This window comes from Corynebacterium sp. HMSC068G04, assembly GCF_001814885.1.
Taxonomy (GTDB): domain Bacteria; phylum Actinomycetota; class Actinomycetes; order Mycobacteriales; family Mycobacteriaceae; genus Corynebacterium; species Corynebacterium hiratae.
This window is the reverse complement of record NZ_KV818301.1, coordinates 114080-171750: the sequence shown is the minus strand read 5'-3', so window position 1 is coordinate 171750 and position 57671 is coordinate 114080. Positions and strand designations below refer to the sequence as shown.

At 61.7% G+C, this 57671-nt stretch carries 46 protein-coding genes and 1 pseudogene (2 of these 47 running past the window's edge); 17 read left to right on the top strand and 30 right to left on the bottom strand.

All coding sequences use genetic code 11. The features are described from left to right. From HMPREF2993_RS04095 to HMPREF2993_RS04080, 4 genes are all read right to left on the bottom strand, one after another. Positions 1–1196 carry the 5' portion of a hypothetical protein gene (locus tag HMPREF2993_RS04095; RefSeq protein WP_070701134.1) on the bottom strand. Its footprint begins 187 nt before the window's first position, so the window shows 1196 of its 1383 coding nt (coding positions 1–1196); its start codon is at positions 1194–1196; its stop codon lies beyond the left edge, outside the window. Positions 1197–1607: 411 nt separating this feature from the next. Continuing rightward, on the bottom strand, positions 1608–2216 hold the full coding sequence (locus HMPREF2993_RS04090; protein WP_070680765.1) for a cation efflux transmembrane domain-containing protein: 609 nt from the start codon (positions 2214–2216) through the stop codon (positions 1608–1610). A gap of 65 nt (positions 2217–2281) precedes the next feature. After that, the gene (locus HMPREF2993_RS04085) at positions 2282–3634 is read right to left on the bottom strand and encodes an MFS transporter (protein WP_070701132.1); all 1353 of its coding nucleotides are present in this window, start codon (positions 3632–3634) and stop codon (positions 2282–2284) included. A 138-nt stretch (positions 3635–3772) separates the two neighbouring features. Next, positions 3773–4912, bottom strand: coding sequence for a PucR family transcriptional regulator (locus HMPREF2993_RS04080; protein ID WP_070701130.1), 1140 nt, complete (start codon positions 4910–4912; stop codon positions 3773–3775). Between the two features lie 131 nt (positions 4913–5043). On the opposite strand from HMPREF2993_RS04080, the gene HMPREF2993_RS04075 reads away from it, so the two are divergent. After that, positions 5044–6636 carry an amidohydrolase gene (locus tag HMPREF2993_RS04075; protein WP_070701129.1) on the top strand — a complete coding sequence of 531 codons (1593 nt, stop codon included), beginning with the start codon at positions 5044–5046 and terminating at the stop codon, positions 6634–6636. A 9-nt stretch (positions 6637–6645) separates the two neighbouring features. Continuing rightward, positions 6646–7881, top strand: a complete 1236-nt coding sequence (locus HMPREF2993_RS04070; RefSeq protein WP_070701127.1) for a M20 family metallo-hydrolase — start codon at positions 6646–6648, stop codon at positions 7879–7881. A 45-nt stretch (positions 7882–7926) separates the two neighbouring features. On the opposite strand, the gene HMPREF2993_RS04065 is transcribed toward HMPREF2993_RS04070, so the two are convergent. From HMPREF2993_RS04065 to HMPREF2993_RS04055, 3 genes are all read right to left on the bottom strand, one after another. Then, on the bottom strand, positions 7927–8373 hold the full coding sequence (locus HMPREF2993_RS04065) for a MarR family winged helix-turn-helix transcriptional regulator (RefSeq protein ID WP_070701125.1): 447 nt from the start codon (positions 8371–8373) through the stop codon (positions 7927–7929). A 318-nt stretch (positions 8374–8691) separates the two neighbouring features. Next, positions 8692–9063, bottom strand: coding sequence for an MmcQ/YjbR family DNA-binding protein (locus HMPREF2993_RS04060; protein ID WP_168166760.1), 372 nt, complete (start codon positions 9061–9063; stop codon positions 8692–8694). Between the two features lie 227 nt (positions 9064–9290). Then, complete coding sequence (locus tag HMPREF2993_RS04055) at positions 9291–10001, bottom strand: GntR family transcriptional regulator (RefSeq protein ID WP_070701121.1); 711 nt, start codon at positions 9999–10001, stop codon at positions 9291–9293. Between the two features lie 44 nt (positions 10002–10045). Between HMPREF2993_RS04055 and lhgO the strand changes: the two genes are divergently transcribed. Together lhgO and HMPREF2993_RS04045 are read left to right on the top strand one after the other, a co-directional pair. Continuing rightward, complete coding sequence (gene lhgO / locus HMPREF2993_RS04050) at positions 10046–11251, top strand: L-2-hydroxyglutarate oxidase (protein ID WP_070701119.1); 1206 nt, start codon at positions 10046–10048, stop codon at positions 11249–11251. A 29-nt stretch (positions 11252–11280) separates the two neighbouring features. Further along, on the top strand, positions 11281–12609 hold the full coding sequence (locus HMPREF2993_RS04045; protein WP_070701117.1) for an MFS transporter: 1329 nt from the start codon (positions 11281–11283) through the stop codon (positions 12607–12609). A 390-nt stretch (positions 12610–12999) separates the two neighbouring features. Here the strand turns inward: HMPREF2993_RS04045 and HMPREF2993_RS04040 are convergent, their stop codons facing one another. The 3 genes and pseudogenes from HMPREF2993_RS04040 to HMPREF2993_RS04030 form a co-directional block, all read right to left on the bottom strand. Further along, on the bottom strand, positions 13000–13800 hold the full coding sequence (locus HMPREF2993_RS04040; RefSeq protein ID WP_070510836.1) for an enoyl-CoA hydratase-related protein: 801 nt from the start codon (positions 13798–13800) through the stop codon (positions 13000–13002). 3 nt (positions 13801–13803) lie between these two features. Next, positions 13804–14820, bottom strand: a pseudogene (locus tag HMPREF2993_RS04035) (NAD(P)H-dependent flavin oxidoreductase); the annotation flags it as partial. Positions 14821–14838: 18 nt separating this feature from the next. Continuing rightward, positions 14839–15249 carry an acyl-CoA thioesterase gene (locus HMPREF2993_RS04030; protein WP_070510838.1) on the bottom strand — a complete coding sequence of 137 codons (411 nt, stop codon included), beginning with the start codon at positions 15247–15249 and terminating at the stop codon, positions 14839–14841. Between the two features lie 87 nt (positions 15250–15336). Here HMPREF2993_RS04030 and HMPREF2993_RS04025 point away from each other — a divergent pair, with 87 nt between their 5' ends. Continuing rightward, the gene (locus HMPREF2993_RS04025; RefSeq protein ID WP_070701113.1) at positions 15337–16518 is read left to right on the top strand and encodes an acyl-CoA dehydrogenase family protein; all 1182 of its coding nucleotides are present in this window, start codon (positions 15337–15339) and stop codon (positions 16516–16518) included. 279 nt (positions 16519–16797) lie between these two features. Here the strand turns inward: HMPREF2993_RS04025 and HMPREF2993_RS04020 are convergent, their stop codons facing one another. The 5 genes from HMPREF2993_RS04020 to HMPREF2993_RS04000 all read right to left on the bottom strand — a co-directional run bounded on the left by HMPREF2993_RS04020 (position 16798) and on the right by HMPREF2993_RS04000 (position 25532). Then, positions 16798–18312: a permease family protein gene (locus HMPREF2993_RS04020; protein WP_070701111.1), complete on the bottom strand. Its 1515-nt coding sequence runs from the start codon at positions 18310–18312 to the stop codon at positions 16798–16800. A gap of 118 nt (positions 18313–18430) precedes the next feature. Beyond that, entirely contained in the window at positions 18431–19549 is a 1119-nt protein-coding gene (locus tag HMPREF2993_RS04015) for an alcohol dehydrogenase catalytic domain-containing protein (RefSeq protein ID WP_070517817.1), read from the bottom strand. A 118-nt stretch (positions 19550–19667) separates the two neighbouring features. After that, positions 19668–21386: a helix-turn-helix domain-containing protein gene (locus HMPREF2993_RS04010; protein ID WP_070517818.1), complete on the bottom strand. Its 1719-nt coding sequence runs from the start codon at positions 21384–21386 to the stop codon at positions 19668–19670. A gap of 34 nt (positions 21387–21420) precedes the next feature. Then, entirely contained in the window at positions 21421–23436 is a 2016-nt protein-coding gene (locus HMPREF2993_RS04005; protein ID WP_070701109.1) for a hydantoinase B/oxoprolinase family protein, read from the bottom strand. A 38-nt stretch (positions 23437–23474) separates the two neighbouring features. Next, positions 23475–25532, bottom strand: coding sequence for a hydantoinase/oxoprolinase family protein (locus HMPREF2993_RS04000; protein ID WP_070701107.1), 2058 nt, complete (start codon positions 25530–25532; stop codon positions 23475–23477). 191 nt (positions 25533–25723) lie between these two features. Here HMPREF2993_RS04000 and HMPREF2993_RS03995 point away from each other — a divergent pair, with 191 nt between their 5' ends. Then, positions 25724–27190, top strand: coding sequence for a helix-turn-helix domain-containing protein (locus tag HMPREF2993_RS03995; protein WP_070701105.1), 1467 nt, complete (start codon positions 25724–25726; stop codon positions 27188–27190). A gap of 64 nt (positions 27191–27254) precedes the next feature. On the opposite strand, the gene HMPREF2993_RS03990 is transcribed toward HMPREF2993_RS03995, so the two are convergent. From HMPREF2993_RS03990 to gabT (HMPREF2993_RS03975), 4 genes are all read right to left on the bottom strand, one after another. Then, positions 27255–28565, bottom strand: a complete 1311-nt coding sequence (locus HMPREF2993_RS03990) for a YkvI family membrane protein (RefSeq protein ID WP_049156025.1) — start codon at positions 28563–28565, stop codon at positions 27255–27257. Positions 28566–28664: 99 nt separating this feature from the next. Continuing rightward, positions 28665–29642 (bottom strand): alpha/beta hydrolase, encoded by a 978-nt coding sequence (locus tag HMPREF2993_RS03985; RefSeq protein WP_070701103.1) that lies wholly within the window; start codon positions 29640–29642, stop codon positions 28665–28667. Positions 29643–29655: 13 nt separating this feature from the next. Continuing rightward, on the bottom strand, positions 29656–31104 hold the full coding sequence (locus tag HMPREF2993_RS03980; RefSeq protein ID WP_070680743.1) for a flavin-containing monooxygenase: 1449 nt from the start codon (positions 31102–31104) through the stop codon (positions 29656–29658). Positions 31105–31140: 36 nt separating this feature from the next. Continuing rightward, positions 31141–32466, bottom strand: coding sequence for a 4-aminobutyrate--2-oxoglutarate transaminase (gene gabT, locus HMPREF2993_RS03975; protein WP_070701101.1), 1326 nt, complete (start codon positions 32464–32466; stop codon positions 31141–31143). A 165-nt stretch (positions 32467–32631) separates the two neighbouring features. Between gabT (HMPREF2993_RS03975) and HMPREF2993_RS03970 the strand changes: the two genes are divergently transcribed. Next, entirely contained in the window at positions 32632–34104 is a 1473-nt protein-coding gene (locus tag HMPREF2993_RS03970; protein WP_246819140.1) for a helix-turn-helix domain-containing protein, read from the top strand. Positions 34105–34108: 4 nt separating this feature from the next. Here HMPREF2993_RS03970 and HMPREF2993_RS03965 read toward each other — a convergent pair whose 3' ends face one another. Next, a complete protein-coding gene (locus HMPREF2993_RS03965; protein ID WP_070701099.1) occupies positions 34109–35554 on the bottom strand; it encodes a PucR family transcriptional regulator in 1446 nt (481 codons plus the stop codon). 117 nt (positions 35555–35671) lie between these two features. Here HMPREF2993_RS03965 and gabT (HMPREF2993_RS03960) point away from each other — a divergent pair, with 117 nt between their 5' ends. Next, positions 35672–37000 (top strand): 4-aminobutyrate--2-oxoglutarate transaminase, encoded by a 1329-nt coding sequence (gabT, locus tag HMPREF2993_RS03960; RefSeq protein ID WP_049156030.1) that lies wholly within the window; start codon positions 35672–35674, stop codon positions 36998–37000. 73 nt (positions 37001–37073) lie between these two features. Further along, on the top strand, positions 37074–38303 hold the full coding sequence (locus HMPREF2993_RS03955; RefSeq protein WP_070701097.1) for an aromatic amino acid transport family protein: 1230 nt from the start codon (positions 37074–37076) through the stop codon (positions 38301–38303). Between the two features lie 224 nt (positions 38304–38527). On the opposite strand, the gene HMPREF2993_RS03950 is transcribed toward HMPREF2993_RS03955, so the two are convergent. The 5 genes from HMPREF2993_RS03950 to HMPREF2993_RS03930 form a co-directional block, all read right to left on the bottom strand. After that, on the bottom strand, positions 38528–39301 hold the full coding sequence (locus tag HMPREF2993_RS03950) for a nuclear transport factor 2 family protein (protein ID WP_070701095.1): 774 nt from the start codon (positions 39299–39301) through the stop codon (positions 38528–38530). 9 nt (positions 39302–39310) lie between these two features. Next, positions 39311–40687 carry an NAD-dependent succinate-semialdehyde dehydrogenase gene (locus HMPREF2993_RS03945; RefSeq protein ID WP_070701093.1) on the bottom strand — a complete coding sequence of 459 codons (1377 nt, stop codon included), beginning with the start codon at positions 40685–40687 and terminating at the stop codon, positions 39311–39313. A gap of 150 nt (positions 40688–40837) precedes the next feature. Continuing rightward, positions 40838–41878 (bottom strand): histidinol-phosphate transaminase, encoded by a 1041-nt coding sequence (locus HMPREF2993_RS03940; protein ID WP_070545231.1) that lies wholly within the window; start codon positions 41876–41878, stop codon positions 40838–40840. Positions 41879–41891: 13 nt separating this feature from the next. Next, positions 41892–43229: an aromatic amino acid transport family protein gene (locus HMPREF2993_RS03935; RefSeq protein WP_070545229.1), complete on the bottom strand. Its 1338-nt coding sequence runs from the start codon at positions 43227–43229 to the stop codon at positions 41892–41894. A gap of 12 nt (positions 43230–43241) precedes the next feature. Beyond that, entirely contained in the window at positions 43242–44927 is a 1686-nt protein-coding gene (locus tag HMPREF2993_RS03930; RefSeq protein ID WP_070701092.1) for a thiamine pyrophosphate-dependent enzyme, read from the bottom strand. Positions 44928–45056: 129 nt separating this feature from the next. Here HMPREF2993_RS03930 and HMPREF2993_RS03925 point away from each other — a divergent pair, with 129 nt between their 5' ends. Beyond that, positions 45057–45938: a LysR family transcriptional regulator gene (locus HMPREF2993_RS03925; RefSeq protein ID WP_232745467.1), complete on the top strand. Its 882-nt coding sequence runs from the start codon at positions 45057–45059 to the stop codon at positions 45936–45938. Between the two features lie 173 nt (positions 45939–46111). After that, positions 46112–47062, top strand: coding sequence for an endonuclease domain-containing protein (locus HMPREF2993_RS03920; RefSeq protein WP_070701090.1), 951 nt, complete (start codon positions 46112–46114; stop codon positions 47060–47062). A gap of 88 nt (positions 47063–47150) precedes the next feature. On the opposite strand, the gene HMPREF2993_RS03915 is transcribed toward HMPREF2993_RS03920, so the two are convergent. Genes HMPREF2993_RS03915 through HMPREF2993_RS03905 form a run of 3 tightly spaced genes read right to left on the bottom strand, consistent with a single transcriptional unit; the run spans position 47151 to position 50306 of the window. Beyond that, positions 47151–47873 (bottom strand): sulfite exporter TauE/SafE family protein, encoded by a 723-nt coding sequence (locus tag HMPREF2993_RS03915; protein ID WP_070701088.1) that lies wholly within the window; start codon positions 47871–47873, stop codon positions 47151–47153. 24 nt (positions 47874–47897) lie between these two features. Further along, complete coding sequence (locus HMPREF2993_RS03910) at positions 47898–48608, bottom strand: TIGR03089 family protein (RefSeq protein ID WP_070701086.1); 711 nt, start codon at positions 48606–48608, stop codon at positions 47898–47900. Between the two features lie 45 nt (positions 48609–48653). Next, positions 48654–50306: an LCP family protein gene (locus HMPREF2993_RS03905; RefSeq protein ID WP_246822341.1), complete on the bottom strand. Its 1653-nt coding sequence runs from the start codon at positions 50304–50306 to the stop codon at positions 48654–48656. A gap of 53 nt (positions 50307–50359) precedes the next feature. Between HMPREF2993_RS03905 and HMPREF2993_RS03900 the strand changes: the two genes are divergently transcribed. From HMPREF2993_RS03900 to HMPREF2993_RS03890, 3 genes are all read left to right on the top strand, one after another. After that, positions 50360–51271, top strand: a complete 912-nt coding sequence (locus tag HMPREF2993_RS03900; protein ID WP_210401548.1) for a glycosyltransferase family 2 protein — start codon at positions 50360–50362, stop codon at positions 51269–51271. A gap of 55 nt (positions 51272–51326) precedes the next feature. Further along, positions 51327–52421: a mannose-1-phosphate guanylyltransferase gene (locus HMPREF2993_RS03895; RefSeq protein WP_049156050.1), complete on the top strand. Its 1095-nt coding sequence runs from the start codon at positions 51327–51329 to the stop codon at positions 52419–52421. Between the two features lie 515 nt (positions 52422–52936). Then, positions 52937–53185, top strand: a complete 249-nt coding sequence (locus tag HMPREF2993_RS03890) for a WhiB family transcriptional regulator (RefSeq protein WP_005528147.1) — start codon at positions 52937–52939, stop codon at positions 53183–53185. Positions 53186–53282: 97 nt separating this feature from the next. Here HMPREF2993_RS03890 and HMPREF2993_RS03885 read toward each other — a convergent pair whose 3' ends face one another. After that, on the bottom strand, positions 53283–53753 hold the full coding sequence (locus HMPREF2993_RS03885; protein ID WP_070512251.1) for a metallopeptidase family protein: 471 nt from the start codon (positions 53751–53753) through the stop codon (positions 53283–53285). Positions 53754–53846: 93 nt separating this feature from the next. Here HMPREF2993_RS03885 and HMPREF2993_RS03880 point away from each other — a divergent pair, with 93 nt between their 5' ends. Further along, entirely contained in the window at positions 53847–54290 is a 444-nt protein-coding gene (locus HMPREF2993_RS03880; RefSeq protein WP_080975101.1) for a DUF3499 domain-containing protein, read from the top strand. Positions 54291–54376: 86 nt separating this feature from the next. Continuing rightward, positions 54377–55744, top strand: coding sequence for a phosphomannomutase/phosphoglucomutase (locus tag HMPREF2993_RS03875; protein ID WP_070701084.1), 1368 nt, complete (start codon positions 54377–54379; stop codon positions 55742–55744). Between the two features lie 130 nt (positions 55745–55874). On the opposite strand, the gene HMPREF2993_RS03870 is transcribed toward HMPREF2993_RS03875, so the two are convergent. Continuing rightward, positions 55875–57227 carry an FAD-dependent oxidoreductase gene (locus HMPREF2993_RS03870; protein ID WP_070701082.1) on the bottom strand — a complete coding sequence of 451 codons (1353 nt, stop codon included), beginning with the start codon at positions 57225–57227 and terminating at the stop codon, positions 55875–55877. Between the two features lie 229 nt (positions 57228–57456). Between HMPREF2993_RS03870 and HMPREF2993_RS03865 the strand changes: the two genes are divergently transcribed. Then, positions 57457–57671, top strand: partial view of a nitrite/sulfite reductase gene (locus tag HMPREF2993_RS03865; protein ID WP_070701080.1) — the 5' end (the start) only. It continues 1456 nt past the right edge of the window; the window shows 215 of its 1671 coding nt (coding positions 1–215); its start codon is at positions 57457–57459; the stop codon falls past the right edge of the window.

Here is a 57671-nt window from a genome sequence, read left to right as displayed (position 1 = left end):
TCGCCAGCGTTAATCGGGTTGGCCAGGGTGACCTCGAAGGAGCGGGTGGAGGTCTTCTCGTCGAAGCCAAGGTCGCGGATGTGCGCACCGTTGGAGGAACGCGGGGTGATCAGGCGGTCAACACCCTTCGGGCCCTCAGCGGTCTTGACGTCAACGCGGTACTGAACTGCCGGGTAGTCGCCGTAGTAGCGCTCGGTGCCGACGTTCTCCAGGCGGAGAGCAACGGTGCCTGCGAAACCTGCGTGCTTAGCGCCAGAGGTGGTCAGAACCGGCTTCAGGTCCAGCTTCTGCTTAGCCTCATCGGTCTTGCCGTTCTCGACGTCCTCCTGGACCTTCTTGTCGGCTTCCTCTTCCTTCTTGCCTTCGGCCTCGGAGACAACCTTCTCCTCCGGAGCAACCTCGTTGTCCTTGATGACCTCAGCGTCAGCCTCCGGGGACTTCTCCTCCTCAACAACCTTCGGGTCGTTGACGTCGGTGGTGTTCTGAGCGTCCTTGTTCGGAGCGTAGGAATCCGCGATGTCGTCGTACAGCTTGACGCGAACCTCGTTCTTCATCGGCTGCATTGCGGACCAGAAGGTCGGGGTGGACCAGGTGCCGTTCGGCTTGCAGTACTGCTGGGTACCGGTCATGTTCAGAACGCGGAAGCCGTAGGTGGCCTCACCGGTGTGGTTCGGCGGAACATCGTACGGGCCGATGGACTGGCCGGCTTCCCAAGACAGGGAGTAGGAAGCGGAGGCGCCGAGCTTGGTGGCGATCTGGTGGGAGATGCCGAAGGAACCCTCGGAGTTCTTGCCGGAGCCCTTGCCGCCCGCGTTCATGGAGGTGGTCTCGGTGCGGTCACCGTTGACGGACAGGGTGATGGACTGGGACTTGGACAGGTCCTGCTGCAGCGGGATGTCCTTCTTGGTCTGGTTGGTGGTGGAGATGGTGCCTGCCGGCATGAAGTTATCGGTCACCTTGTAGACCACGGTGCGGTGGTCCTCCCACGGGTTGCACACCGGGCGCGGGTTGAGCACGTTGGCCTTCATGTGGTCGGAGCCGTGGCTGGTGTGGACGATGGGGAGCTTGGCGTTAACGGCCGGGGTCTCCGGGTAGGACTCGGTGTGGGTTGCTGCGGATGCAGCCGGTGCGATGAGGGCGGTGCCTGCAATCGCGAGGCCGGCGATGAGGCCGGCGGTACGACGACGCTTGGTCATGGTTGTTCTCCTGGATGAAAAAGTTTGGGGCAATGTGGTGACGCACTGTGGTGGCGCTGCGTATGCGCTGTAGCGCTCAGTGCGTGACGTGAAGCAACGATAAGGTGACTTTCAGGATCGCGCACCCTAAGGATTGTTTATATTTTTGGATAGCGAAGTATATTTCGATAGGGTGACGCGAAGGTGAACAATTGGCTAAGAAATTTGCGCCGACCTTGGTTTTGTCCAACTAGACCGTATTCTGGGAAAACGTCTCTTTGACCGTTCGGTCACAAACTAAAGAATGACCCCATATGGGGTAGGAAAAAGTTGCGCGCAGCGCTTTTTGCCAGGCCATTTTTAGCCCCAGGGGTGCGCGCGGGATTGCGCGCAGGCCCGCGGGTTACTTAAAAAATTCTTAAGGATGGCGCGTTAATCTTCTTCAATTTCCGGATCTTCGGCGCGCGCTTGCTCGAACACCTCAGCCGCTGCGCGCAGGTTAATGGTGCCGATGATGAGGCCTACCACGATGTCCGGCCACGGGCTTGCCCACACCAGCATGAGTAGGCCGGCGCCGAGAATGAGGATATTGGCGGCGACATCATTGCGTGCCGCCAGCCATGCGCCGCGCGTGAGCGCGCTGCCGTGGCGAAGTTGTATGAGCAGCACCGCGCAGAGCAGGTTGATGAGCATCGCTGCCACGGCCGTGCCTGACAACGTAAGTGGCTCAGGTACGGCGCCGGTGATGATCTTCCATATTGCCATGCCATAGGACGCCAACGCCGGAATCAGGATCAGCCCGGCTAGGCCATAGCTTGCTTTGCGACGCCCCTCCGCCGACCAGCGCAGCGCGAGCAGGACGAGCGCATTGATGAGAAAATCCTCGAGGAAGTCGGCGGCGTCAGCAAACAGTGCGGCCGAGCCGATGAAGGCGGCGATGATGAACTCGCCGAAGAATCCGAGGAGGTTCAGTGCGGCAACCCAGGCGACGATGCGCCGGGCGCGCGCGTTCAGGGTGGAGGAGGAGAGTTCTTGAGACACGGCACCTGAGCCTAGTGGGTCGAGGTGCCGCGTCCCAACCTATTTTTCTTATGAGCGGTTGTGCATTAGTCGACGATGGTGACGTCGTCCTCGCGGCGGTGCTTCTCGCCAGCGAAGCCGCCGAAAGCGGTGATAAGGGCGGTGGCAGCCAGGATGATGATTCCTGGTGTGGAACTGGGGTGCTCGTTAGAGGCGTTCAACGCGGTAGCGAGGAAGGGGAGCAGGCCTGCCACTGCAGACGCGATGTTCGCGGAAATTGCTACACCGGAATAGCGGACGTTGGCCGGGAAGACTTCCGAAAGGAGAACGCCGGAGACGGAGTAGGTGATGGTGACCAGGGAAAGCCCGATGCAGACGGCGAGCGTGAGTAGTACGGCATTGCCGGTATCGATCATTGCCCACAGTGGCCACGACATGATGGCAGTGGCAAGACCGCCGTATCCGATGAGGCGGCCGGGGCCAATCTTTTCGCCGATGCGGCCGAAGATGATGTTGATGAAGATTTGGCACACAGCGCCGAGGAGGGTGGCGTTCACGACGGTCTGGCGTTCGAAGTCCAGCGTGGTTGTGGCGTAGGAGAGGACATAGGTGCTCATGACGAAGAAGCCGCCGATGCCGAGGAAGGCGGCCGCGGAAGCAAGGCACAGTTGTGGGAAGTGCTGCGTGAAAAGTTCCTTCAGTGAGCCTTGGTGCGCAGCCTCGTCGGCCTCAGCTTCCTCTTCGAGGGCTTTGTAGACAGGAGATTCTTCAGCCTTTGTGCGAATCCACAGTGCTACTCCAAGGAAGGGGAAAGCGATGAGGAAGGGAACACGCCAGCCCCAGGAGCTCACCGCGTCATCATCAAGCATGAGCACAAGCGCGAAGGCGCCGGAGGAGAGCAGTGTGCCGGCGGGGGAGCCGATCTGCACGAAGGCCGCGTAGCGGCCGCGCTTTTCAGCCGGTGCGTGTTCGATAGCCATGGTCGTTGCACCGCCCCATTCGCCGCCGACGGCGATTCCTTGAAGCAGGCGCAAGATGACGAGAGCGATGGGTGCCCAGATGCCAATGCTGTTAAAGGTGGGCAGAAGGCCGATGATTCCGGTGGCCACACCGATGACAACGATGGAGATGATGAGTGCTGGTCGGCGGCCCATCTTATCGCCAATCTGGCCGAAAATGACTGCACCGAGAGGGCGGGCAAGGAAGCCCACGCCGAAGGTGGCGAAGGAGGCTAGGGTGGCGCCGGTGCCTGACATTCCCGAGAAGAAGAGATCGTTGAAGACGAGCGCGGCCGCGGTGCCGAAGAGGAAGAAATCATACCATTCGAGGGCTGTGCCAACGAACGCGGAACTGGCGATACGGAAGACATCTTTTGACTCGACCTTGATTTGCTCGGGGTCAGATTGGACCGGGGCAGCCGGGGGTGGATTGGTAGTCATATCCAGGTGCTCCTTGTGTGAAGTGCGTTACCTTTCCTGGAAACGATAGGTGTAGGTCACCTGAAGGGGGATGTTCTGGCAGCATTTATATGCATCACCCCATCGACTGGGCGGCAGAAGTGTGCGGTTGCACAGGACTTAAGGTGTCGCGCGGTGCAGTGCGAGCAGCACTCGGGCCGCGTCCTTGGGCCGGGTGATATCAAGGCCGGTGAGCTCAGTAACGTGTCGCAAGCGGTTGAGTACGGTGTTGCGGTGGCAGTTCAGCGCTTCGGCGGAGTCCTTGATGGAGCCGCAGTCCAGGTAGGTGGTGATGGTTCGGTACAGCGGCGCGTTCTCAAGGCGCATTTGGGCAATGGTCTGCGTCAGCTCCGTCATGCCGCTGGCTGTGAAGTCTGCGAGGGCATCTCCTGCGACAGCCCAGAGTGCATCCGCCGCTTCGGTGAGTTGGCTCAGCGGGCCGGTGGAGTCGAAGATGCGCGGCGCTTGCTGCGCCGCCGCGCGAACTCCGGCTAAGCCGATGACGTCGCGGAAAAGTATGCCCGAGATCGTCGTCAGCCCTGCGCCGGTGTCCTTTGCGGTCTGTTCGCTGGGCCTTTGGTCTCTAGGCCAGAAGGTAACGAACATCCCGCGCACAGGGTGGCCGAAGGCCTCGCCGGAGGAGATGGGGGCGTCGAGAAGCGCGCGCAATTCCACCGCCGCGGTGGGGTGCGCCACCACGACGTCGAAGTGGGTGTCAACATCGATGTTGAGTGCGCGGGCGATCTCCGCGATGCCGAGCGTGCCCAGGGACTCGGCAGCGAAGAGCCGTTCCAGGTGTCGGGCGTGAGCGCGGTGCACGTTGTGCTGCCCGCGCGCCTCCTCCAAGCGGTAAGCATCGCGGACCACGAGGTTGTACATCGTCACAACCGAATGCACCTGTGCCACATGGTCGATGAGCACGTCCTGGTCCGCGCCGGCTGTGCGGCGCAGGTGCTCCCAGAGGACCGTGAAGTCGAGCTGGATGGCGTCGATGAGCGTGGCCAGCTCCACCCCCTGATGTGCGCGCCGCCGGCCGAGGCTTTGTGCGTGGGCGCGCAGCTCCTCCTCATCCATCGCGCCGACCAGCACGTCAGTGATGCGCGCGAAGACTTCGAAGGCGGTCAGGCGCAGCTCGTCTTCGCTTACTAAGGAGTCGCCGTAGCGGCCGGAACGAGAAAAAGCAGCGAGGAAATCCTCCACCAAGCGGGGGATGGTGCCGTAGACCTCCGCGACGATGTCGTGCCAGCGTTGTTCGTGCATGTGCACAACGCTACACGTTCAGCGGTGGTGGATTGCCCTGTAGTCAGCGACGTGCTTCACTGTCCGGGCTAGCATGTGGTGACAAACACAGCACGGTCCCCGTGCAGCGTGTCAGAGAAGCAGGAGGACGCATGATCACGCGCATCGACAACGCCCACATCCTGACCCAAGACCCCACCCGGCCGGTCACGGATGCGGTGGCCTTTGCCAACGGGCGCATCCTGGCAGTAGGGGAGGACGCCCGCGCGCTGCCTGCTGACCAGGTATGGGATGCCGGTGGCCGCACGCTCACCCCGGGCTTTAATGACGCGCATTCCCACACCGTGTGGTTCGGCCAAACACTTCTGGAAGCCGATCTCTCCCGGGCCACAACGCCAGAGGATGTCTACTCTGCATTGCACGAGGCCGAGCCCAACCCCGACGGTTGGGTAGTGGCCGCAGGGTTTCGCCCCTCCGGGCTGGATGCGCCGGTGGAGATAGAGCAGCTCGACCGCGCGACCGGTGGTGCCCCGCTGTTGATCAAGCACAATTCCGGCCATGCCTACACGGTCAACACCGCGGCCCTGCGCGCGGCGGGCGTCGACCCAGCCAATCCACCGGAGGGGGAAGGCGGCGAGTTCGTTCGCGATGCCGATGGCCACTGCACCGGGCTGCTCGATGAAAACGCTATGCGCGCTATCCAAGAGGTGACACTGCCGGAATCCGGCGAGGAGATTGCCCGCGCCCTGGAACTGGCCACGCGCCGCTACCTCGAACGTGGACTGACCTCTGTCACGGATGCCGGTGTGGCTGGCGGCTGGATTGGGCACAGCCCGCGCGAGATTGCGGCCTATCAGAACGCCACCCTGCACACCCGCATGCAGGTGATGGTGACCATGGATGTGCTGCACGAGATTTCCGGACACGCCTCCGATGGGCCCGGCTGGAGCCTGGATGGTGGCCTGCGCACCGGTTTCGGCGATGAGTGGCTGCAGATCGGACCAGTGAAGATTTTCAGCGATGGCTCCCTGCTGGGAACCACTGCCGCGCTGAGTGAAAACTATGCCTGCTGCTCCCATCACGGTTACTTCCAGGGGGATCCAGAACAGATGCGCGCCCGTGCGTTGCAGGCGGCGAATTCCGGCTGGTCACTGGCCATCCACGCCATTGGGGATGCAGCGGTAGATTTTGCGATAGAGACGCTGGAGGAGGCCGTCGACAAGCATGGCGTGCCCGCCATGCCGCACCGCATCGAACACGGCGGTGTGGTGCGCCCGGACCAGATTGAGCGCCTGCGCGGCAAGCCCATCGTGGTGGTGCCGCAGCCGCTGTTCATCCGGGCCTTCGGTGACGCGATGGCGGATGCCCTCGGCCCGGAGCGCACCGCGTGGAGCTACCCGGGCAAGCGGCTTCTCGACGCCTCCCTCATCCTCCCCGGCAGTTCCGATCAGCCCGTGGCACCCGGCGTGCCCCTGGAGGTCATGCAGGCCTTCGTGGAGCGGCGCACAGCCTCGGGTCGGGACTATGGGCCGGAGGATCGTCTGACCCCCGCCGAGGCCCTCTACGCCTATACCGCAGGTTCGGCCGCGGCGACGGGCTGGGCCGGGCGCAAGGGGCAGGTGATGCCGGAGCAGCTGGCGGATTTCGTGCTGCTTTCCCAGGACCCGCTGCAGACTGAAGATTTATCCACCATCGACGTGGCCGCCACCATCGTGGGCGGCGAGCTGCGCTACGGAAGCTTTTAAGGAGTAGACATGCGAGCAACCACCAACGAACAATTCCTGGCCGATTTCCAAGCCATGTCCGCCAACGGTGCCACGCCAGGCGGTGGCGTGGAGCGACAGGCGGCCAGTGCTGGCGATAACCTCAACCGCGCCTGGTTCCACGAGGTTCTAGAGTCCCTCGGGGCGCGGGTCATTTATGACGAGATTGGCAACCAGTACGGTCTCTTTGAGCTTGCCCCCGGCGCCGAGTACGTGGGCCTGGGCTCACACCTGGATTCGCAGCCACTGGCAGGCCGTTTCGACGGTGCTTATGGCGTGCTGGCCGCAGCCCATGCGGCCGGGCGCGTGGCGCAGTCGGGCGCCAAGGCACGCTATAACCTGGCGGTGATCAACTGGTTCAACGAGGAGGGCTCGCGCTTTGCGCCTTCCATGATGGGCAGCTCCGTGTTTGTGGGAACGTTGGCGCTTGACGACGCCTACTCCGCCACCGATCTCAGCGGCGTCACCGTCGCGGAGGCTCAAGAAGAGGCCGGCTGGGCCCCGCGCGGTGAAGCTCCGAAGCTCGCGGCCTATGCGGAGATCCACGTCGAGCAAGGTAAGGAGCTTGAAGCTGCAGGCAACACGATTGGTTTGGTCACCGCCACGTGGGGCGCGAAGAAATTCCAGGCGGTGGTCTCCGGTGAACAGGGCCATACCGGCTCTACTCTGATGGCCGATAGGAAGGATGCGCTCTTCGGCGCCTCCCTCATTATTGCTTCAGTAGAGCGCCTCACCCACGAATTTGCCGAAGGCCAGCTGCAGGCTTCGGTCTCGCAGCTAACACTGGAGCCGAACTCGCCCGTGACCATCGCCCGCGAGGTGCGTTTCAACGTGGACGTGCGCTCGCCCTCCACGGAGGTGCTGGACAAAGCCCAAGCACGCCTGCAAGAGATTATTGCCGAAGCAGAGGAGGAATCGCGCACCTCAGTAGAGCTGTCGCCAACGCACGAGTGGGCTCTCAACCCTTACCCGGCGGCCGGCGTGGCGCTGGCCCGGGAGGTGGTGGAGGAGCTGGGCTACTCGCACCAGGAGATCTACACGGTGGCCGGCCATGACTCGACCAACCTTAAAGAGGTGGTGCCGACGGTCATGCTCTTCATCCCGTCCGTCGATGGCATCTCCCATAACGAAAAGGAGTTCACCACGGAGGAAGACTGCGTGGCTGGACTGGACGTGCTGACGCACGTGGCGCAACGCCTCGTGGAATCCGGGTGCGGGGAGGGCTAGGTGCCCTGCGCGCCGCCGCGCAAGACGCGCTAGTTGCTATCTGCCTTAGTCGTTATCGCTCCACGGCTCGTAGCCAAAGGCCTGTAGTGCGACCTCGAATCCGCGCTTCATCGCGGTGAGCTCTTCCTCGCTGAACTCGTAGGTGCGTAAGCGCACTGGGCCGGTAAGCGGGACATGGAGCAGGAAGCGACGGCCTTCTTCGGTGATGTCGCACAAACGGCGGCGCAGGTCCTCCGGATCGTCGTTGAGCGCAATGAGATCATCACGCACTAAGCGCTTGACAGCCTGCCCGATGGTGGCGGGTTGCCATCCTAGTTCCTTGCGCAGCTGAAGGATCGGGATGGGGCCCTTCTTATCGATGAGCCGCAGAAGCGAAAGATGGGAACCGGTGATTCCGTACTCGCGGCGCGCTTCTGTGTCGAACCTAGCCCGGGCGCGTTCGAAGCGGCGGTACTCCGCGATGGTCTCAGCGATTGGATCAATTTCTGTCACGCAATTAAGCGTAAGAGTTTTGGGTTGATGTCCGCAAATGTTTTCAGGGAATGGATTAACAGACTAAAACTTCAGCGCCCGGGCCGCATGTAATGGGGCCACAGGGCGCTGAAGTCTCTCTATCTCTCTCTGTGTGCGTTCTCTCCAACGCACGACATACAGTATGCAACTGATTGGGGGACAATGTGAAGCTTAGACCCACCTAAAGAGGAAGGGATGAGCTGTGAGATTGATGTGCGGGGCACATTCCGCTGGTTATCGCCATCAAAACGCAGCGGGCGGTGTGTGGGGAATTGCCCCCGGGGTTAATAATCGGGGTTATGGAGAGCCAAAATCGGACGGATTAATGGGGCGTTGTGAGCGGGGGAGCTTTTCCACCACAAGGCGGTAGGAGTCCGTCACAAGTTCGGTAAGAAGCTGCGGGGTGAGGCGGGGATCTGGGTGTACGGACACCCAGTGGCGCTTGTTCATGTGATAGCCGGGTGTGATGAAGGCGTGCTCGCTGCGCAGCGCTTCGGCGTCAAGGGGCTCGGCTTTGAGGATAGCCTGCGGGCGGCCAGTTGCCGCGGTGAGAAGGAGGAAGACCTTGCCGCGTACCTTGAACACGTCCCAGTCAGGGCCGAAAGGGTGCGTCAACGTCGCGCCGGGGAGTTCGGTGGCGCGGGCGCTAGCGCAGGTGTGGATGTCCATAGGAAATAGTTTCATAGAGATAGACGAAACCAGGTCTGGTCAGCGAGCAGCGTACTGAATTCTATTTTTGTTATCCCGGGGGCGTCGTGTTCAACCGTGCCTTTTCTCGTCTTCAACGGGGGCACCCATCTACAATTTTTAGATATTTTTCCGGATTCTACTTACATGTTGCATGCAACTGATCTATATTCTTGTAATCCAGGTCACGGAACGAGAGGAGGTGAACTCTAGTGGATATACCATTCCAGACTTTGGCGGATTCTCTTTTGAGAAGCCAGATCGAGAGATCCGGACTCTTGAGCAATGAGTATCTGTGCAGTGTTGCTGATATGTCGACCGACGGCAATGCCTACGCCTTCAATGTCCCGTATACGAAGAGCTTTCATGATGTCGTCATGGTCGTGGAAACAATCCAAAGCGGACCTGCTCTTGGGAACCGTTCCGATTCCCGTACTGAGCACGAAATCCCTTTGCTCCCGAAGGATCTGCAGTGCCTTTTGATTGGATGCGCCGGAAAGCAGAGCGGAGTGGAAATCTCGATCTGCTTTGAGGGTGCCCTCTGTGCTGCCTGCCTGTGCTTGCTCCCTAAAATGCTCAAAGCTTTCTTCAACCTGAGACAGTTCTTGTGTAGTTGCAAATTCCGCGGTCCGCCGGGAAAGCGGAACCTCAATCATCAATCGAATCTGAAAAACTTCAATAAGGGTATCGATTGAGGTGCTCAAGATGCGTGCCCCCTTGTTCTTCTCAATACGAACAAGCCCTCTGCGCTCAAGCTCAAGGAGAGCTTCCCTGATTGGAGTACGAGAAACTCCAAGGCTTTTGCCCAGTTCAACTGCTGAATACACCTGTCCGACTTCAAGACTGCCATCAAGAATTCCGGCTCGGATTTGCGCCGTAGCTTGTTCTGTAAGACTCGGATGTTTCTCAACTTGCTGCATTGCACAAGTATGCCACCAACACCTTTTAAAACTGAAGGAGAACTATGTCGACAAGTCGTTTTGGTGTTATAGGCGCCGGAATTATCGGCGCAGCTGTAGCCCGCGAGATCACGCTTCGATTTCCCGGAGCAGAAGTAACGGTCCTTGAAAAAGGGTATGAACCTGCTGAACACCAGACCGGTCATAATTCAGGCGTGGTCCATGCAGGTCTCTACTATGAGCCAGGCAGTCTTAAAGCCCGGCTTTGCCGCCGAGGGGTCGAGTTGATCAAGCAATATGCTCAGGCCAAGGGGGTTGCGTACGACGAGTGCGGCAAAATTCTTGTCGCAACTACTCCCGAGGAGGAGGAACGTCTCCGCGAAATTTTTAGGAAGGCAACTGACAACGGTGTTCCAGGTGTTCGTCTTCTTAACGGAAGTGAAATCACATCTGTAGAGCCTAATGCCAAGGGGACATTGGCCCTTCATTCTCCCGAAACCGCCATTATCGATTATCCCGGAATCACAAGAGCCCTGATTGCAGATATCCGCGAAGCGGGGGGAACAGTGAAATTCGGCGAGGAGGTTATAAGCATTGATTCAAGCTCAGATCGGGTCGCTGTAAAGACAAAGAATGAGTCATTTGAATTCGATTACCTGATCGCTTGTGCCGGCCTGCAGTCGGACCGAGTCGCAAAGATGGCCGGAGGAGACGAGTTCCCGAAGATCGTGCCGTTCTTTGGGCAGTACATGCAACTTGCTCCAAAGTATGAAGGTATCACAAACGGTCTTGTTTACCCCGTTCCCGATCCTGCTTACCCATTCCTTGGAGTACACCTGACCAAGCGAGTGGATGGAGCTATGCTCGTGGGGCCCAACGCCTTCCTCTCCTTCGGTCGCGAAAACTACAGCGGTGTGAACATAGGCATCAAGGACACATTAGACATCGCCTTCAACTTTGGTTTTTGGCAGTTTGCAGCGAAGAACATGCTCGCTGCAGTCCGAGAAATGAAGGGGCTCCTATCCCGCCAACAATTCGTCAATGGCGCCGCTGGACTTGTACCAGGCGTTATGGACGCCGAGGCAAAACCATTGCCACGAGGTGTTCGTGCACAGGCAATGGATAAGGACGGAACTCTCGTCGATGATTTCGTTATTGAATACCTCGGAAATTCAACGCTCATCCGTAATGCGCCATCTCCTGGTGCGACTTCCTCACTCGCAATTGCTGAATACATCGTCGAACAAGTCTCAGAAAAGCACGACCTCTAATTTTCAATTCTCGAAAGGAGCACACAAAGATGACTACAAATTCTGCCTCAACGCCGGCTCCACAGGTTGAGACTCCTGAGCAGGAGAAGTCGCGTCTTCGTAAAGTTTTGGCCGCTACGTTAATCGGTACGACCGTCGAGTGGTACGACTTCTATCTTTATGCCACTATGGCGTCCATCGTTTTCGGACAGCTCTTTTTCAGCGATGATAGTTCCGAAACAGCTACCCTCAAAGCCTTTGCTACTTTTGCCGTAGGCTTCATTGCCCGTCCAATTGGCGGTATTGTCTTTGGCCACATGGGGGATCGAATCGGGCGTAAAAAGACCCTTGTCATTACCTTCACGCTTATGGGGCTTTCGACGTTCTTAATCGGTATTCTTCCTACTTATGAGACAATTGGCCTTGCGGCTCCTGTACTTTTGGTAACTTGCCGGATTTTCCAGGGCATGGGTGCAGGTGCTGAGTATGCCGGCGCCGCCGTAAATTCGTACGAGCACGCTAAGGAAGGCCGTAGGGGGCGCCAAGGTGCCTGGCCGGCACTTGGCCTCAACCTTGGTCTTGTTCTCTCATCCGGAACCATCTTTTTATTGACCTTGAACGGAGATGAGTTCCTTATGAACGGTGGCTGGCGAATTCCTTTCGTTATTTCCATCGTTCTGGTCGGAGTTGGAATGTGGGTACGCCGTTCGCTGCCTGAGTCGCCCGAATTCAAGCAAGATGTTGTCGAGGAAAAGAAGACGGTCACCTTTTCTGAGGTCTTTAAATACAATTGGAAGGGCTTAATAGTTGTTCTCGGCATCGCGATTGGGTACAACGCGCTTAGCTACATCTTCAAGACGTTTTCTGTGGCGTACCTCAAAGAATTTCAGGAGGTCAGCGCTAACATTGCGTCCGGAGCGGTCATGGTCGCGGGCTGTGTTGCCATTTTTGCTGTCCCGATCTTCGGTGAAGCGTGTGACCGTTTCGGTTCCAAGATGGTCATCGCCACCGGAGGTGTTCTTTCAGCACTCTTTGCTTTCGGATTCCTCGCTCTACTTGAGACTGGTACTGCATGGGGCGCCTATGTCGCAATTGCGATTGGAACGGGCATCCTTGCCCCGATGATGTTCTCGGCACAAGGATCATTCCTAAGCCGCCAGTTTCCGACCGAAGTCCGCAGTACTGGTGTAGGTTTTGCGCGTGAACTCGGTACAGCCATTGCGGGCGGACTGGCCCCCTTGGGTGCGCTTTCTCTTGTTACGGCTTCTCCAACGAATTCGACAACTGGTGTTGGGATCGTGTTGGTTGTATCGGGTGTCATGGTCCTAATCTTCGCGCTTTTTGATCAGGGAAAACACCTTACAAACGAAAAGAATTAGCCCAGTCCAACCTATTTTCTCCGTCAGTATGAACGCAGATAGAACTCCTGCTTTAATCCATGCTTAGAGTGTCGATGACCGCTAAGATTGCGTGCATTGAACTGAGTAGATCCTGCTAGTTTGACGGTGCAATGAGTGGGGCTGAACAGCGGTTGTTGCTTCAGAACTTACCAGGTGAAAACACCGTCGGGCCCCTCCCGCGATTCCTCGGGGAGGGGCCCAACGGCGTCTCTATCAAGTTCCTCCGATTATCGGCCACTGGCCGCCCTCCGGAGGATGAGGGGTTCTCTCTCTCGCATGCGCTCTCTCAAACGCACAACACAGAGTATGGCGGCCAGTGCTGGCACCGCCATGAACTCCGCCTGGCAGTTTTCTGTTAGTCGATTTTTGCTAATCAAAGCGTGCGGAACGCTTCTCCAGAAATGCCGTGACGCCCTCCTTGTGGCCAGCTGAGGCCATCTGCGCGTACTGCGTCGGCTCTTCCCAGGTGAGCTGTTCATCGAGCTGCCCCAGAGCCGTGCGGTTGATGGCCTCCTTGGCTTTGGCCAGGGCATCGCGCGGTGCGATGTGCAGGCGTTCTGATAACTCCAGTGCAGTGGCCAGTGCGTGGCCCTGGGGTGCGCGTGTGGTTACGAGACCTGCAGCCTCGGCCTCGGCGACGCCGAGCTTGTCTTGTAGCAATGCCAAGGCGAGCGCGCGGTGGCGCCCCACGGAGGCCAGCGCGGTGAGGCTCACGCCGCCGTCAGGGATAAGGCCAATCTTGCCGAAGGGCAGCGTGAAGTAGGAGTCCTCGCCGGCCACGATGAGATCGCAGGCAAAAGCCAGCGAAGCACCCGCGCCAGCGGCCGCACCTTCGACTGCGGCGATGACGGGAATTTCGGCGGCCTGAATCTCAGCCACCAGTGCGTTGAGCTGGGGAAGCATGGTGGACTCGGCCGGGTCGGGAGTCTCGCCCGCAGCTTGCGCGGTGGCTGCCTCTTGCGCGGCGGCGACGAGATCCGCTCCAGCGCAGAAGGCGGTTTCATCGCCGGTGATGATGAGGGCGCGGATGGCGGGGTCAGAGGAGGCGTCGGCAAGCGCGGCGGAGAGGGCTAGACAGTGTTCCTTGGCAATGGCGTTGCGGCGCGCGGAGTTATTGATGCGTGCGACGAGGACGGAGCCTTCGCGGCGGGTGAGGATGGCATCGGTCATGGTTTAGTCCTTAACAAGCTGGGTGAGGGAGGAAATGATGCGCTCGGCCTCAGCGGAGATGCGAGAGACGATTTCGGAACAGGGTGCCACATCGTGGATTAGACCCTGCGACGTTCCGCAGGTCCACACGCCTGCATCCAAATCACCGGTTTCGTAGACTGCACGGCCGCGCTTGCCGGCAACGAGGTGGCGGATATCCCCAAACTCGGCGCCCTGGGCAAGGCGCTCGGCAACCTCATCGCTTACAGCGTTCCTGGCCACGCGGGTGGAATTGCGCAGTTCGCGGAGGATGAGCTGGGTATCCAGCTCGCTGCGCTCCACGATGGCCTGCTTGACGTTCTCGTGCACCGGGGCCTCGGTGGAAGCCACGAAGCGGGTTCCCATGTTGATGCCCTCGGCGCCCAGTGCCAGGGCGGCAGCGAGCCCGCGGCCATCCGCGAAGCCGCCTGAGGCCACGATGGGGATGTCCAGCTGGTCCGCGGCGGCGGGAATGAGCACGAGTCCCGGAATGTCATCTTCGCCGGGGTGGCCGGCGCACTCGAAGCCGTCGATGCTCACGATGTCGACGCCCACCTTCTGTGCACTCAGCGCATGCCGCACGGAGGTGCACTTGTGGATGACAGTGATGCCAGCATCCTTGAAAGCCGGCATGTGGTCCTTGGGATTGTTGCCGGCGGTTTCTGCAATCGTGACGCCTTCCTCAATGATGACGTCGCGGTATTCCGCATAGGGCGGTGGGGTAATTGCCGGGAGCATGGTGAGGTTGACGCCGAAGGGCTTATCGGTCAGCTCGCGTGTGCGGCGAATCTCGTGGCGCAAGTCTTCCGGGGTGGGCTGCGTAAGCGCGGTGACGACGCCGAGGCCGCCGGCGTTGGATACCGCGGCGGCGAGTTCAGCACGGCCGACCCATTGCATGCCGCCTTGGATGATGGGGTGAGTGATGCCGAGCATCTCGGTAACGCGGGTGGAAATCATGAGTGTTGTGCTCCTTGGTGGTGCGAAATTATGGGGGAGGAGGGTGAATGAAAAGGTGAATGGCTATTCGGAAAAATGGGAGTGCAGGCGGCCCCTGAGGTCATCGGGCAGGGCGATGGGGCGGCGCGCGGAGACGTCGATAAGCACCAGCGTCGCCGTCGCGAACACGCACGACGTTCCGTTCTGGATGAGTTCGTGGGAAACCTGGTAGGAGGTGGTTCCGATGCGCGAGATCCACACCCGCGCCTCGATGGAATCGGTGTAGGTGAGCTCGGCGTCGTACTGCACTTCGAGGGAACGCACCACGTGAGCATAGGAATTGGTGGCGACGGGGCCGCTTAGTTCGGCAGCCGCACGGACACGCGCTTCCTCTAAAAGCGTGACCATCGTGGCGTTATTGACGTGGGCGTTCGCGTCCTGGTCGGACCACCGCAAGGCAAGGGTTATCGGGATGGCGTTGGCGGGCGCGCGCATTGTTCCTCCTGGGGAGAGCGGGTAAAGTGATGCGTATTACTATACATACGAATTGTGGTTCGTCACTCGAATCGTGAGGAGAACGCCATGACAGATCTGCTGGGAATCGATGCTCTGCTGAGCGAAGAAGAAAAAGCTACCCGTGACCGCGTCGCCGCACTGGTGGATGAGCACATCCGCCCGCACGTGGGGCAGTGGTACGAGGACGCGGTGCTGCCGGACTCCATCTTCCCGGTGCTAGCGCAGGCCGGACTGTTCGGGATGCATCTGGAAGGCTATGGCTGCGCTGGACGTTCCGCGGTGGAATATGGGCTCGCCATGCAGGAGCTGGAAGCAGGGGACTCCGGTATCCGCACGGTGGTATCGGTGCAGGGCTCGCTGGCGATGTCGGCGATTTATAAGCATGGTTCGGAGGAACAGAAACAGGAGTGGCTTCCCAAGATGGCAGCCGGTGAGGTCATTGGCTGCTTCGGCTTGACAGAGCCGACCGCCGGTTCGGACCCGGCAAGCATGGTGACGGTGGCGCGCTACCGCTCCGGTGAATGGGTGCTGGACGGTGCGAAGCGCTGGATTGGCCTGGCGAGTGTGGCCGGGGTGGCCATCATCTGGGCCAAGGTTTCTGAGGAGGACGCGGCGGCTGCCGGGGTGGAGGCGGGCGTGCGCGGGTTCATCGTGCCGACGTCCACGCCGGGGTTTAGGGCGACGCCAATTACCCGCAAGCTGTCGATGCGCGCTTCTATCCAGTGCGATATTGAACTGGAAGGCGTTACTTTGCCCGCCGACGCCCTGCTGCCCAAGCATCCGGGACTCAAGGGGCCGTTTATGTGTTTGAACGAGGCTCGCTTCGGCATTAGCTTCGGCGCTTTGGGCGCTGCCCGTGATTCTTTGGAGGTGGCTCTGGAGTACGCCAAGGAGCGCAAGCAATTCGATCGCTCGCTGGCGTCCTTCCAGCTCACCCAGCAGAAGCTGGTGGATATGGCGGTGGAGCTGAACAAGGGGCAGCTGCTGGCGTTGAACCTGGGCCGCGCCAAGGATGCGGGCACGCTGGAGCCCTACCAGATTTCGGTGGGCAAGCTGGCCAACTGCCGCACTGCCATCGACATTTGCCGCCAAGCCCGCACCATCCTGGGCGGCAACGGTATCACCGCGGACTACTCGCCGCTGCGCCACGCCGCCAACCTGGAATCAGTGCGCACCTACGAGGGCACCGATGAAATCCACACGCTGATTCTGGGGCGGGTGCTGACGGGGGAGGCGGCGTTTAGCTAACCACGTGGCGTCGTACCGGTGCCGCCGCACGGGCGCTACTGCGCAGATGGTCTTATTCGTTTGGTCTCTCTACTTTGGTCCCTCATCTGGGATGAGGGACCATCTGTGTGCTGAAAACCAGAGAAAGATGGTCCCTTTACTCTGCTAAGAGACCAGAGTAAAGGGACCATCTAAAGAGGAGAGGCTAAGCAGTGCGGGCGCCGTGTTCGGGGCCCGAGCATTGTCTTGCACTCAGGCCTGTTCACAGGCACTGTGTCGCGCTGTTTAGTTTCTGGGTGTCTAGCTTCTGGTGTCCTTCGGCTTCGGGGCGTTCGGATCGATCGGGCGTCCCTCAGCGTCCAGATCGTTGAGCTCAGCCAGCTCGGTGAAGTCCGCTTGGGCGTCGGCGAAGCCCTCTTCCGGATCGATTTCATCGAAGTTGCGGATGGTGCCGTCGCGTTCGTCCTTGAACATGTCCTTGCCGTAGATGACCAGAACCATGATGATGCCGGCGGCGAATCCCCATGCGGCACCCTGGGTGGCCAGCACGCCGGCGGTAACGCCTGCGATACCCAGATCCTTCTGGTTCTTGGCTTCCATGATGCCCACGCGTACAGACACGAAGCCCTGAATGATGAGCGTCAGTGCCAAGCCCACCGGCAGGATGGGCTCCACGAAGGAGGTAATCGGCAGCAGGAGGAGGCCTGTGTTGGTACCCCAACGGAAAGAGCCCGCGCCGCCAAAGATGGTGCGCATGGCGCGCTTGCCCTGCTTGTAGCGTTCAACGATGACCACGTGCATCGCCGCCCACAGCGGGCCACACATGGCGATGTCCGGGCCGATGATGGACATCAGCATGTTGCGGCCGCCGAAGAGCAGGTGCGCGCGCGACGGACTGTAGACCACGGCCTCGTCCGTGCGGACGTGGTCGGCTTCCTTGAGAACGGCGTTAGCCTGCAGGACGTCACCGAAAACAACGATGTACGCAGCCAACACCGTGGGGATAGCGGTGAGGAACATGTGCGCCGGCGGAAGACCGACACCGAAGACGGTGTACTCAGACCACAAGGTCATGAAGTCAGGTTTTGAAAAGCCCCACTCCACGTCCGGCCAGGGAGCCTCGCCAGCCAGCGGTGCGACGAAGACCGCGACGAAGATAGCAGGCAGGATGCCTAGCGAAGCCAGGAAGCGCCAACCGGCGGCCTTCTGTCGCAGGGCTTGGAAACCTCGTGAATACATGAGGAAGAAAGCTACGGCTACCGCAATCGTGATGGTGATAGGGAAGGAATGGAAACGTCCATCCTCCTTAAACACTGAGATGATGGCGGCAATACCGGCGCCGAGAACGATGCCGGCGCGCAGACCTGATGGGATGAGGCGAACGACCTTTGACGCCCATCCCGTTATGCCCAGCGTTAGTGAGAATATGCCGAGCATCAGCTGGAAGCTGATCAAGGCCCAGATACGCTCCTCACCCTCCGGGAAGGTCTGGATATAGACCGTCAGCAACGGAATCGCCGGGGTAATCCAGCCTGGGACAACCGGGTCACCCAAGAGGTGGTGGGTGAGGTAGAGCAGGCCGTTGAGCATAACGACGGCCAGCGCCGCTTCGTAGGGCATGCCGAGGGCCTCGGTCATCAGGGGGATAGCGCCCAAGTCCACCACACACATGAACAAGCCTTGAGCGAAGTCCGGCCACTCCATGCGGTAATGCACGAAGGGGAGGCGAACATCGAAGGGGCCCATCTTCCAGTGGGGTGAAGCTTGACCGATGCCCTGGTCTTCGGGTTCGGTGGCTTCGGTGGTTTCGGCCATGACGGCCTCCTTTCAAAGAAAAGGGACCAAGCCCGGCGGGCGTGAAGCGCGCGGGGCTTGGTGAGGAAAGGTGAGAGGTTCGTTGAGGTTTAGTGCTTGAGGTTTAGTCGAACCTTGGTTAGTCGAACTCGATGATCTGGCGCAGTGCTACACCGTCGGACAGGCGGTCCATGGCGGTGTTGATGTCCTCGAGCTTGATGTGGTCGGAGATGAGGGCCTCAGCGTTGAGCTTGCCCTCGCGCCACAGCTGCTCGTACTTCGGGATGTCCTTCGACGGGACGGAGGAGCCCAGGTAGCAGCCGTGGACGCGGCGTGCCTCGGCAGTCATCACCAGCGGGTCGATGGTGATGGTGGAGCCCGGTGCCGGCAGGCCGACGGTGACGGTCAGGCCGCCCGGTGCGGTGACCTTGTAGGCGGTTTCCAGTGCCTTCGGATGGCCGGCGGCCTCTACGACAGCGGTGAACTTCTTGCCGGACTCCTCAGCTTCCTGAGGGGTCATCGCGGAGGTGGCACCGATTTCGATGGCCTTCTCGCACTTATCCTTCTGCATGTCGATGCCCACGATCTCCTTCACGCCGAGCGCAGCGGCGGTAATGATGGCGGCCATGCCCACGCCACCGAGGCCGACGACGGCGATGCTGTCCTCCGGCTTTGGATCGATCTCGTTGAGCACGGCGCCGCCACCAGTGAGGATGGCGCAGCCGAGGATGGCGGCGATATCGGCCGGGACATCGGAGCCCACCGGTACGACGGAGAGCTCGGAGACCACGGCGTGGGTGGCGAAGCCGGAGACACCGAGGTGGTGCTGGATCGTCTCACCGTTGCGGGTGAGGTGGCGGGTGCCGCGGATGAGGGTGCCCTCGTTGTTGGTCTTGGAGCCGACCTCACAGGGCATCTTGCCGTCGGTCTTGCAGCCGGCGCACTCGCCGCAGCGCGGGAGGAAGGTCATGACCACGTGGTCGCCGACCTTGACGTTGGTAACACCCGGGCCGATCTCTTCGACGATGCCGGCGGACTCGTGGCCCAGCAGCATCGGCAGCGGACGTGGGCGGTTGTTGTTGACCACGGAGAGGTCGGAGTGGCAGAGGCCAGCGGCGGTGATCTTGACCAGGATCTCGCCCTCGCCGGGAGCGCTGAGCTCGAGCTCGCTTACGGTGATGGGCTGAGAATCGGCGTAGGGGCGCTCGTCGCCGGAGCGCTCCAGAACGGCGCCGCGAATGGTAATCGTGTCAGACATAGATACCTCCAGACATGAGATGGGGTTAATGCATCGCAATGTACGCCACCGGGCGTTAAGGAGGGCCGGAACGGTATGGGAAAAACTACACCGGGCCGTTATGTGGATGGGGAATTCTCTACCCGCTGAGGGCGTGGGCGCGCAGCGCTACGAAGACATCGAGCCCGCGCTGGCCCACGGCCCACTCCTCACCCATGAGCTCAGCGATCCGATCGAGGCGTTGGCGCACTGTGTTGGGGTGGATGAACATGGAGCGGGCGGTCTGCGGAATGCTGTGCCCGGAGAGCAAGTAGTGGTGCGCGGTAGCGGTCAGCTCCGTGGAGTGCTCCTCGTCGTAGCGCACCAGCGGGCCGATGGTGCGCGTGGACAGTGCGTTCAGCGCCTGCGGGTCCGCACCCAGGATGAGACCCACCGTGCCTAGGGAGTCCTCGGTGACGAGCTGGCCGCGCAAGCCCAAAGCGAGTGCTGAATCCAGGTAGGCCATGGCGGAATCGTGGGCGCTGCGCGCTTCGCTCAGGCCGCCGAAGCCGATGGCAGAGACCGTCAACTCAGGGAATTCAGACAGCAGTGGGGCCAGCGCCTTATCGATATCCCGATCCGGTTGGTACAGCACGCACACGTGTTGGTCGTGGTGCGTAATGGCGGCGTTACCTGGCAGGAGGTGCTCCAGCTGGGGGCGGGTGGGCAGGTTCTTGGCTGAGTGCAGGCCTACGAAGTACAGCTGTGCCGAAGAGTTCAGGCTAATCCCCGTCAGGTGGCGCAGGCGGGCGATCTCCTCGCGCCCGGCGTTGCCTAGTGCTACGGCGTAGACGAGGTCGTCGACTTTGCGCGCGGTGGCGTCGACAAGCGCTTCGGCAAAGAGCGCAATCGCGGTAAAGGCCGCAGAAGCGTGGCTGATGACGCGCAGTTCGGCGTCGCTGAGCTCCTTGTCCACACCAATCGTGCCCAGCGCCCGCCCGTTAAACTCCACGGGGAACGTGCTGGTTGGGGGAGTGTCCGGGGCATCCTCCGCTGTCCACAGCGTGACCGGCGCATCGAGGCTCTTAGCCAGCACGCGTTCGAGCTCTTCGAAGCTGGGATTGTTCATCAGCACGTGGAGCAACTGCGTGTTGACGTCATTGAGCCACTGCAATTCGTCCACGTGGCGGCTGAGCGCAATTTGGGAGCGGGTCAATTCGGCCACGGATTCGCCCTGACTCTCAATGACTTGGGCATTCTCCAGCGCCACGGAGGTAATAGAGCCGAGCACCTCGAGCGCGGCGATCTCCTCGTGCGTGTAGTGACGCGGGTGGCGATCCCCCACGAGAAGCGCGCCGATGGTGCGCCCAGAAATGCGGATCGGGGCGCCGAGGATCCCGCGGATTCCTTCGGCTTCTACCGCACGGTCCACGTAATCCACGTGCGTGACGTTGGGATCCACAGAATGGTCATAGGTCCACGCCGGGCGGTTAGTGGCGGCCACGATGCCGAGGATTCCGGAGCCCATCGGCATGTTGATGGTGCGGAATTCCTCAGTTACGACACCGCTGGTGGCCAGCACCTTGGTAAAGCCGGTGTCCTCATCGTTGAGGCTGAGGTAGCCCACCTCCGTGCCGATGGTGGAGCGCGCGTGGCGCACAATCGCCTGGAGGATGTCGGTGGATTCGCGGCCCGAGTTGAGCATCTGGGAGACGTCGAGCAGTTTCGTCGACATCACCCGCCACGTGTGGTTGGCGCGCATGGTTTCCTCAACGGCCCGAAGCGCGCCAAGCTCCTCGGCCGCCAGTTGCTCGCGCAACTCGTCGGGGACACGGGTGCCGCTGGCGAGGTGGGAGAGTACGGGGCCGAGGAGAGACATGCCCCCTAGCTTAGGGGGCTAGCCGGGGCGCTACCTACTTCCAGTGGGAAGAGGAACGCTTGGCCATCTGCTCGCGGTACTGCTGGGTGGTGGTGGGCAGGAGCTCTCCGGTGGCCCAGTCGAGGATGACGCCGTAGTGGCGGACCAGGTCGAGCTGGTCCAACTCGCCGGCGTTGTAGCGCTCAGCCACGGACTCCGGGGACTCCGCCAGCTTGTCCAGGCGGGTAGAGCGCAGCTCCTCACGCAGCTTCGCGGTTTCCTCCTCGTCGAGCTCGTACTCGTCGATTTCCGGGTCAACGGGGCGGATGACAACGCCGTAGTCCTTGGCGGCACGGCCCACGGAGACGTAGCCATCGATGACGTCCTCCAGCACGGCCTTCGGGTCGCGCTCCAGGGCATCGCCGAAGCCGCCGCCACCGGCGGAGGGGCGCTCGAAGGTATCGCCCGGGCCGACCGGAACATTGGAGAACAGCGCGCCGAGGTACTGCTCATCCGGGGTGCCGCGGTTGAGCCACACGCCCTGCGGGATGGACGGCAGACCACCCTCGATGCCCCAGGTCACGGAACGCGAGCGGTCACAGCAGTAGCTCATGACGGTCTTGTTCGCGTCCGTGAGCACACCGCCCTTGGTTACACCCACACCGCCGCGGAACTTGCCGGGGCCCGCCGAGTCAGTCACCAGGGCGTGGTGGCTGGTGATAACGGGGGAGAGACGCTCCTGGCCTTCGACCGGCTGGACCGCCAGGCCCGGGCCGAAGACCGGCGCGGTGGCGGAGGAGCCATCGCGGTCGACGCGGCCGCCCCAGCCGCCAGCCATCCAGTCGTACCACATGAAGAACTCGCCCTTGTCCTCTGGTTTCTTCGCGTCACGCGTATCCCAACCACCGATGAGCAGGTACTCCAGGTTGAAGGCACAGGCCATGGCGCGCTCATGCATGAGTTGGGACCACAGTTCGAAGACCGCGTTCATGATCTTCTCGAAGGGGCCGGAACAGAAGCCGGTCACCGCGTGCGGCATTCCGGCGTTGACCACGGTTCCCTCCGGGCCTAGGTCGATGTCCATGGCGCGGTAGAGGCCGGAGTTAAGCGGCACGTCGGGGAAGAAGGTCTTGGTGCCGGCGACGATTCCGGAGAACGCGGAGCCATAGCCCGCGTTGAGGAAGCTGGCCACCGCCGGCGCGGAACCGTCCAGCGAGTAGGAGAGGCGTCCGCCCTTGATGCGCATCGTTACCTTGATGGGAACGAGGCCCTCTTCCTTGGCCGGGTCGAGGTCGATGTAGTCGATGGTGGACCACTCGCCGTCGTCAAGCGCGGCCACACGGGAGGTGACGATGTCTTCCACGTAGTCCTGGACCTCCCGCAGCGCGGTGCGCACGGTGTCGAAGGAGTACTTGTCCACGAGGCGGTGGATTTCGCGCTCACAGACCGCGGTGGCCTCGGCCTGGGCCTTGAGGTCACCCATGACGATCTCGGGGCTGCGGGTGTTGCCAGCCAAAAGCTTGGCGACGTCCTTGAGGAACACGCCCTTGGACCACACGCGCACCGGGGTGATGCGCAGGCCCTCGGTGTAGTAGTCGGTCGCGGAGACGTCGAAGGAGCCCGGGACGGAGCCGCCGGCATCGGCCCAGTGGCCCTTGTTCTGTGCGAAGGCCAGTAGGGTGCCCTCGTGGAAGATGGGGCGCAGGAAGGACACGTCATTCATGTGCGTGCCGCCCTGGTAGGGGTCGTTGATGGCGAAGACGTCACCTTCGTGGATGTCATCGCCGAATTCCTTGAGCACGGCTTGGCACTGGAAGTGCAGGGTGCCGACGTGTACGGCGATGTCCTGGTTTCCCTGCATCACGGTGTTGCCCTCGGCGTCACACAGCGCGGAGGAGAAGTCACGCGAGTAAATGACGAAGGAGTAGCAGGTGCGCAGAATCTGCTCGGACATGAGGTTGACCGAGGTGGCAAAGGCGTTCTTGAGAACCTCGAAGGTCACCGGGTCGAGCGTGCGGCGGCCGGAAGAAGACGGCGAGGGTTTCTGTGGCTGTGTGTGAGTCGTAGTCATGTCGATTCCTTTCAAAGGAGAGTCTGAAGGCGAGGGTCTTAGGCGTTGGTGGCCTTGCCGATGTGGATACGGATGTTGGACCACTCATCAATTTCTGCACGGTCTCCAGGCGGAATGACGGTGGTGGCATCGAACTGGTCGATGATGGCCGGGCCGTTGAGCTTGGCGCCGGCCTTCAGGTCGGGGCGGTGATAAATCGGGACATCGGCCCAGCCGCCGTGCGCGGAGAAGTAGACGGGGCGGGTGGTCTCCGGGAGCTCTGCCTCGTGCTCTTCGACCTCGTAGTGCTTGAAGGGCGGGTTCTCGAGCTCGCCGATGGCGATGAGGCCAATCTGGTAGAACTCCACCGCGCCGTCGCGGTCGGCGAAGGAGTACTCGCGCTCGTGCTCATCGTGGAACATGGCGACGGCATCATCGAGCGGGTTATCGGACTCGGGGATTTCCACTGTCAGGGAACGCCACTGGCCGCGGTAGCGCATGGACGCGGTCAGCTTGAACTTCATGCGCTCCTCTGGGACGTGCTCCTTCTCCAGGCGCTCGCGGGCCTCGGAGATCAGCGCCTGGAATTCCTTGCGCAGTTCGGTGGTGTCCACCTCGTCCACCGGTGCTTGGTACATCTTGGTGATGTCGTGTCGGATGTCCACGAGCAAGCAGCCCTGGGCGGAGGTCACGCCTGGGTGCGGCGGGACCACGACGGTGGGGATGGACAGATCGCGGGCGACCTCAGCGCCGTGCAGGGCGCCGGCGCCGCCGCCGACGACGAGGACGAAGTCACGCGGGTCGTAGCCACGGCGGATGGACAGCAGGCGAACCGCATCGGCCATGTTGGCGTTGGCCACCTGGATGATGTTCTCGGCTGCGGCTTCGAGCTCAAGGTTGAGCGGCTCTGCAACCGTCTTGTTGACGGCCTCGCGCGCGGCATCCGGGTTCAGCTTCAGTGCACCGCCGATGAGCTCGGTGCCGAGGCGGCCGAGGGTGACGTTGGCATCGGTGTTGGTGGCATCGGTGCCGCCGCGCTCGTAGCAGACCGGTCCCGGATCCGCGCCCGCGGACTGCGGGCCGTTGCGCAGGGAACCTGCCTCATCGATCCAGGCCAGCGAGCCGCCGCCAGCGCCGATGGTGCCGACCTCGATGGACGGGAAGCAGATGGGGAAGCCGTATTCGACCTGCCACTGCTTGGTGATGCGGATGTCACCTTCGTAGACCAGCGCGATATCGGTGGAGGTACCGCCCATTTCCAGGCCAATCGCGTTGGAGTAGCCACAGCGGGTGGCGATGTCTTGCACCGCGATGGCGCCGGCCGCAATGCCGGAGGCAGCCAGGCGGACCGGGTAGCGGGTCACCATCTCCGGGGTCATGGAACCGCCGCCGGAGTGGAGAAGGAGCAGGTCTCCGTCGTAGCCGCCTTCCTCCAGCTGGCGGGACAGGCGGTTGACGTAGCCGGAGACGAGCGGGGCCAGGACCGCATTGGCGACGGTCGTGGAGAAGCGGTCGTGCTCGAAGATCTCCGGGAGGATTTCGGAGGAGGTGGAGACGGTGGCGTCGGGAAGTTCCTCGCGTAGGATCTCCGCCATGCGCTCCTCGTGGGAGGCGTTGGCATGGGAGTTGATGAAGCAGACCGCGACGGTCTCAATCTTCTTGCGGCGCAGGATCCCGGCGATGCGGCGTGCCTCTGCCTCATCGAGCGGGGTGACCTCTGCGCCGTCGAAGTCGATGCGCTCTTCGACCTCGTAGCGGTCGCGGCGGCGGATATAGGGCTCCGGAACGTCGTGGTAGGCATCCCAGAGCTCATCCTTGGTGCCGTCACGGATCTCCAACACATCGCGGAAGCCCTTCGTGGTGATGAGCGCTGCCGGCGGGAAGCGGCGCTGGATCAACGCATTCGTGGCCACTGTGGTGCCGTGGGAGAACACCTCGACCTGGTTGAGCTGGACGTCGGCCGACTTGAGGCCGTTCATCACCGCCTTCATCGGGTCATCCGGGGTGGAGGGAACCTTGGCTACCGACAACTCGTGGGTCTCGGTGTTAACAATCGCGACGTCGGTGAACGTTCCGCCGACGTCAACGGATACGCGAAAAGGCTTGGTCTCCGTCATGGTGTGGACCTCTCTTTCAAAAGATGGTGAATTCGGTTGAGAGGGATCTTCATATGGCACGAGGAGGGGAGCAATGGAGAAACGGTGAATTGAGAGTGAAGAAGGTGGAGGAAACTCCAAACAAGCAGGTTGGGGCATACTAGAATTAGCCGGAGAAAAGTAAGATAGGACACTATTTTCCGGAGGGATAAGTGGCGTCACAAGATAATCCGGTGCTCCGGATCGCCGATCTCGTCGTGATGGAGCCGCGGCTGCGCCGCTTGAGCAGGGCGCTCGAGGATGAGAATTTTGTGGGGCTGTGCGCCGAGGGCGATGGGGATGTGGCGGACTGGCTAGTCCTTCCCCGGCCGGAGGGAAACCCGCGCGCTATCCAGCGCCGGCTGGTCGACGCCGCCGGGGTCATCTTCCTCGACTCCGAGTTCGATGAGCAGGAAGTCCTGGACTCGGTGGAGGGAACCGGCGCCGTCCTGTACGGCACCGACGGGATCACGCGCCAAGATATCCGGCGCGCGGTGGATGAGCTTTTGCGGCGCCAACCCAACCTGGCATCCTGGCGCAAGCTCAGCACCATCGGGCAATTAAGCCCCGGGTTAGTCAACCCAGCGCCGGAATCCGAGATCCTTGCGCGCTTTGCCAGGTTCAGCGGGGATTCCCTGCTGCTGTTGACCGTTGACGGCCGGGTTATTGCCGCCGCCGGCGAGCTGCCCGCGCGGAGTATCGCGCGTTCCCTGTCGGTGGTGATAAACCACAGCACCACGACCATGCACGTGGGGCGTTGGAAGGTCTTTGCACGGTGGCTCGACATTGCTGGCGAAAGCCCCTCTTTCGACCACGGCTACTGGCTGATCCGCGGGCGGCAAACCAGTCAGGATGCAGACTTCGATGACCCCGCTTTCGCGGCGCTGGAGGAGCTGCTCACCGCTTCCCTGATGGCGCAGAGAAACATCCAGCGCAACCACGTCGCCGAATCGAGCGCGCTGATGGTGGCGTTGTGCGATGAGAATTCGAATAGGGAAGAAGTGGCCACCACGTTGCGCAGGCGGGGCTTTTCGGAGCATGCCAAGATGCGGCTCCTTGTCTCCGATTCCGTCAAGGATTCCTACCGCAGCGATGTGCGCGACAAGGCCTTCGCCTTGGCCCAGGATGCGGGCGTGCCGCTGGTGCTGGGCTATGTGTCCGGCCGCACCTGCGTGTTGACTACCCATTCGGGAGCGGAGGGGAAGATCGCGGACGTGCTCTTCGGCTCCGTCGGGCTTTCTGATCCCTTCGATACCGTTGAGGAAGGCCCGGCAGCGTGGCTCCAGGCCCTGCTTGCCGCCGTGGTGGTAGAACGCACGCATTCCTTGCACCTGCAGAGCCTGGAGTTTGCTCACTGCAGTGCCATCGAGAAGGCAGCGGCCTACCTGGGCCAGCGCGGCTTGGAGGACGCAGTGGGGGAGCTCGACCGCGCGATTGAGGGGATTAAGGATGGCGAAGAGATCTTTCGCGCCTATGAAGCTGAAAGCTTCTCCGTGGCCCGGGCCGCGAAGGCCGTGGGCGTGCACGCCAATACGGTCCGGCACCGGCTGGAAGCTCTGGAGGAACGGATCCGGTTCTCCGATGCGGATCTGGTTTTGTGGGCGCTGTGGAAAGCGCTGCGCCCCCGCATGCAGCGCTAGGCGGCTGGATGCGGGGGCACGGAGAAGGTGTGAGAGTAGAGAGTGAGAGGGGGAGTGGAGAGAACTACACCTTCTTCTTGCTGCGCGGGATGGGCTTGCCGGTGATCAGCGCGTGGAGCTTGCCGTCACCGATCTGCAGCTCTTCCGGAATGTCCTCGGAATCAACCTCGGTCATGATCTCCTTGATGAAGTCAGATTCCGGGATGGAGGAGTTGCGAGCGATGGCCACTAGCTCACGAGCCTCCTCATCGGAGAGGTGGTTGTCATTCTCAAAGCGCTTCTTGAGTAGCTCACGCGCGCGGCGGCGCAGGTCGGCCTCAGATTGCAGGTCCTTGCGGTTCTTCAACCATGCGAAGCCGATGATGAACATGATGGCAATGCCCATGTATCCAAGAATCGGGTAGACCCAGCCGATGAGGTTGGAGAAGCCGATGAAGGAAAGCACGAAGCCGATGAGCACGGAGATGACATAGACCTTGTAGAAGTTCTGCGGCTTGCCGCGGGTGAGGCGCTTGGCAAAGGCATAGAACATGCCAATCGCGGTGTTATAAATCATGCCGTAGATGGCGACGGACATGGCGATACCGAGCGCCGGGTGAATCTGCTCAATCATGGCCAGCGTTGGCATCTCGGCCTCGGTGATCGGGCCTACGGAGACGTAGAGACCGCCGACCAGGACCGCCAGCAGGAAGAGGAAGCATGCGCCGCCGAGAATGCCGCCGTAGCCCACCTCCTTGGCGTCGAGGAAGTTGCCGCCGATGACGATCATCATGGAGACCACCACGATGACGTTCAGTCCCAGGTTATTGATGGCGGAAACCCACCAGTTGGGCAGCGTCGTAGGAAGCTGCTGCGCCTGCTCATTGAGGTGTGACCAATCTGGGTTGGAGGTGAGCACGGTGTAGACCGTGCCGATGGTCAGCAAGACGATGATGAACGGGGTAATGGCGCCAATGGCGATGGTCACCTTGTCCACGTCGAGCAGACCAGTCAGCAGGGTGAGGACGAGCATGAGGACGGCGCCGATCCACACTGGCCAGCCCCATTGCTGGTTGAGGTTGGCGCCGGCACCGGCAAACATGGCGAAGCCGATGCAGAACAGACAGGTCAGCGTGGCGATATCGAGGATCTTCGACACAATGGGGGTGGACACCGCGTTGAACACGGAGGTGTGCTCTTTGGCGCGGTGATAAGAACCTAATTGGAGAATGGTGATGCCGGAGATGGTCATGGCCAGTGCCGTTACGATGGCGCCGACGACGCCCATGTTGCCGAAAGCAACGAAATACTGGAGGGCCTCGCGGCCCGAAGCGAAAGAGGCACCCGCGAGCACGCCGATGAATGCCATCGCGATGCCGAATGAGCGTTTAAGCATGGTGAACCTAACTTTAGGTGGACAGAAATATTTACTTATGCAAACGGGGCAGGCGGCCTGGGAAAGGTGCCTGCCCCGTGCGTGATGGAGCGGAAGCTTTTAGTTCGCTGCCGCCTTGATGAACTCGGCGATACCAGCGAGCTCCTCCTCGCCGCGGTCAATGACCGCAGCAGAGGTAAACAGCCCGTGGTGGTAGCCCAGAAGGTGCTTGTGCGTGACGTCGACGCCTGCCTTGGCCAGCTTCCCGGCATACTCGATGCCCTCGTCCGCCAGCGGATCGTTATCCACCGTGATAACGAGTGACGGGGGCAGGCCCTCCGGCAGCTCGTGCAGCAGCGGGGAGAGATCCTTCGCCGTGCGCTGCGATTCCTCCGTAACGAAGGTATCGATGAACCAGCGCATGGTGTCAGAGGCCAGCGGGAAGCCCTCTTCCAGGCGCTTGTAGGAGGCACCGTTCTCGGTTCGCTCGCGGGAGCAATCCGTGATCGGGTAGAGCAGGATCTGGGAGCTGAGCTTGGCGACGCCCTCCTCACCCACGAACTCGTTCGCCATCACGGCGGCGAGCTGGCCACCGGCCGAGTCGCCAGCCACCGCGATGGAGGTCACGGTCAGGCCATGCTCAGCCGAGGAGTCGGACAACCAGCGGTAGGCAGCGCGGCAATCGTCGATAGCAGCCGGGTAGGTGTGCTCCGGGGCAAGGCGATAGTCCACCGCAACGACCGGGAGACCAGTCAGCACCGCGATACGGCGTACCGAGGAGTGGTGGGTCTCTAGGTTGCCCATGAGCCAGCCGCCGCCGTGCATGTAGAGCACCGCTGGGGTCTCCTGGCCGCGCTCCGCCTCCGGGCGGGGGTCGTAGAGGCGAACCTGGAAGTCCTCGACCTGGAAATCCGTGGTCGCGGGTTCCTTCTCCTCGTGGAGCGGGTTGGCGTGGGCCGAGGCTACGTAGTTCTCACGCACCTGCGGGATGGGGAAGTTATGGAAGGACTTCGCCCCACCATCGCGGAAAGGTTTCAGCGCCTTCCACGCATCCTCAGTGACGGGACGCCCGGAAAATTCGTCGTGCAGAGTGTGCATTGTGAACTACCTCCTAGACCAGCTCGTAGTCATTGAGCTCGAGCTTGTCGGTCAGCTCGTAGTACTCAGCAACGTTGCCGGACCAGTTGTTGATGACGCGGCCTTCTTCGTTCTTGTACCAGGAGGAGCAGTCAGCGGAGAACGCAGATTCCTCGAGTTCCTTCTGGATGCGGGTGTTGAACTCGTCGATGACGTTCTTCTTCACATCCAGGGCTGCCTCCGGGTTCTCGCGCAGGTACGCAACGGCCTGGGAGATGTAGCGGTCCTGTGCCTCGAGCATGGCCACCACGGAGTGGTGGTTGAGGTTGGTGTTCGGGCCGTAGAGCATGAAGAAGTTCGGGAAGCCGTCCACGGTCATGCCCAGGTACGCCTCCGGGGAGTTGCCCCAGCGCTCGCGCAGGTCGATGCCGTCGCGGCCAGCAATCGGCAGATCACCCTGGAACTCCTGGGAGTAGAAGCCGGTGGCGTAGATGACGACGTCGAAGTCGTGCTCGGCACCGTCGTCGGTGCGGATGCCGGTCTCGGTGAACTTCTCGATGCCAGCGGTGATGAGCTCTACGTTGTCACGGTTGAAGGTGGGGTAGAAGTTATCGGAGCGCAGGATGCGCTTGCAGCCGAAGGCGAAGTTCGGGGTGAGCTTCTCCACCAGCTCCGGGTCGTTGACCTGGGAGCGCAGATGCTCCATGGCCTGCTCGACACCCTCGGCAGCGGAATCGGTGCCCTTGCGGGTGCGGTCGAAGCCTTCCTCGCGAACCTCGTGGATCTCCTGGCGGATAGCGCGGTAGGAATCCGGGTTTTCCTTGAACTCCTTGAGCTCTTCCTCGGTGAAGATGACCTGGTTGCGCGGCAGGATGTAGTTAGCGGAGCGCTGGAACACGGAGAGCTTCTCCGCGACCTCGGCGACCTCCGGAACCAGCTGAACTGCAGAAGCAGCGTTGCCGATGACAGCAACCTTCTTGCCGGCTAGGTCAACGTCGTGGTTCCACTCAGCGGAGTGGAACTGCACGCCCTGGAAAGCCTCGCGGTTCGGGAAGTTCGGGATCTTCGGCTTGGAGAGCTGGCCCCACGCGCCAACGAAGACGCGGCCGTAGTAGGTCTCGCCGTTAGCCTCGATCTCCCACGCCTTGAGGTCTTCCTTCCACTCGGCGTTGGTGATGCGGTGGTTGAACTTGATGTGATCGTAGAGGTTGAACTCCTCGGCGAGAGCCTTGAGGTAGCCCTGCATCTCGTCTTGACCGGCGAACATGCGGGAGACGCCGAGGTTGAGGAAGTAGGAGTAGCAGTAGATCAGAGCCTGAGTATCGCAGGCAGCACCCGGGTAGGTGTTGTCGCGCCAGACGCCGCCGACCTCATCGGCAGCCTCGAGGATGAGGAAGTCCTTCTGCTCGTCGCGGACCAGCTGGGCACCCATGCCCAGTCCGCCGTAGCCGGTGCCGAGGATGATGCAATCGTAGATCTTCATGGTGATGTGTCTCCTTTAAGACGGTGGTGGTTCGGATTAGTTTGCGCGGATGGCTTCGGCCAGGACCTGGAGGCCGTCGCGCAGGGTGGACTCGTTGATGACCAGCGGCGGCAGGAGGCGGATGACGTTGCCGTCGAGGCCGCAGGTGAGGATGAGCACGCCCTGCTCGCGGCAGGTCTTGGCCACCTTGGCGGTGAGGTCAGCGTTCGGCTGGTTGTTGTCGTCGACCAGCTCGATGGCGATCATGGCGCCGCGGCCGCGGACCTCGGCGACGGTGGTGAGCTCAAGCAGCGGCTCCAGCTCCTCGCGGATGATGGCCTCGATCTCGCGGGCGCGGGAAGCCAGGTCCAGCTCCTCCATCTCCTCGAAGGCTGCCAGGGAAGCAGCACAGGCCACCGGGTTACCGGCGTAGGTGCCGCCCAGGGAACCCGGGTCCGGGGCATCCATGATCTCGGCGCGGCCGGTCACAGCGGACAGTGGCATGCCGCCGCCCACGCCCTTGGCGGTGGTGATGAGGTCCGGGATGATGCCCTCGTCATCGCAGGCGAACCAGGAACCAGTGCGGCAGATGCCGGCCTGGATCTCATCGGCGATGAAGACGACGCCGTTGTCGGTGCACCATTCCTGCAGTGCCGGGAGGAAGCCCTTGGCCGGCTCGACGAAGCCGCCCTCGCCCTGCACCGGCTCGATGATGACGGCAGCCAGCTCCTCGGTGCCGACGTACTGCTCGATGTAGCGCAGGGTGCGCGCTGCAGCCTGCTTGCCGTCGAGGCCGTCGCGCAGCGGGTAGGACATCGGCGCGCGGTAGATATCAGCGGCCAGGGTGCCAAAGCCCTGCTTGTAGGGCTTGTTCTTGGCGGTCATGGTCATGGTGAGGTTGGTGCGGCCGTGGAAGGCGCCGTCGAAGACCACGACGCGGTTCTTGCCGGTGTAGCGGCGAGCGATTTTGATGGCGTTCTCCACTGCCTCAGCACCGGTGGAGAAGAGGCAGGTCTTCTTCTCGTGGGTGCCCGGGGTCAGCTCGTTGAGCTTCTTGCAGACATCAATGAAGCCCTGGTACGGAGCGTTGAGGAAGCAGGTGTGGGTGAGGTGGCTGGCGGCCTCGGCGACGGCCTTGGCAACGCGCTGGTTGGAAGCGCCGACGGAGGTCACGGCGATGCCGGATGCGAAGTCGACGATGGTGTTGCCGTCGACGTCGACAAGCACGCCACCGTCACCGTCGGTGATGTAGGAGGGGTAGCCCGGGATGACGCCAGCGGCGACGTCTGCTTCACGGGTGGCATTCAGCTCCTGGCTGTGGGGGCCAGGGATTGCGGTGGAGACATTCCGCTCCTGGGGGAGGCGGTGCTTGAGATCCTGCATGCTGTCTGCTCCTTAATACTCGGAATTTTTTATGACGTGGGTCATTCTGGCGGCTAGACTTCAGAAGGGCCATAGACAATCTGGTGAAAGAATGGTTAGAAATTGTCCACATTGGATAAGGGGGTAGCTGCCGGGCTGGAAGAGGGAAACGTTTCTCTCAGATGGTTGGCTAGCCAACCCGATCTGGGGATTGACGTGCTGCACGATTGTGGGCGGCCGTTTTCCGTTATGCACCCCTGTGAACTGCGCGATCCCCGCGAGTTTGTGGGCTCGGGGGCCGTCATCCTGCTCACTGGTATGGCCTTTGAGGGGCAACCCGATCAGCTAGTGGAGTACGTTCGCAGGGTGGCAGAGGGGGGAGTGACGGGGGTGGGCTTCGGCGTTGGTTTAGCCTTCGCTGAGGTCCCACCCGGCATGGTGGAGGCCGCCCGGGGCTGCGATATTTCACTCTTCACGGTGGCGCGGCGCGTGCCTTTCGTCTCGGTGCTCGCGCGTTTGCACGACGAGTTGCAGCGCCAGCGGGAGGAAGGCTTGGAGCTCTTCATTGCTCAGCAGGGCGCGCTCAACGACGCCGCCGTGTCCGGCCTCGACGCCCTCGTGGATAAAACCAGCCGCCTGCTGGGCGCGCATACCTGCCTAGTGGATAAGGATGGGCGGGTTTTCGCGCAGTCGAGCCACCCCGGGCTCCCGCCGGTGGAGTGGGGCCCGGTAATCACGGATACCCGCGCCCAGAATTTCTATGCCGCGCGCCGCGTGGGCGGGTGGAATGTCTTGGCCCAGCGCTTGGCCGATCACGGTGCGCGCTCCTTCGGGCTGCTGGCGGTGGCGCGTGAGAGTTTCGGTGTGAACGAGCGCGCGCTGCTCAAGCAGGCCGCCGGCCTGGCGGAGCTTACCGTGAAGCGCCCGCAGGAATTACGGCGCACCCAAAACGAACTCAACTCCATGGCGATGGCCATTCAGTTGGGTATGGACCAGCCGGAGGATCCCATGCGCCGCATCTTCCGGCTCGTGGGTGATGCGCAGGGCCGCGTGCGTCCGGTCTTGGTGAAATCGGAGGGCGAGCGCGCCCACCAGCGCTTCCTCCACGCCTTGGACGCCCGCCTGCAGGATCACGGGCGCTTGCTTTTCGAATACACGCTGGATAAATCCTCTAGCCTCCTGCTTTTCAGAGGAAGCCGCACAATGAAGAACCTGCAGGACTTGTTGCGCGATATCCGCGGTAGCAAGCGCATCGTCGTGGGCCAGCCCATGCCGTGGGCCGAGCTGGGCGTGGGCATTGTCCGCGAACTAGAGTCCTTCGCTTTCGGGCTTCAGCCCGGGATGTTGGCGGGGCCAGAATCGCGGACGTTGAGCTGGACTAGGGATCCCAGGGTCAAGGGCGCGGTGCACAACCGGGCCGAAGAAACCTGGGGCAAGGTGCGCGCTCACGACGCGGAGCACGGCACCGAGTTGGCGGAAACCCTGGAGGTCTACCTGCGTGCGGGCGGGCACGTGAGCCGAACCGCTGAGGAGCTTCAATCACACCGGCACACCGTGCGCAAGCGCATCGCGGACTTGGAGGATCTCCTCGAGGTGGACCTCAAGGACCCGCTCGTGGCGGCGGAGCTACTGATTCTCGGAGTGAGTGTTACGGACTGAAGCCCTAAGAGTCGATGCTGAGTAAGAGGAGTTCCGCACGGGTGACGGGATTGCTCAGGTCCACCCCGCAGAGGTTTTCTACCTTGTCTAGCCGGGCGCGCACCGTGTGGCGGTGAACGCCCAGCTCCGCCGCAGCGGTGGCCAAGTTGGCGTTGCCCACGAGGAAGGCGCGCAAGGTAGCGAGCAGCTCGGTGTTGCGCTGCACGTCGTGGGCGGCCAAGCGGCTGACCGTGGCCGCGCGCCGGGCGCCGAGGGCCTCCGAGACGCCGGGTTCCGCCAGCCAGGTAGGCGCAGCAGAATCAAAGGCTGCTACGGTGCCAAGGGGCAGGCTGCGCGCATGGCTTTGAAGAGAAGACAGCAGTGCTGGGTTCAGCTCCTGCCACGCAACACCCCGAAGGGCGGAGACGCGAAGGTAGCGCGACTGTTTCTTGAACAGGTGTGAGGTTGCGGTTCCCGGAGGAAGCATGAGAAGTGCAGAATCCTGTTCCGGGCGGACGAAGCTGTGCGGCTCGGTCTTGCCGATCTCACTCACTGTGCGCGCGAGGCGCGACGGGGTCGAAGCCGTGACATAGAGAACATCCACGAGATCGTGGCTATCAATCAAGTGAAAGGCCGCGTGCAGGGCGGGGGAGTCAACGCCGGCGAGCTGGGCATCAAGCGCTAGCGCCCCGAGAATAGCGTGGTTATTGCCATCGGGGTGATCAAGCAGCAGGCTGGCTAGACCCGAAAGATGCCGGATGAGCGCGCGCGAATAAGAATCGAACTTCTCCGTGCGCCTGGCGGCGACGGCCCAACGCCGGCCCGCGGAGCCGAAGGTGCTGGTGATGGTGGCACCTGTGCTTGTCGACGTCCCCGTGCCCCGCCCCGTCTGCTCCGCGGCCTCCACCGCGGCGCTGGCTGCGCTGAGCTGCTCCGCATCTCTCTGGCTGAGCACCGCTCCGGAGGAACTAGCTACCGCTACAGCGGCGCTGAGTTGATTGCTCGCCTCATCGATGAGCGCTTGGATGCCCGACACAGCTGCGTGATTGAGGCGCTCTTGTTGGCGGTGGAAGGTGAAGTGCGCATTGTTTTCGAGGCGGGCCTGTTCCTGGGCTACCGCAGTAGTGATGGACACGAAGCGGGTGGCGCGCGGAATCTCAAAAAGGGTGAGGTGGTGCTGGGAACAAGCACGGGTCAGTACGGGTGGTACCTCGGCGAAGGCGAGTCCGGTACCGAAACCAATGCCGTGTACCCCGGCTGCGGCGAGAGCAGCGGCATAGTGCTCGAAGCCTTCCGGGTCGTCGCGGAAAACGAGCCCCAGAGTGAGCATGAGCGCGCCGGGGGAAGTGAACTCGGTGGGGTCCGCGAGCTCTGAAGCATGGATGGTGCTGAACCCGGGTTTGCCCTCAACGAGCGGGCGCAGGTTCAGCGAGTGCTGGTTGGTGAGCCAGCGGAAGGAAATCTCACTCATGGTGGACAGGCTACACAGTTGTGGGCTCAAAATTTATACACCCTGTCGATAGTGTCGCAAGGGTGGTAGGGGCCACACTAAGTGGCATCCTATTCATCCCAACACAAAAGGAAGACCATGCAGGAACTTCAGTACCACATTGAGCAGTCCCGCCACCTGGGCCAGCAGGTCCCGGGTCCGAAGAGCGCCGCCCTGGATGAGCGTCGCAAGAATGCCCTCCCCGCGGGCATGGCGCCCTCGCTTCCGGGCTACGTGGTGGACGCGGATGGCGGCATTCTTGCCGATGCCGACGGCAACCGCTTCATCGACCTTGCCTCCGGCATCGCCGTGACCTCCGCTGGTGCTTCTAACCCGGCCGTCGTGGCCGCGGTGCAGGAAGCTGTTGCACACTTCACCCACACCTCCTTCACCATTTCCCCGTACGAGTCCTACGTGGCCGTGGCAGAAAAACTCAACGAGGTCACCCCGGGTGATCACCCGAAAAAGACTGCGCTGTTCAACTCCGGCGCGGAGGCTGTTGAGAATGCCGTGAAGATTGCCCGCAACTACACCGGCAAGCGCGGCGTTGTCGTCATGGACCGCGCCTTCCATGGACGCACCAACCTGACCATGGCGATGACCGCCAAGCAGTCGCCCTACAAGAATGGCTTCGGTCCCTTCGCGCCGGAGATCTACCGCGCCCCGATGTCCTACCCGCTGCGTGACGGCCTGAGCGGCGCCGAGGCTGCCAAGAAGACCATCACCATGATTGAGCAGGAAGTCGGCGCAGCCAACCTGGCCTGCGTTGTCGCTGAGCCGATCCAGGGCGAGGGCGGTTTCGTCGTCCCTGCCGAGGGCTACCTCACAGCAATCCAGAAGTGGTGCAACGACAACGACGTGGTCTTCATCGTCGACGAGATCCAGGCAGGCATGATGCGCACCGGCACCTGGTTCGCCTCCGACCATGAGGGAATCGTTCCGGACATGGTGACCATTGCGAAGGGCATTGCCTCCGGCATGCCGCTGTCCGCAGTGACCGGCCGTGCGGAGATCATGGATGCTCCGCAGCCGGGCGGCCTGGGCGGTACCTACACGGGTAACCCGGTGGCTTGTGCTGCTGCGCTGGCAACCTTCAAGGAGTTCGAGGAGAAGGACTTCGGTGCACGTGCCCAGAACCTGGAGAAGATTGCCCGCGAGGAGCTGGAGCCCATCCTGGGCGATGAGCGCGTAGCAGAGTTCCGCGGCCGCGGCGCCATGCTCGCCCTCGAATTCGTCACCGCTGAGGGTGAACCGGATTCCGAGCTGGTGCACAAGATTGCCAACGCCGCCAAGGCTGAGGGCGTGCTCATCCTCACCTGCGGCCTCGACCACAACGTCATCCGCTTCCTGCCCTCCCTGGCCATCCCGGAAGACTTGTGGCGTGAGGCGCTGCAGGTCGTCGTCAAGCAGTTCAACGAGTACAAGTAGCTCACTCTTTCGCTCACCCGGTTCTTTCCGGGTGAGCTCCTGTTTTATTAGTCCTTAGTTATCGGAGAAGTTTTTGTCCAACAACATTTCTGTGTCGCAGAAGGATGAGTCCACGGCGGAGTTCAAACCCGCGCTGTCCTTCGTGCAGGGCATCGCCCTTATCTTCGGCACCAACATCGGTGCTGGAGTCCTCTCTATTCCTTATGCCGCCCGCAACGGAGGGTTCCTCGCACTCGTTATTGCTCTGCTGATAGCAGGTACCCTCACGACCATTTCCATGCTGTACGTGGCGGAGACAGCCATGCGCACCAAGGCGCCGCTGCAGGTTTCCGGATTGGCGGAGCATTACCTGGGGCAGTGGGGCCGCTGGTTGGTTTTCGTGGCCATCATCGTCAACGGTATCGGCGCGCTCATTGCCTATGCCGCTGGTTCGGGTGACTTGATCAACAACATCTTCGGGTTGCCGCCGCTTCTTGGCACGTTGATCTTCTTCGGCTTCGGTTCGTGGGTGATGTACCGCGGCCTGCACACCACGGGTGCAGCTGAGGGAGCCATCACTGCCGGTATGGCGATCATTATCGCGGTGCTGTGTGGATGGACAATCCTGGGACCGGGTATCAAGGCTGAGAACCTGCTGGTTCTTCATCCCTTCTTCATCGTCCCGATTCTGAACCTCGCGGTTTTCTCCTTCCTAGCGCAGTACGTGGTTCCGGAACTGGTGCAGGGCATGGCCCCAGCCAAGCCACAGCAGACCGCGCAGGCAATTGTGCTCGGCATGGTGGTGACGGGCTTTACCTTGGCGTTGGTTCCTTTTGCCGCCCTTGGTCTGCTTGGCATGGAGGTCACCGAGGTGGTGACCATTGCCTGGGGTGAGGCACTGGGGCCGGTGGCCTACTACTTGGCCAATATCTTTGCGCTGGCGGCCATGCTGACGTCGTTCTTGGCGATTGGTTTTACCACCATGCGCAACGTCCTCGACATCTTCCACTGGGAAGGCGTGAAGGGACAGCGCATCGTGGCAGTGGCGCTGACGGTTGTTCCGCCATTGGTGATTTCCATTGCTGGCCTCGGCGGTTTCGTTGCGGCATTGTCCTATGCCGGTGGCTTCGCAGGCGCCATCATGTCCGTCATCCCGGTGATGCTGCTGCACGCCTCCCGTAAGAAGGGCGACCGCGACCCGGGTTGGAACGTGGGCGGACTCGCACACCCGGTAATTCAGGGCACCATCATCGTGGTTTATGTCTTGGCCTTCATCTACTCGATCATTTCCATCCTCGGGTTGGTGCCGGCAGGCTGGGCTTAGGGCCGGCTTTAGATGCGGCACTTTTAGACGCGACGAACTCGCCTAGTTGCCAAAGTTCGGGCCAGATCCTGAGTCAGGAGCGTTGGTTTTGGCAGAACGGGCAGTTGTAGCCCGGCCCTGGAACTAGACCATGCCGAAAACACGAAAAGGCTGGGCTGCTCCCCATATCAAGGAGCGGCCCAGCCTTTCGGCATGCTGCCTAGGTTTGCAACTGAGGCTACGGCCTAGAAGATGCCGTGCTTATGAAGCGCCTCGTCATCGGACGGGACCTCAGAAATGGCATCCCACATTTCGACGAGCTTGCCGTCCTCGACGCGCCACAGCTCGCAATAGGAATGGCGCGCACCAGCGATGCTGCCTTCGGAATGGGTCAGAACGAACTGTCCTTGTGCAACCGTGCGGTGGATGCGCTCATACTCTAGACCTTCGCCATCCTCCTGCAGCTTGGTGAGGAAATCGACACAGTTCTGAGCGCCATCGGCGATATCAGGGGAGTGCTGGGCAAACTGATCATCACGGGTGTTGTCGATGAAGCCGGAGTAATCAGCGCCGATGAGCGAGCGGGTGAAGAACTCGATGACGAACTCTCGGTTCTGCTCGGTGAGGCTCTCATCACCGATCTCGGTAGCGCCATCGAGCTGCGTGCGGCCGCTTGCGTTCGGTTCCGCAAGGGGAACGAGGTTGTCCCAGTGCTCGACAATCTTGTCGCCCTCGACGCGGTAGATATCGAAACCAACGAACGGCTCATCCTCGATGCCGTCGAAGCGACCATGCAAAGCGACGAGGCCGTTGGCTTCGTCGGCAATCACCCGGGCGTTGGTGTACTTCAGACCCTCGCCCAGATCCGTGACAAACTTCTTGAGACCTTCTGCATCATTAGCGATGAGGGGAGAGTGCTCCACGAAGTTGTCGGCGAAGTGCTTGTCCAGGACGGAGATATCGTGGCCGTCGAAAAGCGCGGTGTGGACCTCGAGAACGAAGTTTCCTAGTGACGTCATGGGATCTCCTTAGTTGGCCACGAAGTAGGTGCGCTTGTTGACAAACTCATCCATGCCGTAGGGGCCCAGCTCGCGGCCGTAGCCGGAGTTCTTCACACCACCGAACGGGACCTCGGCGCCCTCCGCCGCGTAGGTGTTGACGTTGGACATGCCGACCTCCAGGCGCTGGGCAATCTTCTCAGCGCGCTCGACGTCCTTGGAGAAGACGCAACCGCCCAGGCCGTACTGGGTGTCGTTGGCCAGCTCGAGAGCCTCTTCGTCGCTGCTGACCTTGAACACGGTCGCCACGGGGCCGAAGAGTTCTTCGTAGTAGACATCAGCGCCAACCGGGACATCGGTCAGCACGGCGGGGCTGAAGTAGGAAGACTTCTCATCCGCCAGCTCACCGCCGACGTGCAGGGTGGCGCCGGCGGCCACGATGCGGTCGATCTGATCCTTGAGGTTTTCTGCCGCGCTGCGCGAAGACAACGGGGTGTAGACGGTTTCGGAAGCCTCCTGCGGGGTACCAGGCTTCATAGCCTTTGCGAGCTCGACCAGCTCAGCGACGAACTCGTCGTAGATATCGTCCATCACGATCAGGCGCTTGTTGGAGTTACACGCCTGGCCGGTGTTGTACATGCGGGTCTCCCACGCGTCCTTGGCTGCCTGCTTGACGTCATCGGTGTCGAGGATGACGTACGGGTCGGAGCCACCGAGCTCGAGAACTGCCTTCTTGAGGTTCTTCGCAGCCAGAGAGCCCACCGCAGCACCAGCGCGCTCGGAGCCGGTGAGGGACACACCGCGCAGCTCCTTGTGCTCGATGATCTTCTCTGCCTGCTCGTGGGTAGCGAAGACGTTGGTGTAGACGCCCTTGGGAACACCGGCATCATCCATGATCTTTTGGATGGCAAGCGCGGAGCGCGGGCAGATGGTGGCGTGCTTCAAGACGATGGTGTTGCCCAGCATCAGATTCGGGGCGGCGAAGCGCGCGACCTGGTAGTAGGGGAAGTTCCACGGCATGATGCCCAGCAGAGCGCCGATGGGGCGGCGCTGAATGTAGCCCTTGCCGTCCATCTCGACGGGGATTTCCTCGTCGGCGGCGAACTTGGGGCCGTTGTCGGCGTAGTAGCTAAAGATAGCGCCGCTGAACTCAGCCTCCTCGACGCCCTCGGAGATCGGCTTGCCCATTTCGGTAGCGATGATCTCTGCGAGCTCATCCTTGCGCTCTTCGAAGAGCTCGGCAACGCGTGTGACTACCTTGGCGCGCTCCTCGATCGGGGTCTCGCGCCAGCTGAGGAATGCCTCGTGCGCGGAGTCGACAGCGGCCAGGACCTCCTGGTCAGTAGCGTGATCAAAAGTCTCGAGAACCTCACCGGTAGCGGGGTTTTCTACGCGAAATCCGGACATTGCTTCATCCTCCAATGATTGAAGTGTGTATGGTTGCGTCCCATTATGGGGTTGTATGTGACTTATTGCAAGGTCCTTGCGTTTTATGTCATTTGTCTCAGTATGGGCTTATGGGGCACTTGGGCTGAGGGGGTGAAAGGAGGAGGCCACCTAGCCCCGCCAAGGTTGAATCCCCGCGCGGCGCCAGGCTTCCAAGAACTGGGTGGTTTCTGCTTCATCGGTGATGGACACGCGCACACCCTCATCGAGGTAGCGGCGGATGACCACGCCTTCATCGAGCATTTTCGTCTCCACCTCTTCGGCATCTGGGCGCGGCAGCCAGACGAAATTGCCATAGGACTTCTCGGCTCCCAGTTCTGCGCAGACGCGGTCGCGTTGTGCTTTGGTGATCTCGACGGCGTCGTCAAGCTCGTCGTGGCGCTTGAGCACCTCCACGGCGGCAGTTTCTGCCATGGCGGTCACCGTCAGCGGTAGGGAGAGCAGCCGCAGCGCGTTGATGATCTCTTCGCCTGCCACCGCGTAGCCCACGCGCATGCCGGCCAAACCCCAGGCCTTGGAGAAGGTGCGCACGCCCAGCAGGTTGGGGTAGCGCTGGTATTCCTCCACCGAATCCGGGGTATCGGGTGCGTCGTTGTATTCCCAGTAAGCCTCATCCAACAGCACGACGACGTCCTTGGGTACCTGGTCCATGAAGGCGCGGAATTCACCGCGCGTGATGACGGTGCCCGTCGGGTTATTGGGGTTGCACAGGATGATGAGCTTGGTCTTCTCCGTCAGAGCGGCGAGGACTGCCTCCAAGTCGACGCGGTAATCCTCCGTGAGAGGGACCAGGATCGGTTCCGCGCCGGCCATACGCACGTAGAGGGGGTAGGCCTCGAAGCTGCGCCAGGGCACGATGACCTCATCGCCGGTCTGACAAGAAGCCAAGATGGTGGCCTGCAGGATGGGCGTGGAACCCGCGGAGACGAAGATATTATCTGCTGGGACTCCTAGGTAATTGCACAAGGCATTGGTGAGTTCCAGGCTGCCGGGCTGCTGGTAGCGGTTGGTGGTGCGGGCGGCGTCGGCAACCGCGGCAATGATGTCCTCGGCAGGCGGGAAGGGGACCTCATTGGAGGAGAGTTTCAAGGCATTGGGGAAATCCTTGCCTACCTTGTACTCGGGGAAGCTTGAGAGATCACTACGAAGCATAATCACGTCCTTTCTAAATCATGTCCCAGATGGTCACGGCCATAATCAGCAGGCCCATGCCGAAGACGAAGTAGTTCCACGGGTCATTGCGGAATTTCTTGTACACGTCCAGTTTCTTGAACATATACACCGGAACCAGGTAGACGATGAACGCCACGAAGACACCGGAGACAACCGAAATCATGGAAATGATGGAGGGGTTAAAGATCGCCACGAGCGTGGTGCACACGAAGGCGATGAGATAAATGATGTTGAGCAGCGTGCGGTGCGAGACCTTCTCCGCCAGCTTCGGCGCAGCGTTCTTCAACAGGTACTCCGTGCCTTCTTCGGTACCGAGCATGTGGCCGAAGTAGGAGGAGACGATGGCGCAGATGACCACGATGGGGGCCATGTAAGCCATGAACGGAGTGCCAGTGACGTTGGCGAAGTAGGAGAGCACCGGGATGTTTTGCTCGAGGGCCTCATTCATGCCGTCGGCGCCGAGTGCGAGGACGCAGGACCACACGAAGAACATAGTGAAGACGACGAGCAGGATAGCGGTGTAGAACTCCGTGCGGGAAACGCGCTTCTCGGTCTTCTCGCCGTACTGCGGCTGCATGTCGATGGCGAACTGCGACAGCGCCGCCATGTGGGAGAAGGAGAAGACCAGCACCGGCAGGATGAGGAAGATGCCCTTGATGATGCCGCCGTAGCCATTCGAGCCGTCATCGAAATGGATGAAGCTCTGGAGGTCCCAGCGTGGGATGAGGTAGATGGAGGTGACGGCCAGGGCGATAATCAGCGGGTAGACCAGCACCTGGGCCAGCCAGATCATCGGCTTGCGGCCGATGGCGAAGGCGCCGGTCATCACGCCCACGCAGAGCATGGCCAGCAGCCACCGGTCGAGCGACGGGCCACCCAGCTGGTTGACAATGAAGCTATCCACCGCGTTGGTGATGGAGACACCGTAGATGAGGACGGTGGAAAAGACCGTGATCCAGTACAGCACCGCGAAGACGATTCCTTGGCCTTTGCCCAGATACTGGGAGACCAACTCGAGGATGTCCTTGCCGTGGTCCTCTTTGGGCGCGCCCGCAACAATCCGCGCGTAGGTGCGGTGTGAAAAGTACACCAGCGGGAAAATGAAGACCGTGGCGAAGACCAGCGGCCAGAACCCGAAACCGCCGGCATTCAGCGGTAGGAAGAGGATGCCAGCACCCACGGCGGTGCCGAAGAGCGTAATGATCCACGATGCAGTGGAGGCAGCGGGGCGCTGCTTGGCGACGACCCCATCGCCCACAATGTGCTCGCCTTCCTTCAGCTGGCTAGCGGGTACGGCGTTCGAAGTTGGAGGAGTATGTGTCGTGCTCATGGTGAGCCTCCTTTAGCTGGTGGACGTTTCGCTGGTGTGCACAACAGCGGAGGGTGGGATAGGCAGGGAATGTGCCTGGTCGGTGATGACGTTGAGAAGCGCTGGTACGCCGTCCTCGGCGATGGCGCGCAGGGCGCGGGCCACGGCCTCCGGTACCTGGGCGTCATCAGTGATGAGCTCGCCGTGGGCACCGAAGCCGCGGGCAACCGCCGCGAAATCCGGGTTTACAAGCTGCGTGCCGGAAACGCGGTCGGGGAAGTGCTTCTTCTGGTGATCGCGGATGGTTCCGAACTCGCCGTTGGACATGACGATGATGAGAAAAGGCGCACCGTACTGCAGCGCGGTAGCCAGCTCCTGACCGTTCATGAGGTATTCGCCGTCCCCGGCAACGGTGACAACGGTGCGCTCCGGGAACTGCAGCTTGGTGGCTACTGCGGCCGGGATGGAATAGCCCATCGACCCGTTGCGCACGCTGAACTGGGAGGGGTAGACCTGCGAGCGCAGGAACTGCTGGGCCCAGATGCAGTGGTTGCCGGCGCCGAAGGTGTAGATCGAGTCCTTGGGCAGCTGGTCGTGGAGTGCTGCGAAGACGGCCTCCATGTGGGCGGTGCCTTCTTTACCGGGACGATAGTCCGCGGGCTCGGGGAGGGTGGCGAAGTCGAGGTGGTTCGCGTGCGCGGTATCAAACCACTCGCCGCGTGTGTCCTTGCCCTCGACGCTCAGGCGGTCCAGGGTGTGAGCGAAGGCCACGGGGCTCGCCACGATGTGCTCTACCAGCGCCACCGAGTGGCCGCGCAGGCTGGTATCGGGGTTGATGGCGATGTTGCGTGCCTGCGGTGATTGGCGCAAGGTGTAACCGTCGGTAGGAACATCACCGAGAACGGCACCGATTTCGATGACGAGGGAGGCTGCTTCCAAAAGTTGCGCCGCGCGTGGGTCGCGCCCATAGCCGAGCCAGCCGGCGTTGGCGGGGGAGTCGAAAGGCACGCGGTCAGCGGCGCGGAAGTCTTGAATGATGGGGATGCGGTGCTCTTCGGCGAAGCGGGTGATCGTCTCTGCGGCTTCCGGGGTCCAGCGCGGGCCGCCGGCGAAAATGAGTGGGCGCTCTGCGCGGCTTAGTTCGCGGGAGAGGAGGTCCAGGTGCTCGTCGGAAAGCGCGCCTTCCGACACCGGGATGGGTGGGTGGATGCTGCCGGTGAACTCCTGGTGGAGAATATCCTCCGGCAGGCCCACGATGACGGGGCCGGGGCGGCCCTGCTGGGCTTGGAAGAAGGCTTCGGCCACGACGCGGGAGGCACGCGACGGATCATCGAGGACGAAGACCTGCTTGGCCTGGGTGCCGAACCAGGCCTTGGGATCGAATTCCTGGAAGGACTCGCGGTCACGATCCGAGATGGGGATAAGGCCCACGAAGAGGACGAGCGGGGTGGCATCCTGCCAGGCGGTATGGATACCCACGTAGGCGTTGGCCGCGCCGGGGCCGCGGGTGACCATGGCGACGCCGGGCTGTCCGGTGGCTTTGCCGTGGGCTTCAGCCATGTAGGTGGCACCGCCTTCGTGGCGGCAGACGATGGCCTTCACGGGGGAATCGTAGAGGCCGTCGAGCACGGGCAGGAAGCTTTCGCCGGGCACGAGGAATGCGCGGGTGACGTTGTGCGCGGCGAGGGATTCGGCAATGGCGGCGCCGACGTGTGACATGGAAACCTCCCTGGGGTTGTTGTGGTAGTGGTCTCATTATTCTTTGGTGATGCCATGTTGTCTAATGTCGAAAAAGCTGGAAAGCCATACCCTCAAGGCATTGGTAGTGGTAGAAGTAAGGGAATGGACATGGTGAAGGCCAAATATTTCCTTGCGGTTGCCGAAGCTGGCACGGTGACTGCCGCCGCGGAGCGCCTGGGCATTACCCAGCCGGCGCTGAGCCGGCAGCTGCGGCGCTTTGAAAAGGAGCTGGACCTGGAGCTTTTCGTGCGGGCCGGTTCCGCACTGGCGCTCAGCGACGCGGCACACGCTCTCATTCCGACGTGCCGCCGCCTCCTCGCCGAATCCGCGCGCGCCGGGCAGGCGGTGGAGGCACTCCGCGCGGGCAGTATCCCGGCGCTGCGCGTGGCTGCTACGCCGACGACGATTTCGACTCTGCTTGCGCCCTTTATCGAGGCCGCTGGCTCGACTATCCCACTGCTCACCACGACCCCGGTTACGCACTACGACGTCTTCGACGCGCTGGAAGGCTCCGCCGACGTGGTGATTGCCACCATCCCGCCGGGCAATGACGTGGCCTCATTGGCGTTGGGCACGATTCCGGTGCGCGCCTGGGTGCTGCCGACGCACCCATTGGCGCTGGAGTGCGCGGGTTCGACCAGCGTGGAGGTTAAAAGGTTATTGCAAGAAAAGATGGCTCTGCCTTCGCGGCGCAGCGTGTCCCGTGGGGTGGTGGATTCCTTCGTGGGCACGGCTGGCTGTGCCTTGGGCTCGCATGTCGAGTGCGATGACACCGCAACCTTGAGCGCCTTGGCCCGCTCGGGCCGAGCCGTGGCCTTGATGACAGAACTGCAGCCGGCGCGGCTGGTGGGTTTCGACGTGGTCGATGGTGAACGGACTCTGGGCGGTGTGCCGCTGGTGGCGGCGTGGTCCCCGGGGCACTTCGCGGGGCAGGAAATTGCGCAGATTGCTGAGCGCTTCCGTAGTTTTATTGCGGGGTCGCTTCGCTAAGGCGGTTTTCTTAGTGCTGGGCGCTTCGTTTCGCAGTGGATAACTGCCCCAGTTGCCAAACTTCTGGCCCGATCTTGAATCAGAAGCGATAACTTTGGCAGCAATGGCAGTTGCTCGGCGCGCGGTAGCGCGCCATGTTAGCGTGGAGGCCAAACTTTCCGGGGGGAAATGATATGAAACACGGCATTGTGTGCGGCCTATCTAAAGGTGCGCTTGCAACTCGCGTGCGCCGAGGAGAGGTAACGCGACTGGCCAAGGGGCTCTATGTCTGGGGCAAGCCCGAGCCATTAGAACTATTGAAGCTGTTACAGGAGCACCGGCCATTCCTTAAGACGACAGGAACAACGGCTGCGCAGGTGCTCCTTGGCGAGCCTGTCACTTTTCCGCTGAGGCTAGCCAGCGTGGAGAGAATGCCGAAATCAACCTTCTATGTGCACTCGCGGGTGAGCGTCACTAGTTTTGTCACTTTGTCGGGGATCCGGATTCTTAATCCACTTGTCGCCATGAAGACAGTGAGTCCTGAGCTGGGGATTCGCGTCTTCGAATCCATTTATTCCTCGAAGGCGGGGCGTGCTCGCTTGGATAGTCACCGCGAAGCACTCAATGTCACCCCTGTTGCTAGCCAACGGATGCTGGAGCAAGCCGCATTGTTTACGGATTCCGGTGCGGAGGTCAAGGTGGCCAAGGGATTGAAAAGGCGTGGGCTCAAAGTCGAGTGCAACGTTGTAATCGGCCACTACACCTGGGACATCGTGCTCCCAGAGCTCAAGGTTGCGGTAGAAATCAACGGGATGAAATTCCATTCCCAGCAAGAGTCATGGTTGCGGGACCACTGGAAGAATAATGAGGGCGCGCTGATTGGGTGGCTCACGTTGCGCTATACAGGTCACTGCGTGGCACATCATCTGGACTATGTCATCGACCAGATAGCTAATGCTAGGAATCCTGACTTTGAGAAGCGCTACTTCAAATTCATCGGCTTCTGGCATGAGGGAGTCTTGCCGCCAAAGCCAAAGCCATGGGAATACAGCGAGCACTTGGGGTATTTACCGCCCGACTTGCCTGAGCCGCCCGATTACCCGGAACCACCCGGCTTCCCGCAGCCACCCAACTGCCCTAGATGACGAAGTTATTGCCAGATCTTGAATCAGCGGCGATAACTTTGGCAGAACGGGCAGTGTGGAGCGTGGTCCTGGCAGTAGGACGCGGTCGTTAGGCAGCAACCAGCCCCTCAACAATGAGCGCCAAGGCTGCGCTGATGGCCACGACGAGGACGATGCGGTTGAGCACCTTGGCGTTGATGAAACGGTTGAGGTAGCCGGCGGCGATGAGGCCCACGATGGCTACCGGCAGGTAGGCCGCGGCGGCGGTGAGCTGCAGATTGGTAATCTGCCCGCTCAAGCCCAAGATTGCCAGCGAGATGGTGCAACCGATGATGAAGGTGCCCGACAGCGTGCCGCGTATGCGGGCTGGGTCGTAGCCTTTAAGCACCAGCGCCATGGGCGGTCCACCGATGGACGTCGACGTGCCCAGAAATCCGGAAGCAGCACCCGCGACAGCAATGTTGGCGGTGGTGCGCTTGGGAGACCAGCCGAGGCTGGACAAGGTCATGGCAAAGATGACGGCGCAGCCGATGAAAAGGGAGAGCCCGCGGTGGGAGAGGGAAGCAATCGCCCACGCACCCGCGAGCGAGCCGGGGATGCGCGCGATGGAAGAAATGGCCACGATGTCCCAGGACACCGCTGAGCGTGCTTTGAGCATCGTGGTCGTTGAGATGACGAATGCCAGCAGGAGGATGAGCGTGGGAACCAGCTCCGGCTTAATGAGCGCCAAGATGGGGGTGGCGATAGTGCCCAGCCCAAAGCCGATGGTTCCCTGGCAGATTGTGCCCACGAGGATGAGCACGCCGATGAAGATATACAGCCAGCTGAACATTGCTCTACTATCTCATGACGGGGTTTAGGAGCGGACGGTGACCTTCTCGTTGTCTGCGATGTCCTCCAAGCGGTCGGCCGAGCACAGGCCCGCCACAATGACGGCGGAGCCGCCCGCAGCCAGTGGTTCGAGTACTGCGTGCTGGAAGGAGGCGCTGTCCGTCCAGCCCTGTGAAAGCACGCGCTCAGCGCCCAACTCGGTGGGGAAAAGCTCCGGTAGCGGGGTAGTGGTGCCATAGAAGTGATCGCCATAGAAGCGCACGGTGGGGCCGAAGTCGATGGTGCCCAGCGGCAGCTCGCCGCCGCTTTCGACAACGCCGCGGCCAAAAGGATCCTGCGTGACCAGAACCGTGTCGACCAGTGGGGCCGATGCAGAGCCGGAGCCCGCGTCCGCCGCAGCCTTGAGGTAGGCCTCCGGAGAGGTGAACACCACGGTGATATCGTCGGCGTGCGGCTGCGAGGCAGCCGCACCGTCGGTTATGTCGAAGGGGATTCCGGCGGCGAGTGCGCCGAGAGCGATGACGGCGGCCTGCCACGACACAGGAAGGTCGATGAGTATGCGGGAATCGGTTCCAGGCTCAAGGTCGAGCTCTTCCAGCAGCATGTTGGCGATCTTGGAGGTCCAGTTCTCCAGCGTTTGCGCCGAGAAATCCATGCGGGTGCCGTCAGTTTCGTTATAAACACTGAGCCGGGGAGCAGAGGCATCGGCGGACAGGAGATGCTGTAGGAGTTCCATGTCCGCCCATCGTAGGTGGCATGCACTCGCCCCGCCACGACGCTCTTAATTCACGCAGCGCGGGCCATCGCCGCCCGCGTCGATCTCAGGCGAAACCTCCGCGGTACCGAAGTCATCGCCTGGGGTACCTACCTGCTGAGTATCGCCGCCTTGGTCGGGCTCCGCAGCAGCCTCTTCTTCCTGCGCGGAGTCGTCCTTCGGACCGGAGTAGTCATCCGTAGCCACCACGATGAAGGTGTCCGGCTCGAGCTCCTCGTTGGCCGTGACCGGCAGGCCACCGAGCTGCTCGGCTAGGGCTAGAGCGCGCTCGTCGTTGGCATCTGCGGCAACAATCTGCGATTCGGTGTATAGACCCGACTGCGCGTTGGCGGTGCGCTCAACGGTGTAGCCCACGTTCTTCAACCAGGCGCCGATTCCACCGGCCATGCCGTCGACGGTGCCGGCGTTGAGGACGTGGAGGTTGAGGTCCTCGGCCACGGGCTTTTCGCCGTCTTCACCTTCCTGATCGGCTGGGGCATCCTCAGACTTCTTTTCTTCCTCAGCCTTCTCCTGGGACTTGGCCAAATCATCCATGAAGCGATGTACCTCCGCGGTATCGATGGTCACCACCGATTCGCCGTAGTCACCCACGCCGGTAATGGAGGTCACCGGGATCGTTGTAAACGTCACGTTGCCGCCGGCTAGCCCGGCCAGCTGGGTCACAAAGCCCATGATGTCCCAACCGTCATCGATGACTACGGAGCGCTCCACGGCATCAGCAATCTTGTTGAGCTTGCCCGGAGAGGTCAACGTGCCCGAATCCAGCACCTTTGACGTCAGCGATGCCATGTAGGCCTGCTGGCGCACGATGCGGTCAAGGTCACCGCGCGGTAGCTCATAGCGCTGGCGCACGAAGGACAGACCCTCGGAGCCCTGCAAGGTTTGGCGCCCAGCCGGGAATTTAGCGCCCGACATCGGATCATCGACGGCGTCGTTGAGGCAGACGTCGACGCCCCCGACGGCGTCGGTAAGCAGCACGAAGCCCAAGAGACCCACCTCAGCGTAGTGGTCGACGTTGACATCAGTGAGCTTGTGCACCATCGAAATGAGACCAGCGCGGCCGGCCTCGGTGCTCTCCTTCTCCATTTCCTTTTCGGTGTGGGGCGGCTTCTCACCAGCTGCTTCGGCTTCCGCGTTTTCCTGTTGCAGCTGTTCCATCTTGTCTGCTTTGTGCAGGGCAAAGATGGCGTTGATTTTGGTGTTTCCGAAGTCCTCGTCGTGGACGTAGGTGTCGCGCGGGATGGATACTGCAGTAGCTCGCGAGCCATCGTTGGGGATGCGGATCACCATGATGGTGTCGGTGTTTTCCTCGCCCTCATCCACACCGGCATGCAGGTCCGCCAGCTCCTGCTCGGAAAGCGGATTCCCCTTGGCATCGGTGCGCGAGTCCTTGCCCACGAGCAAGATATCGACCGCGCCGTCGATGCCGTTGTCCTTAAAACCGCCCTGATTGCCGAGTGCCAGATTGGAGGCGGAGGAGATGTCATTTCCCAGCTTGCCCACGGTGAAGTAACCCACGCCGGAGAGCACGAGGACCACGGCGGACAGGAAAGCGACGACGGCCTTGAGCGGCGTCGAACCTCGTTGGGCGGTGGGCGCGGACTGCGAGGGCGCGGCCTGAATGTGGCGGGCGGCGCGCGGGGAATTCGGGGAAGTCACGGGACTAGTTTAAGTGAGCACGCTGCAAAACCGTGAAGCAGTGTCGCGGGCGCGTGCGCACGCCGGCGTTGGGTACTCTCAAGAACATCGTGAAGAATATACAGAAACCCCTGGCCGTGGTCACGGTGACCTTTTCGCCTGGCCGCTACCTCAGCGACTTCTTGGAGTCGCTGCGCTTGGCGACGTCCCTTCCTGCCCTCACCGTTCTCGCCGACAATGGCTCAACCGATGGGGTGCCGGAAGCCGCCGCGCGGGAGCACGCGGACGTGGAATTCCTCGATACTGGAGGAAACATCGGCTACGGCGCAGGAATGAACGCGGGCGCGCGCTTCGCTCGTGCGCACGGCGTCGATGAAGAGTTCTTCCTCATTGCCAACCCGGATGTGACCTTCAGCGAGGGTTCCCTCGATGAGCTGATTGCGTGCGCGCGCCGCCACCCGGATGCCGCGGCGGTGGGCCCGCGCATCGTGGAGCCGGATGGCAGCAACTACCCCTCGGCGCGCGCCGTACCGACGCTGCTCACGGGTATCGGCCACGCGCTGTTCGGAACTATTTGGCCGTCCAATCCGTGGTCGCGCGCCTATCGCGATGACGCCGATATGGACAGCGAGCGCCCGGCAGGTTGGCTGTCTGGTTCCTGCCTTCTGGTGCGGTGGGAGGCCTTCGAGCAGATTGGTGGCTTTGATGAGCGCTACTTCATGTACTTGGAGGACGTGGACTTAGGGGACCGCTTCACTCGCGCCGGCTGGCGCAACATCCTGTGCCCGACGGCGGTGATTACCCACGCCAAAGGCCACTCGACGAAAGCGCATCGCGGCGCGATGCTGCGCGCCCACCACGATTCGGCTTACCGCTTCCAAGCGGATAGGCACCCGCACTGGTACCAGGCGCCGCTGCGCGCGGCCTTGTGGTTGGGGCTGCGGGTGCGCGGGCTGATTTTAAGCGCGTGCCGCGCCGGCTCCTGAGTCAGGCGCGCCTATACACTAACGGTGACTTATCTGAAAGAGATTAAGGAACGATATGACTGAATCAGCGCCCCAGTGGGGATCGACGGCCGATGCCGTCATTCTAGTGGGAGGTCGCGGCACCCGCCTGCGCCCGCTGACGATTGGCACGCCGAAGCCGATGTTGCCCACGGCCAACTACCCATTCCTCCAGCACCTGCTCGCCCGTATCAAGGAAGCCGGGATTGAGCACGTGGTGCTCTCCACTTCTTATAAGGCGGAGGTCTTTGAGGAGTACTTCGGGGATGGCTCCGATCTGGGCCTGGAAATTGAGTACGTGGTGGAGGAGACCGCGCTGGGTACCGGCGGCGGTATCCGCAACGTCTATGACAAGCTGCGCCAGGACACGGTCATGGTGTTCAACGGCGACGTTTTGTCCGGCATGGATCTCAACGGCATCCTCGATACGCATCATTCCAAGGACGCCGACGTGACGATGCACCTGCTCAACGTCGCTGATCCCCGTGCCTTTGGCTGCGTTCCTACCGATTCCGAGGGCCGAGTAACGGCCTTCTTGGAAAAGACCGAGGATCCGCCGACGAACCAGATCAACGCCGGTTGCTACGTGTTCAAGAAGGATGTCATCGAGACGATTCCGGCTGGCCGCGTGGTCTCCGTGGAGCGCGAGACCTTCCCGCAGCTGCTGGAGTCCGGCCGCCTGGTGGTAGGCCACGTGGATAACTCCTACTGGCGCGATATGGGCCGCCCGGATGATTTCGTCCGCGGCTCCTCCGACTTGGTGCGCGGTATCGCGCATTCGCCGCTGCTGGTGGGGCGCACGGGTGAGTCCGTGGTGGATGAGTCTGCGGGTATCGCCGGTGGCGTCCTGCTGCTGTCCGGCACGGCCGTGGGCCGCGGTTCCGTAATTGGGGCGGGCTGCCGCTTGGACGGCACGGTGGTCTTCGATGGCGTCACTATCGAGCCGGGCGCCATCATTAACAACTCCATCATTGCCTCGGGCGCGCACATTGGTGCCAACGCACACATCGACAACTGCGTCATCGGCGAAGGCGCCACCATCGGCGCGCGTTGCGAGCTGCAGGGCGGTATGCGCGTCTTCCCAGGTGTGAGCATTCCGGACGCCGGCGTGCGATTTAGTTCGGATGCTTAAGCTCCTCGGCGCCTCAGCACAAAAACGCTGAGGCATAGCCAGGGGATAGACACAGGTCTCGGCGCTGGGAAAATATCTTCCCAGCGCCTCTTTTCATGCCGTGACGCATGGTTTTCGTGGTGCGAATGAGATCCATGAGTTTTGCCCGACTGGGTGGCGACACGCCGAACAAACCTTGGAATTGTTCACAGGATCGGGGGTGGCCACTACATGTAGTACCCCCGATGATCACCCCTTAGCTAGGAGATCTGTGACTGATGTGAAAGTTGAGGATGCTGTACAGCGTTTTCGCTGGAGCACAACAAAAATCTTCCGCGACAGGTTGACGATATTTAGTGATCCGGTGTGAAATGACATCAGTGTAATCAACGGCACGGCGGGCGCGGCACCGAGAAATTGTTTCGGTGTAGGGTCGGTGCCACTGAATCAAGAGAGAAACGACCTCGGAGAAAGGAAGCGGCGTGGACAATACAACGAATAACAGCGCTATTCTCCGTGGCGGTGCTGCTGCAGAGATGTCGCTCGATGAACTCTTTGGTGCCGTCGAGCAGGAGTGGCAAGACCAGGCGCTGTGCGCCCAGACGGACCCGGAAGCCTTCTTCCCGGAAAAGGGGGGATCGACGCGCGAGGCTAAGCGCATTTGCCAGGCCTGTGCAGTGCGGGATGAATGCCTCGAATATGCCTTGGAGCACGATGAGCGCTTTGGAATTTGGGGCGGCTTGTCAGACCGTGAGCGCCGCCGATTAAAGCGTGAGATCGGTTAAGCGCAGCGGATCTAGTAGTGCAGCGTCATCGCTCCCCCTTATCGTTTGGGCCCTCAGCCCCAGCGGTGAGGGGGAGCGATGGGTTTTCAGGAGTGGTTTACCAGGTAAAGCGCGGATCGATGTCTCCGGGATCGACGTTCAGGTAATTGGCCACTAGTGCGGTAAGCACGGTCGATAGCAGTTCCTCGCGCTCCTGTGCCGACTGCACGCGCTCCTCAATGGGCATGCGGAAAATGACCAGGCGGGCGCGCGTAGGCTGACCGGCGGAATCCACGCCCGCAGGCACGATGCGCCCTAGTGGAACGGGGCCGTCGGCGATGATCTCATCCGGCATGACTGTCATGTCTACCGACAGGCGCATCCGGGGCACGGTATCAACGGCAAGGTCGAGCCCGGTGAGCTGTTCAGCAAAAGCGTTATGGATGGGGGCGTAGGCCTCGAGCACCGCCATATCGAAGCGCTCGGCGCTGCTGCGATAGCGCGGCGTGTTGTGTGGCAGCAGCGGCCCACGTGCACCGCGGCCGTGGCGGTGGCGGGCCGGGCGGATATGCGGGCGGGGCGTGCTCATGCGGCTTAGTTTAGGCCGGGCTGAAGGAGGGTTGTGGCGAGGCGCGCCGCGTTGGACTATCTAAATCTCAAGTTAGGGTTTAGACTTGGGCGCGTGACTAGCTCTCGCCATTGCTCCCGCCCCGGCTGTGGCCGTCCCGCCGTGGCGACGTTGACCTATGCCTACGCGCAGCAAACCGCCGTCGTGGGTCCGCTCTCCGAAGAAACCGATCCCCACGCTTGGGACCTGTGTGAAAAGCACAGCGCCCGCATCACGGCCCCGCAAGGCTGGGAGATGGTGCGTGTTGACCGCATCGAGCTTGATGAGGATGATGACCTCACAGCGCTCGCCGAAGCCGTCCGGGAGGCCGGGCGAGTGACCACTGGCTTGGTGGATGATTCCACAGCCGGCTCCGGTGCCGATCCCATTGACTACTCCGCCACCTTCGACGGCGCCGATCCGCGGAACTCGAATCACCCCGTGTTCCGCACACGCCGCGTCCACGACGCCCGCCAGCGCCGCCGCGCACACCTGACGGTGGTGCCGGACGCCGAGTAGCCCGTCGGACATTGACTGGCCCGTTAGTTGAGTTTTAGCCCGTCGGACGCGGGTTACCGCGTCCGACGCGGGTATGCTTGTGGGCTATGCGAACTCGTGAACAGCTCAATGCAGTGATCAAGGCCTATGACGTCCGTGGCGTCGTGGGCGAGGACATCGATGACAGCCTCGTGCGTGATACTGGTGCGGCCTTTGCCGCCATTCTCCGCGGGGAAGGGGAGACCACCGTGGCGGTGGGCCACGATATGCGTCCGTCCTCCCCGCAGCTGGCCGCCGCTTTTGCGGAGGGCGCTGCCGCGCAGGGCCTCAATGTCATCCAGCTCGGCCTGACATCGACTGATGAGCTGTACTTCGCCGCCGGCCACCTCAATTGCGCGGGCGCAATGTTCACCGCCTCCCACAACCCGGCTAAGTACAACGGCATCAAGCTCTGCCGCTCGGGTGCTGTTCCGGTGGGGCAGGAGACGGGTCTGGAGCAGATCAAGGACATGCTGATCGACGGCACCCCGGCCTTCGACGGCGAGCCAGGCACCGTGACTGAGCGCGAGGTGCTCGGTGATTATGCCGCCTTCCTGCGCGGCTTGGTGCCGCTGGAGAATTCTCGCCCGCTCGTCGTCGCGGTGGATGCCGCAAACGGCATGGGTGGCCACACCGTCCCGGCGGTCTTTGAGGGGCTGCCTTTCGACGTGCGTGACCTCTACTTTGAGCTGGACGGCACCTTCCCCAACCATGAGGCCAACCCACTGGATCCGAAGAACCTAGTGGATCTGCAGAAGTTCACCGTTGAGCAGAAGGCGGACATCGGCCTTGCTTTCGACGGCGATGCCGACCGCTGCTTCGTGGTGGACGAGAAGGGCCAGCCGGTGCCGCCTTCTGCCATCTGTGCGCTGGTGGCGGAGCGCTACCTGGACAAGTTCCCCGGCGCCACCGTCATCCATAACCTGATTACCTCGAAGACGGTTCCGGAGCTCATCGCTGAGAAGGGCGGCAAGGCCGTGCGCACCCGCGTGGGCCACTCCTTCATTAAGGCCCAGATGGCCAAGGAGAAGGCGGTCTTTGGTGGCGAGCACTCCGCTCACTACTACTTCCAGGAATTCTGGAATGCGGACTCCGGCATGCTCGCCGCCATGCACGTGCTGGCGGCCCTGGGTGAGCAGGACAAGCTGCTGAGTGAGCTTATGGCGCAGTACTCGCGCTACGAGGCCTCGGGTGAGATCAACTCCACCGTGGATGACCAGAAGGCTACGACGCAGCGCGTGCTGGATGAGCTGGCGGACAAGATTGAGTCCGTCGACGAGCTCGATGGCGTGACCGTACAGCTGAAGGGCACTGACGCCTGGTTCAACGTCCGCGCCTCCAACACCGAGCCGCTGCTGCGCCTCAACGTTGAGGCCAAGACCGCTGACGAGGTGCAGGCCATCGTCGACGAGGTGCTCGCCATCATCCGCGCCTAGTGTGAAGGCACGTGCCTTCACACTAATTCCTTGAAGAAAAACTGCCCTATCTGACGATTTTCCCCGCGTTCATTGCGGCGGGAGCGATAACTTCGTCAGATAGGGCAGTTTTAATTTGGGTCGAGCCGGCTTAGCCGCGCGAGTGGTTGACCATCTCTTCCCACTCGACGAACTTCTTGCGCTCGCGGCCCTCGGCCTCACCCAGGGCGCGCTCGGCGGCGTCGAGCTTCTTCCAGCCCTCCCAGGTCAGGTGCTCCAGCCCCTTGGACTCGAAGAGCTCGACGATGTCCTCGTCACGGGAGTGGGAGAGGTTGCCTGCTTCGGCGTCGGCAAGCAGCATGCCGATGGTCTCCGTGGCATCGGACTTGGTGTTGCCGATGAGCCCCACCGGGCCGCGCTTGATCCAGCCGGTGGTGTACAGGCCCGGCACGACCTCACCGTCGAGGTCAACCACGTGGCCGCCGTCGTTGTTGATGACGTTCTTCTGCTCGTTGAAGGGAACACCCTCAATGGCATCGGAGCGGTAGCCCACAGCCAGGTAGACGGCCTGAGCCGGCCACTCGGTGAACTTGCCGGTGCCGGAGACGGAACCATCGCCGTTGAGGGCGGTGCGTTCGGTCTTCACAGCAGTAACCTTGCCGTTTTCGCCGATGAACTCCACCGGCTGCTCGAAGAGGTGGATCTGCAGGGTGTGCGGGGCGTCCTTCGGCTCGCGGATGGCGTAGCCTTCCAGGGTCTGGCACACCAGGTCGCAGGACTTGGCTTCTTCGCGGGCCTTGAGGGAGGCTTCGTCGTAGTCGATGTCCTCCGGGTCCACCACCACGTTGATGGTCGGGGAGTGGTCGAGCTCCTTGAGCTCCAGCGGGGTGAACTTGGCCTGCGCCGGGCCGCGGCGGCCGAAGACGCGGACGGTGGTGGCCTGGTTCTTGGCCAGGGACTCGTAGACGTTGTCGGGAATCTCGGTGGATTCCTTGAGCTCATCGCCGGTCTTGGCCAGGATGCGGGCGACGTCGAGGCCGACGTTGCCCACGCCGATTACCGCGACGTCCGTGGCGGAGAGATCCCAGGAGCGCTCGAAGCGTGGGTTGCCGTCGTAGAAGCCGACGAATTCGCCCGCACCGTGGATACCCTCGAGATCGGAGCCTGGGATCTGCATGCCCAAGTCGCCGACTGCGCCGGTGGCGAAGACGATGGCGTCGTAGTACTCCTCGAGTTCGGAGACAGTGACATCGCGGCCCACGTTGATGTTGGAGAGAAGGCGAATCTGTTCGGTGTCGAGCACGCGGTGTAGGGAGTTGATGATTCCCTTAATGCGCGGGTGGTCCGGAGCCACGCCGTAGCGGATGAGCCCGAAGGGGGCGGGCATCTGCTCGATGAGATCGATTTGAACGTTGCCGCCGGTCTTCTTCACCAGGATGTCGGAGGCATAAATGCCGGCTGGGCCGGCGCCGATGACGGCTACTTTCAAGGGCTGCTGAGTCATGATGGCCTTTCGGAATGTTGTAGTAACTAACGAAAGCTTAGGTCTAAACAAGCGTGGGTTTCATTGAACCGGCTTGTCTGCTGGAGGGCAACTGGGCCTAATTACATTCGGAGAACATTGTGGCATAAACCCAGCGTGCTTTGCATATTCGTGAGAAAATAAAAAAGACTGCTTTGTCTACTTTGTCTAGACCGGTAGGTTTTTACTAACCGACGAAAGGCAGCAGATTATGACCACCGCAACGAAGCGACGCCCGCGTGTGAAGAAGCCGGAAGGCCAGTGGAAGATTGACGGCACCGCTCCGCTGAATTCCGACGAGGAGATTAAGCAGGCCGACGATGCCCTGGCCGTGCGCCAGCGCGTTATCGATATCTATTCCAAGCAGGGCTTTTCCTCCATCCCCGCCGAGGATCTTGCCCCGCGCTTTAAATGGTTGGGCTTGTA

Excerpts from the sequence above, each read along its gene's own strand:
- HMPREF2993_RS04085 (WP_070701132.1), bottom strand. The coding sequence starts at position 3,634 with ATGACTACCAATCCACCCCCGGCTGCCCCGGTCCAATCTGACCCCGAG.
- HMPREF2993_RS04080 (WP_070701130.1), bottom strand. The coding sequence starts at position 4,912 with ATGCACGAACAACGCTGGCACGACATCGTCGCGGAGGTCTACGGCACC.
- HMPREF2993_RS04075 (WP_070701129.1), top strand. The coding sequence starts at position 5,044 with ATGATCACGCGCATCGACAACGCCCACATCCTGACCCAAGACCCCACC.
- HMPREF2993_RS04070 (WP_070701127.1), top strand. The coding sequence starts at position 6,646 with ATGCGAGCAACCACCAACGAACAATTCCTGGCCGATTTCCAAGCCATG.
- HMPREF2993_RS04060 (WP_168166760.1), bottom strand. The coding sequence starts at position 9,063 with ATGGACATCCACACCTGCGCTAGCGCCCGCGCCACCGAACTCCCCGGC.
- HMPREF2993_RS04055 (WP_070701121.1), bottom strand. The coding sequence starts at position 10,001 with ATGCAGCAAGTTGAGAAACATCCGAGTCTTACAGAACAAGCTACGGCG.
- lhgO (WP_070701119.1), top strand. The coding sequence starts at position 10,046 with ATGTCGACAAGTCGTTTTGGTGTTATAGGCGCCGGAATTATCGGCGCA.
- HMPREF2993_RS04045 (WP_070701117.1), top strand. The coding sequence starts at position 11,281 with ATGACTACAAATTCTGCCTCAACGCCGGCTCCACAGGTTGAGACTCCT.
- HMPREF2993_RS04040 (WP_070510836.1), bottom strand. The coding sequence starts at position 13,800 with ATGACCGATGCCATCCTCACCCGCCGCGAAGGCTCCGTCCTCGTCGCA.
- HMPREF2993_RS04030 (WP_070510838.1), bottom strand. The coding sequence starts at position 15,249 with ATGCGCGCGCCCGCCAACGCCATCCCGATAACCCTTGCCTTGCGGTGG.
- HMPREF2993_RS04025 (WP_070701113.1), top strand. The coding sequence starts at position 15,337 with ATGACAGATCTGCTGGGAATCGATGCTCTGCTGAGCGAAGAAGAAAAA.
- HMPREF2993_RS04020 (WP_070701111.1), bottom strand. The coding sequence starts at position 18,312 with ATGGCCGAAACCACCGAAGCCACCGAACCCGAAGACCAGGGCATCGGT.
- HMPREF2993_RS04015 (WP_070517817.1), bottom strand. The coding sequence starts at position 19,549 with ATGTCTGACACGATTACCATTCGCGGCGCCGTTCTGGAGCGCTCCGGC.
- HMPREF2993_RS04010 (WP_070517818.1), bottom strand. The coding sequence starts at position 21,386 with ATGTCTCTCCTCGGCCCCGTACTCTCCCACCTCGCCAGCGGCACCCGT.
- HMPREF2993_RS04005 (WP_070701109.1), bottom strand. The coding sequence starts at position 23,436 with ATGACTACGACTCACACACAGCCACAGAAACCCTCGCCGTCTTCTTCC.
- HMPREF2993_RS04000 (WP_070701107.1), bottom strand. The coding sequence starts at position 25,532 with ATGACGGAGACCAAGCCTTTTCGCGTATCCGTTGACGTCGGCGGAACG.
- HMPREF2993_RS03990 (WP_049156025.1), bottom strand. The coding sequence starts at position 28,565 with ATGCTTAAACGCTCATTCGGCATCGCGATGGCATTCATCGGCGTGCTC.
- HMPREF2993_RS03985 (WP_070701103.1), bottom strand. The coding sequence starts at position 29,642 with ATGCACACTCTGCACGACGAATTTTCCGGGCGTCCCGTCACTGAGGAT.
- HMPREF2993_RS03980 (WP_070680743.1), bottom strand. The coding sequence starts at position 31,104 with ATGAAGATCTACGATTGCATCATCCTCGGCACCGGCTACGGCGGACTG.
- gabT (WP_070701101.1), bottom strand. The coding sequence starts at position 32,466 with ATGCAGGATCTCAAGCACCGCCTCCCCCAGGAGCGGAATGTCTCCACC.
- HMPREF2993_RS03965 (WP_070701099.1), bottom strand. The coding sequence starts at position 35,554 with ATGAGTGAGATTTCCTTCCGCTGGCTCACCAACCAGCACTCGCTGAAC.
- gabT (WP_049156030.1), top strand. The coding sequence starts at position 35,672 with ATGCAGGAACTTCAGTACCACATTGAGCAGTCCCGCCACCTGGGCCAG.
- HMPREF2993_RS03950 (WP_070701095.1), bottom strand. The coding sequence starts at position 39,301 with ATGACGTCACTAGGAAACTTCGTTCTCGAGGTCCACACCGCGCTTTTC.
- HMPREF2993_RS03945 (WP_070701093.1), bottom strand. The coding sequence starts at position 40,687 with ATGTCCGGATTTCGCGTAGAAAACCCCGCTACCGGTGAGGTTCTCGAG.
- HMPREF2993_RS03940 (WP_070545231.1), bottom strand. The coding sequence starts at position 41,878 with ATGCTTCGTAGTGATCTCTCAAGCTTCCCCGAGTACAAGGTAGGCAAG.
- HMPREF2993_RS03935 (WP_070545229.1), bottom strand. The coding sequence starts at position 43,229 with ATGAGCACGACACATACTCCTCCAACTTCGAACGCCGTACCCGCTAGC.
- HMPREF2993_RS03930 (WP_070701092.1), bottom strand. The coding sequence starts at position 44,927 with ATGTCACACGTCGGCGCCGCCATTGCCGAATCCCTCGCCGCGCACAAC.
- HMPREF2993_RS03925 (WP_232745467.1), top strand. The coding sequence starts at position 45,057 with ATGGTGAAGGCCAAATATTTCCTTGCGGTTGCCGAAGCTGGCACGGTG.
- HMPREF2993_RS03920 (WP_070701090.1), top strand. The coding sequence starts at position 46,112 with ATGAAACACGGCATTGTGTGCGGCCTATCTAAAGGTGCGCTTGCAACT.
- HMPREF2993_RS03915 (WP_070701088.1), bottom strand. The coding sequence starts at position 47,873 with ATGTTCAGCTGGCTGTATATCTTCATCGGCGTGCTCATCCTCGTGGGC.
- HMPREF2993_RS03910 (WP_070701086.1), bottom strand. The coding sequence starts at position 48,608 with ATGGAACTCCTACAGCATCTCCTGTCCGCCGATGCCTCTGCTCCCCGG.
- HMPREF2993_RS03895 (WP_049156050.1), top strand. The coding sequence starts at position 51,327 with ATGACTGAATCAGCGCCCCAGTGGGGATCGACGGCCGATGCCGTCATT.
- HMPREF2993_RS03890 (WP_005528147.1), top strand. The coding sequence starts at position 52,937 with ATGTCGCTCGATGAACTCTTTGGTGCCGTCGAGCAGGAGTGGCAAGAC.
- HMPREF2993_RS03885 (WP_070512251.1), bottom strand. The coding sequence starts at position 53,753 with ATGAGCACGCCCCGCCCGCATATCCGCCCGGCCCGCCACCGCCACGGC.
- HMPREF2993_RS03875 (WP_070701084.1), top strand. The coding sequence starts at position 54,377 with ATGCGAACTCGTGAACAGCTCAATGCAGTGATCAAGGCCTATGACGTC.
- HMPREF2993_RS03870 (WP_070701082.1), bottom strand. The coding sequence starts at position 57,227 with ATGACTCAGCAGCCCTTGAAAGTAGCCGTCATCGGCGCCGGCCCAGCC.